Source organism: Streptomyces sp. NPDC008121, assembly GCF_042957155.1.
In the GTDB taxonomy this organism is placed as follows: Bacteria; Actinomycetota; Actinomycetes; order Streptomycetales; family Streptomycetaceae; genus Streptomyces.
The window spans coordinates 904,908-946,734 of sequence record NZ_JBIBHT010000003.1 but is presented as its reverse complement, the minus strand read 5'-3'; the positions used below and the strand labels follow the sequence as shown (position 1 = coordinate 946,734).

General features: G+C 73.4%; 31 protein-coding genes and 1 pseudogene (1 of these 32 running past the window's edge). 21 read left to right on the top strand and 11 right to left on the bottom strand.

Annotated features, from left to right (window positions below):
• Positions 1 to 321, top strand: a pseudogene (locus ACFZBD_RS14315) (zinc-binding dehydrogenase); the annotation flags it as partial.
• Between the two features lie 1,006 nt (positions 322 to 1,327).
• On the opposite strand, the gene ACFZBD_RS14310 reads toward ACFZBD_RS14315, so the two are convergent.
• Positions 1,328 to 1,636 (bottom strand): chorismate mutase, encoded by a 309-nt coding sequence (locus ACFZBD_RS14310; RefSeq protein ID WP_391139701.1) that lies wholly within the window; start codon positions 1,634 to 1,636, stop codon positions 1,328 to 1,330.
• A gap of 317 nt (positions 1,637 to 1,953) precedes the next feature.
• On the opposite strand from ACFZBD_RS14310, the gene guaA reads away from it, so the two are divergent.
• The 4 genes from guaA (at position 1,954) to ACFZBD_RS14290 (ending at position 6,611) form a co-directional block, all read left to right on the top strand.
• Positions 1,954 to 3,555: a glutamine-hydrolyzing GMP synthase gene (guaA, locus tag ACFZBD_RS14305; protein ID WP_391139640.1), complete on the top strand. Its 1,602-nt coding sequence runs from the start codon at positions 1,954 to 1,956 to the stop codon at positions 3,553 to 3,555.
• Positions 3,556 to 3,741: 186 nt separating this feature from the next.
• On the top strand, positions 3,742 to 4,530 hold the full coding sequence (locus tag ACFZBD_RS14300; RefSeq protein WP_391139639.1) for a class II aldolase/adducin family protein: 789 nt from the start codon (positions 3,742 to 3,744) through the stop codon (positions 4,528 to 4,530).
• 166 nt (positions 4,531 to 4,696) lie between these two features.
• Positions 4,697 to 5,944, top strand: coding sequence for a hypothetical protein (locus ACFZBD_RS14295; protein WP_391139700.1), 1,248 nt, complete (start codon positions 4,697 to 4,699; stop codon positions 5,942 to 5,944).
• A gap of 106 nt (positions 5,945 to 6,050) precedes the next feature.
• Positions 6,051 to 6,611, top strand: a complete 561-nt coding sequence (locus tag ACFZBD_RS14290) for a DoxX family membrane protein (RefSeq protein ID WP_391139638.1) — start codon at positions 6,051 to 6,053, stop codon at positions 6,609 to 6,611.
• A gap of 156 nt (positions 6,612 to 6,767) precedes the next feature.
• On the opposite strand, the gene ACFZBD_RS14285 is transcribed toward ACFZBD_RS14290, so the two are convergent.
• The gene (locus ACFZBD_RS14285; RefSeq protein WP_391139637.1) at positions 6,768 to 8,126 is read right to left on the bottom strand and encodes a PspC domain-containing protein; all 1,359 of its coding nucleotides are present in this window, start codon (positions 8,124 to 8,126) and stop codon (positions 6,768 to 6,770) included.
• Positions 8,127 to 8,305: 179 nt separating this feature from the next.
• Between ACFZBD_RS14285 and ACFZBD_RS14280 the strand changes: the two genes are divergently transcribed.
• Both ACFZBD_RS14280 and ACFZBD_RS14275 read left to right on the top strand, forming a co-directional pair.
• Entirely contained in the window at positions 8,306 to 9,574 is a 1,269-nt protein-coding gene (locus ACFZBD_RS14280; RefSeq protein ID WP_391139636.1) for a PspC domain-containing protein, read from the top strand.
• Positions 9,571 to 10,278: a LuxR C-terminal-related transcriptional regulator gene (locus ACFZBD_RS14275; RefSeq protein ID WP_391139635.1), complete on the top strand. Its 708-nt coding sequence runs from the start codon at positions 9,571 to 9,573 to the stop codon at positions 10,276 to 10,278. The genes ACFZBD_RS14280 and ACFZBD_RS14275 overlap by 4 nt, the downstream gene beginning before the upstream one ends.
• A gap of 93 nt (positions 10,279 to 10,371) precedes the next feature.
• Here ACFZBD_RS14275 and ACFZBD_RS14270 read toward each other — a convergent pair whose 3' ends face one another.
• A complete protein-coding gene (locus ACFZBD_RS14270) occupies positions 10,372 to 11,445 on the bottom strand; it encodes an NlpC/P60 family protein (protein WP_391139634.1) in 1,074 nt (357 codons plus the stop codon).
• 345 nt (positions 11,446 to 11,790) lie between these two features.
• Here ACFZBD_RS14270 and ACFZBD_RS14265 point away from each other — a divergent pair, with 345 nt between their 5' ends.
• Entirely contained in the window at positions 11,791 to 12,144 is a 354-nt protein-coding gene (locus tag ACFZBD_RS14265) for a hypothetical protein (RefSeq protein WP_391139633.1), read from the top strand.
• Positions 12,145 to 12,231: 87 nt separating this feature from the next.
• Here ACFZBD_RS14265 and ACFZBD_RS14260 read toward each other — a convergent pair whose 3' ends face one another.
• Entirely contained in the window at positions 12,232 to 13,407 is a 1,176-nt protein-coding gene (locus tag ACFZBD_RS14260) for an NlpC/P60 family protein (RefSeq protein ID WP_391139632.1), read from the bottom strand.
• A 274-nt stretch (positions 13,408 to 13,681) separates the two neighbouring features.
• Between ACFZBD_RS14260 and pcrA the strand changes: the two genes are divergently transcribed.
• Positions 13,682 to 16,129 carry a DNA helicase PcrA gene (pcrA, locus tag ACFZBD_RS14255; RefSeq protein WP_391139631.1) on the top strand — a complete coding sequence of 816 codons (2,448 nt, stop codon included), beginning with the start codon at positions 13,682 to 13,684 and terminating at the stop codon, positions 16,127 to 16,129.
• Between the two features lie 117 nt (positions 16,130 to 16,246).
• Here pcrA and ACFZBD_RS14250 read toward each other — a convergent pair whose 3' ends face one another.
• Both ACFZBD_RS14250 and ACFZBD_RS14245 read right to left on the bottom strand, forming a co-directional pair.
• Positions 16,247 to 17,776: a peptidoglycan DD-metalloendopeptidase family protein gene (locus tag ACFZBD_RS14250; protein WP_391139630.1), complete on the bottom strand. Its 1,530-nt coding sequence runs from the start codon at positions 17,774 to 17,776 to the stop codon at positions 16,247 to 16,249.
• A 507-nt stretch (positions 17,777 to 18,283) separates the two neighbouring features.
• Entirely contained in the window at positions 18,284 to 19,096 is an 813-nt protein-coding gene (locus tag ACFZBD_RS14245; protein ID WP_391139629.1) for an alpha/beta fold hydrolase, read from the bottom strand.
• 194 nt (positions 19,097 to 19,290) lie between these two features.
• Here ACFZBD_RS14245 and ACFZBD_RS14240 point away from each other — a divergent pair, with 194 nt between their 5' ends.
• On the top strand, positions 19,291 to 19,698 hold the full coding sequence (locus ACFZBD_RS14240) for a cobalamin-dependent protein (protein WP_391139628.1): 408 nt from the start codon (positions 19,291 to 19,293) through the stop codon (positions 19,696 to 19,698).
• Between the two features lie 999 nt (positions 19,699 to 20,697).
• On the opposite strand, the gene ACFZBD_RS14235 is transcribed toward ACFZBD_RS14240, so the two are convergent.
• Together ACFZBD_RS14235 and ACFZBD_RS14230 are read right to left on the bottom strand one after the other, a co-directional pair.
• A complete protein-coding gene (locus tag ACFZBD_RS14235) occupies positions 20,698 to 22,341 on the bottom strand; it encodes a DUF5691 domain-containing protein (RefSeq protein WP_391139627.1) in 1,644 nt (547 codons plus the stop codon).
• 419 nt (positions 22,342 to 22,760) lie between these two features.
• Positions 22,761 to 24,116, bottom strand: coding sequence for an SWIM zinc finger family protein (locus ACFZBD_RS14230; RefSeq protein ID WP_391139626.1), 1,356 nt, complete (start codon positions 24,114 to 24,116; stop codon positions 22,761 to 22,763).
• A 175-nt stretch (positions 24,117 to 24,291) separates the two neighbouring features.
• Between ACFZBD_RS14230 and ACFZBD_RS14225 the strand changes: the two genes are divergently transcribed.
• The 6 genes from ACFZBD_RS14225 (at position 24,292) to sucD (ending at position 32,125) form a co-directional block, all read left to right on the top strand.
• Entirely contained in the window at positions 24,292 to 24,693 is a 402-nt protein-coding gene (locus tag ACFZBD_RS14225; protein ID WP_391139625.1) for a hypothetical protein, read from the top strand.
• Positions 24,694 to 24,804: 111 nt separating this feature from the next.
• Positions 24,805 to 25,929 (top strand): AAA family ATPase, encoded by a 1,125-nt coding sequence (locus tag ACFZBD_RS14220; RefSeq protein ID WP_391139624.1) that lies wholly within the window; start codon positions 24,805 to 24,807, stop codon positions 25,927 to 25,929.
• 65 nt (positions 25,930 to 25,994) lie between these two features.
• Positions 25,995 to 28,424: a DUF5682 family protein gene (locus ACFZBD_RS14215; RefSeq protein ID WP_391139699.1), complete on the top strand. Its 2,430-nt coding sequence runs from the start codon at positions 25,995 to 25,997 to the stop codon at positions 28,422 to 28,424.
• Positions 28,425 to 28,426: 2 nt separating this feature from the next.
• Positions 28,427 to 29,602: a VWA domain-containing protein gene (locus ACFZBD_RS14210; RefSeq protein ID WP_391139698.1), complete on the top strand. Its 1,176-nt coding sequence runs from the start codon at positions 28,427 to 28,429 to the stop codon at positions 29,600 to 29,602.
• Positions 29,603 to 30,041: 439 nt separating this feature from the next.
• Positions 30,042 to 31,220, top strand: a complete 1,179-nt coding sequence (sucC, locus tag ACFZBD_RS14205; RefSeq protein ID WP_391139623.1) for an ADP-forming succinate--CoA ligase subunit beta — start codon at positions 30,042 to 30,044, stop codon at positions 31,218 to 31,220.
• Positions 31,221 to 31,240: 20 nt separating this feature from the next.
• Complete coding sequence (gene sucD, locus ACFZBD_RS14200; RefSeq protein WP_391139622.1) at positions 31,241 to 32,125, top strand: succinate--CoA ligase subunit alpha; 885 nt, start codon at positions 31,241 to 31,243, stop codon at positions 32,123 to 32,125.
• A gap of 148 nt (positions 32,126 to 32,273) precedes the next feature.
• On the opposite strand, the gene ACFZBD_RS14195 is transcribed toward sucD, so the two are convergent.
• Positions 32,274 to 33,596 (bottom strand): helix-turn-helix domain-containing protein, encoded by a 1,323-nt coding sequence (locus ACFZBD_RS14195; RefSeq protein ID WP_391139621.1) that lies wholly within the window; start codon positions 33,594 to 33,596, stop codon positions 32,274 to 32,276.
• Positions 33,597 to 33,715: 119 nt separating this feature from the next.
• Between ACFZBD_RS14195 and ACFZBD_RS14190 the strand changes: the two genes are divergently transcribed.
• Positions 33,716 to 35,311 carry a DUF6350 family protein gene (locus ACFZBD_RS14190; protein WP_391139620.1) on the top strand — a complete coding sequence of 532 codons (1,596 nt, stop codon included), beginning with the start codon at positions 33,716 to 33,718 and terminating at the stop codon, positions 35,309 to 35,311.
• A 79-nt stretch (positions 35,312 to 35,390) separates the two neighbouring features.
• Here the strand turns inward: ACFZBD_RS14190 and ACFZBD_RS14185 are convergent, their stop codons facing one another.
• Positions 35,391 to 36,194 (bottom strand): hypothetical protein, encoded by an 804-nt coding sequence (locus ACFZBD_RS14185; protein ID WP_391139619.1) that lies wholly within the window; start codon positions 36,192 to 36,194, stop codon positions 35,391 to 35,393.
• A gap of 229 nt (positions 36,195 to 36,423) precedes the next feature.
• Between ACFZBD_RS14185 and purN the strand changes: the two genes are divergently transcribed.
• The 3 genes from purN (at position 36,424) to ACFZBD_RS14170 (ending at position 40,183) form a co-directional block, all read left to right on the top strand.
• Complete coding sequence (gene purN / locus ACFZBD_RS14180; protein ID WP_391139618.1) at positions 36,424 to 37,038, top strand: phosphoribosylglycinamide formyltransferase; 615 nt, start codon at positions 36,424 to 36,426, stop codon at positions 37,036 to 37,038.
• The gene (purH, locus tag ACFZBD_RS14175) at positions 37,035 to 38,597 is read left to right on the top strand and encodes a bifunctional phosphoribosylaminoimidazolecarboxamide formyltransferase/IMP cyclohydrolase (RefSeq protein WP_391139617.1); all 1,563 of its coding nucleotides are present in this window, start codon (positions 37,035 to 37,037) and stop codon (positions 38,595 to 38,597) included. The genes purN and purH overlap by 4 nt, the downstream gene beginning before the upstream one ends.
• A 134-nt stretch (positions 38,598 to 38,731) precedes the next feature.
• Positions 38,732 to 40,183, top strand: a complete 1,452-nt coding sequence (locus ACFZBD_RS14170) for a DUF2079 domain-containing protein (protein ID WP_391139616.1) — start codon at positions 38,732 to 38,734, stop codon at positions 40,181 to 40,183.
• A gap of 156 nt (positions 40,184 to 40,339) precedes the next feature.
• Here ACFZBD_RS14170 and ACFZBD_RS14165 read toward each other — a convergent pair whose 3' ends face one another.
• Positions 40,340 to 40,981 carry an RDD family protein gene (locus tag ACFZBD_RS14165; protein ID WP_391139615.1) on the bottom strand — a complete coding sequence of 214 codons (642 nt, stop codon included), beginning with the start codon at positions 40,979 to 40,981 and terminating at the stop codon, positions 40,340 to 40,342.
• A 256-nt stretch (positions 40,982 to 41,237) separates the two neighbouring features.
• Between ACFZBD_RS14165 and ACFZBD_RS14160 the strand changes: the two genes are divergently transcribed.
• Positions 41,238 to 41,827: the 5' portion of a bifunctional methylenetetrahydrofolate dehydrogenase/methenyltetrahydrofolate cyclohydrolase gene (locus ACFZBD_RS14160; RefSeq protein WP_391139614.1), read on the top strand. The gene runs 271 nt beyond the window's last position; 590 of the gene's 861 nt are visible here — the first part of the coding sequence; its start codon is at positions 41,238 to 41,240; its stop codon lies off the right edge, out of view.

Sequence of the window (41,827 nt, the reverse complement as noted above, 5' to 3'; positions counted from 1 at the left end):
TTCGCGGGTGTGCCCGCGGTGCGGGAGCAGGCACTCGGTGTCCTCGCCCCCAAGGGCCGGCTGGTCCTGGTCGGGCTCACCGACCAGCCCCTCGCGGTCGCCGACGGCACCCGCTTCAGCTACCTCCAGCAGCGGATCCTGGGCCACTACGGCTCCGACATGCCTGTCGCGCTGCCGCAGTTGCTGCGTCTGGTCCAGTCGGGGCGGCTGGACTTCGCCGGTTCCATCAGCGAGGTCCTGCCACTCGCGCGAGCGGCCGAGGCCGTCGAGATGCTGAACACGAAGGCGGGCAACCCCATCCGGCTCGTCCTGCGCCCCTGACCCACGAGGGAACGGTTTCCGGTGCCGTCGCCGTGAAACCGGCCGATACCCGATGCCACCCGCACATCACAGCCGGGGGACGTCACCGGCCCGGTGCAGTCGACGGGGAACAGGCCTGGTGTCGCGGGGACGCCGACCCGCACCGGCGGACCGGCGTCGCGGGCGCCTCGCCGCACGGCAGGTGGTGGCGTGGGCACGGAACCGTGTACGGCGGCGCGGGCGGTCCGCACGTCTGATGCCCCCGCCCCGCCGCCCGCACGTGGGCGGCCCGGGCGGGGGCGCCGGCCGGGGCGGGGGGGGCCGGCCGGGCGCGGGGCCGCCCCCCGACCGGACATGGAAGAGGCGCTGCACCCCCCTCCGAGTGCAGCGCCTCTCCAGCTTTTGGGTGGTGCCGCATACATGACCTGTCACCGGCGGGTTTGGTTGTAGCGGGTCATGCATTCTTCCGTGTGACGCGCGTCACATGTGCTCGCCGGGTGTGGTGGGCGTACGGATGGGGGCGTACGGCGTCCGGCGGCGGCCTCACGGGCCCCGGCGCAGGGCAAGGGCCCCACCGCGCGATTCCGGTCGCGCCGTGGGGCCCTTGGGGTCGGCACCGGTGTCAGGGCAGCGGCGGTGCCGAGGGGAGCGGCGCCGGGGGGTGCGCCGCGGTGGGAGGGACTCGGAGGGGGACGTGGGGTGTGGGGTGTCGTCTCGCATCGTGCGGGGCGGATGCGGAGGGGGCATCCGCCGGGCCGGTTGCGGTCGGCCCCGGGCGTCCCCGGGGCCGACCGCCCTTTTGGGTGACCGGGCTGCTGTCCCCTGCGGTCCGGTCACGCGCGCTGGAGCGAGGTCCCACGGCGCACCAGCGGTACGCCACACGCTCCAGCGAAGCCACGCGTGGTTTTCTCGGGCCCGCCCCTGGCTGACACGGACACCGGGACCAACGAAGGCCGGCGGGAGCCGGTCACGCGCCGTACGGGTGAGAGCGGGCCCGAACTCAGGTCCGTCACCCCGTCCCCGCGGGTCAGACCCGGCCCCGGCACAGCTCCAGCACGGTCATCGCGAGCGCCGTGCCCGGCTTGCCCAGCGCGTCCCGGTAGTGGCCCAGCACCTCCATCTCGCGCGCCAGGTTCACCCGGCGGCCGCCCGAGCCGATGCGCGCCTCCTGGATCACGGCGGAGACGGCCATCCGTTCCTGGATCAGACCGATGATCCGGTCGTCGAGCGCGTCGATCCGCTCCCGGGCGTCGCCGATGAGCGCCGCCGCCTCGTCGGTGCGGGCGCCGGTCTTCTCGGTGGGGGTCGCGGGGGCGGTCGTGGTCGAGGGGGTCATCGTGGTCATGGTGGGGCTCCTCGGGGTGTCGGGTGCCCCCGGGCGGCAGGGCCCGGAAACGACAGAACGCCCCGGGCCTTGTCGGCCCGGGGCGCCTGGGAAGTCGCTTGTCAGTTGCTCAAGCAGCACGACCATGGCAGCCGGACGGGCCGGTGCCATAGGTAAAGACGAAGATCGTGAGCTTGCGCATGCGGACAGTATGGACCGAGCCGCGGGCGGCGGGCCAACCCGGGTTCGGATGGTGAGACGAAAGGCAAGTCCGGCACGCCGGTAGAATCGACAGAGAACCCCCGCCCTACCGCCGGAAGGCCGCCGTAGTGTCCTCAGCGACTCCCGCTGCCGCGCCCGACGTCTCCAACCCGGACGTAGTCCTCGTTGTCGACTTCGGCGCCCAGTACGCCCAGCTCATCGCCCGCCGCGTCCGAGAGGCCAGGGTCTACAGCGAGATCGTCCCGTCCACCATGCCGGTGGCCGAGATGCTGGCCAAGAACCCCAAGGCGATCATCCTCTCCGGCGGCCCCTCCTCCGTCTACGCGGAGAACGCCCCGCGCCTCGACCGCGCGCTCTTCGAGGCCGGCGTCCCCGTCTTCGGCATGTGCTACGGCTTCCAGCTCATGGCGACCACCCTCGGCGGCACCGTCGACAACACCGGCGCCCGCGAGTACGGCCGTACCCCCCTGCACGTCTCCAGGGCGGGCTCGACGCTCTTCGAGGGCACCCCCACCGAGCAGTCGGTGTGGATGTCGCACGGCGACGCATGCTCCGCCGCCCCCGAGGGCTTCGCCGTCACCGCGTCCACGGACGTCGTGCCGGTCGCCGCCTTCGAGAACGACGAGAAGAAGCTGTACGGCGTCCAGTACCACCCCGAGGTGCTGCACACCACGCACGGCCAGCAGATCCTGGAGCACTTCCTCTACCGGGGCGCCGGCATCGAGCCGACCTGGACCACCGGCAACGTCATCGACGAGCAGGTCGCGGCCATCCGCGAGCAGGTCGGCACCAAGCGCGCCATCTGCGGCCTGTCCGGCGGTGTCGACTCCGCCGTCGCCGCCGCGCTCGTCCAGAAGGCCATCGGCTCGCAGCTGACCTGCGTGTACGTCGACCATGGCCTGATGCGCAAGGACGAGACCGAGCAGGTCGAGAAGGACTTCGTCGCCGCCACCGGTGTGCAGCTGAAGGTCGTCGACGCGCAGGAGCGCTTCCTCGCCGCGCTCGCCGGGGTCTCCGACCCCGAGGAGAAGCGGAAGATCATCGGCCGGGAGTTCATCCGCGTCTTCGAGCAGGCGCAGGCGGAGATCGTCGCCGAGTCGGCCGGCGCCGGCGAGGACGTCGCCTTCCTCGTCCAGGGCACGCTCTACCCCGACATCGTCGAGTCCGGCGGTGGCACCGGCACCGCGAACATCAAGTCGCACCACAACGTGGGCGGCCTCCCCGAGGACCTGGAGTTCGAGCTCGTCGAGCCGCTGCGCCAGCTCTTCAAGGACGAGGTCCGCATGGTCGGCCAGGAGCTCGGCCTGCCCGAGGAGATCGTCCAGCGCCAGCCCTTCCCCGGCCCCGGCCTGGGCATCCGGATCGTCGGCGAGGTCACCAAGGAGCGGCTCGACCTGCTCCGCGAGGCCGACGCCATCGCCCGCGAGGAGCTGACGGCCGCCGGTCTCGACCGCGACATCTGGCAGTGCCCGGTGGTCCTGCTCGCCGATGTGCGCTCCGTGGGCGTGCAGGGCGACGGCCGCACCTACGGCCACCCGATCGTCCTGCGCCCCGTCTCGTCCGAGGACGCGATGACGGCCGACTGGACGCGCATGCCGTACGACGTCCTGGCCAAGATCTCCACCCGCATCACCAACGAGGTCGCCGACGTGAACCGCGTCGTGCTCGACGTCACCAGCAAGCCGCCGGGCACCATCGAGTGGGAGTAGTCCCCGCCGGGACCACTCCCGTCCGCCGGTGACGTCCGTCCGCCGGTGACGTCCGTACAGCCGTGAGGCCTGTACGCCGGTGCAGTTCTTACGACGGTGAAGCCGCCGCCCCCGTTCCCGAGGGGTGGCGGCTTCGTCGTGTACGGACTCTGGTGAGTTGACGGGGCCGGCGTTACCTTCCGGCGCATGAGCGAGATACCCGCCCCCGTGCCTGTCGAGCAGCTCCACTTCGCCATGCCGCCCGTCCACGCCACGCCGGCCGAGGAGCGCGCCCACCGCAGGCAGCGACTCGCGGGCGCGCTCCGGCTCTTCGGCCGGCTGGGGTACGAGGAGGGCGTCTCCGGCCATGTCACCGCGCGGGACCCGGAGTACCCCGACTGCTACTGGGTCAATCCGTTCGGGATGCCCTTCGCCGAGATCACCGCGAGCGAACTGATCCTCGTCAACGGCGACGGGCAGGTCGTCCGGGGCCACCACCACGTCAACCAGGCCGCCTTCGCCGTCCACGCCGAGGTCCACCGCGCCCGGCCCGAGGCCGTCGCCGTCGCCCACACCCACTCCCTCCACGGACGGGCCCTCGCCGCCCTGGGCGAGCTGATCGAACCGATTACCCAAGAGGCCTGCGGCTTCTACCAGGACCACGCCCTCTACGACGCCTATACGGGAGTCGCCGTGGACCCGGAGGAGGGGCGCCGCATCGCCTCCGCCCTCGGCCCGTTCAAGGCGATCGTGCTCCGTAACCACGGCCTGCTGACCGTCGGCGCCACGGTCGACGCCGCCGCCTGGTGGTTCATCGCGATGGAGCGCTGCGCCCAGGTCCAGCTGGCCGCGCGAGCCGCCGGCAAACCCGTCCCCATCGCCCACCGCGAGGCGCTGGCCACCCGCGAGCAGCTCGGAACCGATCTCGCCGCGTGGATCAACTACCAGCCGCTGTGGCGCGGGATCAGCCGATCGGAACCCGAACTCCTGTCATAGCACCTCCTCGGAGCGCTTGGCGGAACGTCGGGAAACGTGCCCGTACGTCAATGTGATGACGGTTCAATCACTCCCGTGCGGGGCGCTCGAAGCACGCGGAGCGCCGCCAAGTGCGACACAATTCCGAGGAATGGACGGCGAGTTGACCGATCGGGAAGTGAGCTCCGTGGCGGTGCAAGAGGCGAGACGGTGCCAGGAGCCATCGCTGTGCGGTGATCCCGACGGGTGCGCGGGCGGCGCGCGAACGGGGCACCGGCGCGCCGTCGCCGCCTTCCTCGCCCTGCGCGACGAACTCGCCGCCGGCCACGGCGTGCCGGCCGCCGTCGCCCACTCGCCGGTGGCCTCACGGCAGTGGGTCTCCGACGAGCTCGGCCAGTCCGCCCGCGCCGTCGCCGCGCGTGCCCGCGCCGCGAGCGAGGCCTGGCTGCGGCGCGTACGGCGGGCCACCCTCGGCGTGGTGTGGGGCGCCGTCCTCGCCCTGCTCCTCGGGCAGGCGCTCACCGCGCTCGGCACCGGATGGACCGGTCCGCGCACGGCGGCCCTGGGCGCCGCGCTCGTCCTCGCCGCCCTGCTTACCGTCGCCGCGCACGCCCACCGCGCCCACGGCGGGGTCCTCGCGCCGCTCATCGGCGAGGACAACCGCCTCTCCACCTCCCGAACCGTCGCGGCCGGCTGGCTCCTCTTCACCCTCTACGCCCTGCTCTTCCTCGCGTTCCGCCTGGTCACCGGCGCCGACCGGGTCGGACTCGGGACCGCCGGCGCCGCCGGCCTGCTGACCGTCCTCGCCCTGACCTCCACAGTCGCCCTCGCCGCCCGCCGGATCGTGTGGGGGCGCGTCCTGGGCCTGCGGCTGCAGAAGGTCCGCGCCGACCGGCCCCGCGCCGTCGACATCGTCGCCGACGACGACGGCCGCGCCTGCCTCACCGACCTCCAGTACGTACTCGTCTCCGGTGCCGTCCTCCTCCTGTGCGCGGTGCGCTTGGCGGACGAGCCCGACCGGCTGCCCGGCCCGCCCTGGTCGCTGACCCTCCTCGTCGCCGTCTCCGCGGCCGTCCACCTCGGCGCGAAGTGCCTCGACGGCGGGCGGCCCGCGATCCTCTCCGTCGTCCGGTCCCGCGAGGCGGGCGACCTGGACGCCCCGATCCGCACCGGCGACGACATCGAGATCCGCGGCGTCGGCTTCGTCCCGCCCGGCGCCCACGGCCCCGACCCCCTCACCCGGCTGGTCGTGCGGATCGGAGCCGTCCACGCCCACGTCCCGCTGGTCCCGGTCCCCGGCGGTTTCGCCAACCCGACCGACGCCGCCCTCACCGTGCCCCTCCCGGTGGACGTCGAGCCCGGACGGGTCGAGGTGTGGGTGGTGACCGCCTCCGGCGCCGAGTCCAACCGGGTCACGATCGACGTCGTCGACTGAGCCGACCGGACCCCTCTGAACCACCGCCGTGTCTCCCGCGTATCCAGATGCGGGACGTCCGAGGACAATCGGTTCCGCGGACACGGCGCGGAGAGGCAGGCCGACGATGACAGGAACGCGGCGGACGAACAGGGCGTACGGCCCCGGTGGCCACGGGGACGCCGACGACGGCCGGGCCGGCCGCCGGGGAACCGGCGGGACGACCGGCTGGAAGGAGACCGCCTCCCGGTACGCGCTGCTGCCCCTGCGCCTCTTCCTCGGCGTCACCTTCATCTACGCCGGCCTCGACAAGCTCACCGACTCCACCTTCATGGCCGACACCGGCACCGGCTCGATCGGCGAGATGATGCGCGGCGTACGGGACAGCTCCGCCATCCCCGCCCTCGTCGACCTGTCGCTCAAGAACCCCGTCGGCTTCGGCTACGCCATCGCCCTGGGCGAGCTGGCGGTCGGCATCGGAACCCTCGTGGGGCTCTTCGCCCGGCTCGCCGCCCTCGGCGGGGCGCTGATCTCGCTGAGCCTGTGGCTGACCGTCAGCTGGCAGACCCAGCCGTACTACTACGGCAACGACCTCGCCTATCTGATGTCTTGGCTGCCGCTCGTGCTCGCCGGAGCCTCCCTGTTCTCGCTCGACGCGCTCCTCGCCGAGCGACGGCGTATGCGGTAGGCGACCCAGGTCACCAGGGCGGCCACGACCAGGCCGCCCCACAACACCGGGATCACGCCGTACCAGGGCGTCACCCAGGCGTCGGCGGCGTCGCCGGCGTAGAGGACCGCGAGGGCGAGCGCCGTCGCCCCGGCGACGAGCCGGCCCGGTCGGAACTCATGAAGCAGCACGGGTGACCTCCACCTGTCCGAGACCGACCTCCAGCGAGAGGTCGAGCGTTCCGCCGGGGGCCGTGCCCGCCGGCGGGGCGAGCGTACGGCTCTCGTCGCGGTCCGGCGCGATGTCGATGTCCCCGGGGTGCTGCTGGGGCAGCCGCACATCACCGAGACCGACCTGGGCCCGCAGCTTCACCGTCACGTTCCTGGGCACGAGCACCTCCGCCTTTCCCGCCCCGACCTCCACCGTGGTCCCGACCGTCGTGCCGGCGGGGACCGCCAGCCGCGACAGGTCGAGCGTGCCGACCCCCGAACCCAGCTCGTAGCGCGGCTCCACCGCCGCGACCGACGCCGGTCTCCACGTGGTCCGCACCCAGTCCGTGGAGATCTCCTTCGGCAGCGCCGCCGCCACCGCGAGCAGGCCCGCCGTCACCACCGTCAGGAAGATCGTGCCGAAGCCGGTCCTGCCGAGGAAGCTGCTGAGCACCAGGCCGAGACCGAGCACTCCCAGGGCGGCCACCAGCCCGATCTGCACGCTCGTGCCCACCGGATGGGTCTCCCACGACAGCCCCGTCCCCAGCCCGCCCGCCAGCAGGGCGAGGAGGAAGACCAGACCGCCGATGGAGCGGGGCCCGCGCCGGACCGCGGACGGCGCGGCGGCCTTCGGCCGGTCGGGCTCCGGCACCCACGCGCCCCACTGACTGCCGATCACCGGGCGCTCGCCGTTCACCAGACCGTCCGCGTCCGCGCCGTGCGGGCCCCAGAGGTACCCGATCGCTATGAGGCCGGTCGAGCCGTCCTTGACGATGGGGTCCTTCCACCACGACGGGAACTCCACCAGCGGCGGCGCCTTCGTCTCCGGCGGCGCCTCGGCGACCGCGGCGGCCGTCGCGGCGACCAGCCGGCTCTCGGCGTCGCCGCGGGCGAACACCTCCCTCCGCCGCCGCGACCAGACCGCCGCACCGCTCACCGCTATGGACAGCAGCATCGCGAACGCGATCGTCCCGCCGTTGCGCAGCATCGACAGAAAGATCCCGCAGCCGACCATGGCCATCAGGACCGCGGAGAGGGAGGCGCCCTCGACCCGGCCGGAGAGCAGCTTGCGGCCCTCGCTCTCCTCCTCGCCCGCGACCGGGATCAGCAGCCACGCGAAGCCGTAGAAGATCAACCCGATGCCGCCGGTCACCGACAGCACACCGACCGTGATCCGGAAGATCACCGGATCCATGTCGAAGTGCCGCCCGAGGCCGGCGCACACACCGCCCACGACCTTGTGCCCCGCCGAGCGGCGCAGCGGCGCGGCGGTGGAGGCCACCGCCGGCGGCGGGGCCTCGTGCGAGGAAGGCGTCGAACTCGTCATGCCTCCATGGTGACGGCCGGTGACCCTCGGCGGCACCGGGCACGACCCTGGCCCGACCCTGATATTCGCCCGCCCCCGCACCCCGAGAAAGGCCGAGGGGAGCCACCCCACCCGACCTAGGGGGATTCTCAGGGCCGCCCCTGATGTACCGGCCCGTGCCCGCGTGTGACGATCGACGCATGCCAGCAGCCGCCCGCGTCGCAGACACCGACGAACCGCCCGTGCGCAAGCTCTATCGGAGCGCCGACGGGCGGTGGCTCGGCGGTGTCGCCCGCGGCCTCGCGGGACACCTCGGACTGCCCGTCGTCTGGGTCCGTGCCGTGTTCGTGGCGCTGCTCCTCGCCGACGGGCTCGGGGCTCTGCTGTACGCCGTCTTCTGGATCATCGTGCCGCTGGGCGTCGGCGGCCGCGCCACGCCCCGGCCGCTGTTCGAGACGACCGAGGACGGCCGGCGGCGGCTGCGCAAGCCGGACCGCGGGCAGGTCTTCGCACTGATCGCGCTGGCGATCGGCGCCGCCGTCTTCGTCGGCAACATCGACTTCGGCAACCGGGCCGACCGGTACGTCTGGCCGACGCTGCTGATCGGCGTCGGAGTCGTCCTCGTCTGGCGGCAGGGGGACAACGCCCGCCGGGCCAGCTGGACCGAGCCCGGCCGCCGCCGGCGGACCCTTCAGCTCGCCCGCGGCTTCGCGGGGGTCGCGCTCGTAGGGCTCGGCCTGACCGCGTTCATGGTGGTGCGGGGCTCGGCGGCCCAGCTCGGCACGGCGTTCACGGCCGCGATAGCGGTGCTCACCGGCATCGCCCTCCTCGCCGGTCCGTGGCTGGTGCGGATGTCCCAGGACCTCAACGAGGAGCGCACCATGCGCATCCGCGCGCAGGAGCGCGCCGAGGTCGCGGCCCATGTCCACGACTCGGTGCTGCACACCCTCACCCTGATCCAGCGCAACGCCGAGGACCCGGGCGAGGTGCGCCGCCTCGCCCGCGCGCAGGAGCGGGAGCTGCGGAACTGGCTGTACAAGCCGGAGGGCACGGGCAAGGACGAGGACGAGGAACCCGACACCCTCGCCGAGGCGGTGAAGAAGGCGGCCGCCGAGGTCGAGGACAAGCACGGCGTCCCGCTGGAGGTGGTGGTCGTCGGCGACTGTCCCCTCGACGAGAAACTGTCCGCACAGATGCAGGCCGCACGCGAGGCGATGGTCAACGCCGCCAAGTACGGTGGCGGGGGAGGGGCGGTGCAGGTCTACGCCGAGGTCGAGGGGCGCACGGTCTTCGTCTCCGTCCGCGACCGGGGGCCGGGCTTCGACCTGGACTCCGTCCCCGGCGACCGGATGGGTGTCAGAGAATCGATCATCGGCCGGATGCAGCGCAACGGCGGGTCGGCCCGGCTGCGGTCCGTTCCGGGCGGGGGCACCGAAGTGGAGCTTGAGATGGAGAGGGCGGACGCATGAGCGACGAGACCGGGACCGGGACGACGGAGCCGGAGACCACGGAGCGCCGGGTGCGGGTCGTCCTCGTGGACGACCACCGGATGTTCCGCACGGGGGTGCAGGCCGAGATCGGCCGGACGGACGTCACCGGCGTTGAGGTGGTCGGCGAGGCCGCCGATGTCGACCAGGCCGTCACGGTGATCACGACCACCCGCCCCGAGGTGGTGCTGCTCGACGTGCATCTGCCCGGCGGCGGCGGGGTCGAGGTGCTGCGCCGCTGCGCCAGCCTGATGGGGGCGACGGAGAACCCGGTCCGCTTCCTGGCGCTGTCGGTGTCCGACGCGGCGGAGGACGTGATCGGCGTGATCCGGGGCGGCGCCCGGGGCTATGTCACCAAGACCATCACCGGCACCGACCTGATCGATTCGATCTTCCGGGTCCAGGAAGGCGACGCGGTGTTCTCGCCTCGCCTGGCCGGCTTCGTCCTGGATGCCTTCGCCTCCACGGACGCCCCGCCGGTGGACGAGGACCTGGACCGCCTCACCCAGCGGGAGCGTGAGGTGCTGCGGCTGATCGCCCGGGGTTACGCGTACAAGGAGATCGCCAAGCAGCTGTACATCTCGGTGAAGACGGTGGAGTCCCATGTCTCGGCGGTGCTGCGCAAGCTGCAGCTCTCCAACCGGCACGAGCTGACCCGCTGGGCGACGGCCCGCCGCCTCGTCTGACCGGCCCTGGAGGCCCGGCTCGTCGCCTGGCCGGACCGGCCCCGGACGGCTCGGCTCGTCGCCGGGCCGTCCGGTGGGGCCTCCGGGTCGGGGTCACCCCACCCGGGTCGCGCCGGCGAACGGCATCTCGTCGATCGGTGCGACGCGGACGGGGGCGCCGGGGCGGGGAGCGTGGATCATCTGGCCGCCGCCGATGTAGAGGCCGACGTGGCTGATGCCGGAGTAGAAGAAGACCAGGTCGCCGGGGGCCAGCTCGCCGCGTGAGACACGCTGCCCGGCGTTGATCTGCGTGTAGGTGGTGCGGGGAAGTGCGACGCCCGCGGCCCGCCAGGAGGCCTGGGTGAGGCCGGAGCAGTCGAAGGCGTTCGGGCCGGTCGCGCCCCAGACGTACGGCTTGCCGAGCTGGTTCCGGGCGAAGGCGACGGCCTGGGCGGCGCGGGTGGTGGGGGCGGTCACCGGGCCGCGCGGCAGGGAGTCCCGGTCGGCGCGGGTCCCGGCGGTGGTGGTGGGGCCGGTGCCGTCCCGGCCGGTCGAGGCGGCTTCGTACCGCGCCCGTTCCTCGGCGGTCAGCCGGGCGAGCAGCGCGCGGGCCTCGTCGAGCTTGCCCCGTACCGCCGCCTTCTGCCGCCGCAGGTCGGCCTCGTGTCCCTGCAGTTCGGTCAGCCGCCGCCCGGACTCGGCGTGCAGCTGTCCGATGCCGGCCTGTTCGCGGCGTACGGAGGAGAGGGCGGCGGCCCGCCGCTCGCCCTCCTTCTCGGCGAGCGCCGCGCGCGCCAGGTACTCGTCGGGGTCGGAGGTGAGGGCCAGCTGCACGGCGGGGTCGAGCCCGCCGGAACGGTACTGGGCGGTGGCGAAGGAACCGAGGCCGCCCCGGAGGGTGTTGAGCCGGTCGGTCCGGCGGGCCGCCTCGTCGCGCAGCCGGTTCAGCGCGTGCCGGGCCTCGGTCGCCTTCTCCTTCGCGCCGTTGTACCTCTCGGTGGCCACCTCGGCCTCTTGGTACAGCCGGTCCACCTTCGCCTTCACCTGGGCGGGCGTGGGCCGAGGTTCGGCGTGCCCGGCCCCCTCGAACACGGTCGCGGTCGCCGCCGAGGCGAGGGCGAGCGTGGCGGCGGTCCGTACCGCCTGACCGCCGAAGGGGAACTGCCTGGGCTTCCGGTGGGCTGCCACGAGGGCGGGTCACATCCTCTCCCTGCGGGGGTCGCTGCCCGCCGGGACCGGCGACGGTCCGCACAGGGGGGACGGGCCGCCGCCGGGTTTCTCGGCGGGGGCGGCCGGCTGCCGCCGGATGTCCAGCGGTGGTGGGAAGCCGGCCACCTGGGGGAGGACGCTAAACCTGGGCGTCACGGGGCGGCGGGGAGTTGACCGCTATTGACGGCAGTTGGCGCTCCAGGACCGTTCGCGCCCGGCTCCGACGGCGGGAGGGAGCCGCTTTCCGGCGCGGGCCCGACCGATGTGCGGAAGAAGGCGGCCCCGGCCGGAGGGGGGTGGTATGGCCCGGTTAGGCTCCGCCCCATGGACGTACTCATCAATGTCTTCGTCGCCCTGCACATCATCGGAATCGCCTCGCTGCTCGGCGGGTTCCTCACCCAGATGAAGGCGATGGGCGCGGGTACGGCCCGCTTCAGCCCCGCGATGCTGCACGGCGCGCTGACCATGCTGGTCACGGGCATCGCGCTGGTCGGCCTCAACCAGGCGGACGACCAGACCGTCAACAACGTGAAGATCGGCATCAAGCTGGCCGTCCTCGTGGTGATCCTCGCCCTGGTCTACGTGAAGCGCGACGACGAGAAGGTCGACAAGGGCCTCTTCGCCGCCGTCGGCGGCCTGACCATCGCGAACATCTTCATCGCCACGCTCTGGACCTGAGCCGGCCGCGGGGGCCGGGGCGACCGGCCGCCACGCCGACCGCCCCGGACCCCAGGCACCGCCCCCGAGGCCGGGCGGACGCCCCCGTCAGGCCGGGCGGACGCTCCCGTAGATCGGCATGTAGTAGATCGACTCCTCGCGGACGTTGGCGCCCGGCTTCGGGGCGTGGATCATCTTGCCGCCGCCGATGTAGAGACCCACGTGGCTGATGTCGTCGTAGAAGAAGACGAGGTCACCGGGGAGCAGATCGTCCGTCGCGATCCGGGAGCCCACCTTCACCTGGTCCCAGGTGGTGCGCGGCAGGTCGACGCCCGCCGCCTTCCACGCGCCCTGGGTGAGCCCGGAGCAGTCGTACGAGCTCGGACCCGTCGCCCCCCAGACGTACGGCTTGCCGATCTGGTCGCGGGCGAACGACAGCGCCTTCGCCGCCTTGGAGGCGTACCCCGAGCCCGAGCCGGAGCCCGTGTCGCCGCCGGGCGGCGGGGTGGCCGGGGACTCGGGCCGCTGCTCGCGGGCCGCCTCCTCCTGCCGGCGCCGCTCGGCCTCGGCCTTCGCCTTCGCCTTCTCCGCCTCGGCCCGTTCCTGCGCCTTGCGCCGGGCCTCGGCCTCCCGCTTGCGCTCCAGCTCCGCGAGCCGGGCCTTCTCCTCGGCGGTCAGCCGCGCCAGGAGCGTCCGCGCCTCGGCCAGCTTCCGCTGCACCGTCTGCTTGCTGATGCGCAGCGCGTCCTGCGAGTCGGTGAGGCTCTCCAGGCTCTTCGTCGCCTCCGTGCGCTGTTTCGCCGCCGCGGCCCGCTTGCCCTCGTAGTCCGCCACCGCGCCGCGCTGCCGCTCGGAGAGCCGGTCCATCAGGTGGGTCTGGTCGAAGTACGACTGGGGGCTGTCCGCGAAGATCAGCGCCGCCGTCGGCCCGACCGCCCCGGCGCGGTACTGCGCCGCCGCGTACGAGCCGAGGGCGCGCCGCGACTCGTTGATCGACTCGGTCCGGCGGGCCATGTCGTCGAGGATCCCGTCGACCTTGTTCCGCTGCCGGTCGGTGGACTCCTTGGCGCGGTTGTACTCCTGCGTCGCCGTGCCGGCCTGGCGGTAGAGGTCGTCGACCTTCTTCTGGATCTCCTCCACCGTGGGCTTCGACGGGGTGGGCGCCGCCCCGGCGCTCTGCGTGGACAGCAGCGTGACCGACGCGATCGCGGCCGTCGTGACCCCGACGGCGGGGGAGTGCGGGCGTGTGCTGCGCGGCTTGCGATGGGACGCCAAGACCGGCATCTCCTTCCGTGGACGCCGACGCGTCAGGGCACGACTGCCTGGTGGCAGGGCCGGGTACGGCGTGGGCCGCCCGCTCGGCGTGATTCGCCGTTCGGAGGGGACGGGCTGCTTGGGCGAGCACGCTAGCCAACGGCCGGGGCGGCTGGGAAGCCCGATGTTCGATATGCCCGATACATTTTCGTGACCTGAAGCGGACTGTCACCCTCCGTAAGAATATGGTCACTTCGGGAGGAGGGCCCGGGTTGTCGGTGGGGCGGCCTAGACTCGTTAGGCGATGAGCAGCCTCTTTGACGACAGCTTCCTGACGGGCCTCCGGAACCACTCCTCCGAGGAGCCCCCGCCCCCGCCCGAGGACCACGAGCACGGCGCCCCGGCCGCGGAGGAGGTCCCGCACGACCTCTTCGAGGGCAGGTTCGACGCGCCCGCGCCCCGGGACGCGTACTACCGCGACGGAGCCCCGCGCCCCGTCGTGGACGCCGCCGCGCTCCTGGACGGGCTGAACGAACAGCAGCGCGCCGCCGTCGTCCACACCGACACCCCGCTGCTCATCGTCGCCGGGGCCGGCTCCGGCAAGACCCGCGTGCTCACGCACCGCATCGCCCACCTCCTGGGCACGCGCCACGTCCACCCCGGCCAGATACTGGCGATCACCTTCACCAACAAGGCCGCCGGCGAGATGAAGGAGCGCGTCGAGCAGCTCGTCGGCCCGCGCGCCAACGCCATGTGGGTGATGACCTTCCACAGCGCGTGCGTCCGCATCCTGCGCCGCGAGTCGAAGAAGCTCGGCTTCACGTCCTCGTTCTCGATCTACGACGCCGCCGACTCCAAGCGCCTGATGGCGCTGGTCTGCCGCGATCTGGACCTCGACCCGAAGAAGTTCCCGCCGAAGTCCTTCAGCGCCAAGGTCTCGAACCTCAAGAACGAGCTGATCGACGAGGAGAGCTTCGCCGACCAGGCAGCCGACGGTTTTGAGAAGACGCTCGCCGAGGCGTACCGGATGTACCAGGCGCGGCTGCGCGAGGCCAACGCCCTGGACTTCGACGACATCATCATGACGACGGTCCATCTGCTCCAGGCGTTCCCGGACGTCGCCGAGCACTACCGCCGCCGCTTCCGCCACGTCCTCGTCGACGAGTACCAGGACACCAACCACGCGCAGTACACCCTCGTACGCGAGCTGGTCGGCACCGGTTACGAAGACCTGGAGCCCGCCGAGCTGTGCGTCGTCGGCGACGCGGACCAGTCGATCTACGCCTTCCGCGGCGCGACCATCCGCAACATCCTCCAGTTCGAGGAGGACTATCCGAACGCGACGACGATCCTGCTCGAGCAGAACTACCGCTCGACGCAGACGATCCTCTCCGCCGCCAACGCGGTCATCGAGCGCAACGAGTCCCGCCGCCCCAAGAACCTCTGGACGAACGCGGGCGCGGGCGCGCAGATCACCGGCTATGTCGCCGACACCGAGCACGACGAGGCCCAGTTCGTCGCCGACGAGATCGACCGGCTCACGGACGCGGGCGACGCGAAGGCCGGCGACGTCGCGGTCTTCTACCGCACGAACGCCCAGTCCCGTGTCTTCGAAGAGATCTTCATCCGCGTCGGCCTGCCGTACAAGGTCGTCGGCGGCGTGCGGTTCTACGAGCGCAAGGAGGTCCGCGACGTCCTCGCCTACCTCCGCGTTCTCGCCAACCCCGAGGACAACGTCCCGCTGCGCCGCATTCTCAACGTCCCCAAGCGGGGCATCGGCGAGCGCGCCGAGGCGATGATCGACGCCCTCTCCCTACGCGAGAAGATCACCTTCCCGCAGGCGCTGAAGCGGGTCGACGAGGCGTACGGCATGGCGGCCCGCTCGGCCAACGCCGTCAAGCGCTTCAACGCCCTCATGGAGGAGCTCCGCACCGTCGTCGACTCGGGGGCGGGCCCCGCCGTCGTGCTCGAGGCCGTCCTGGAGCGGACCGGCTATCTCGCCGAGCTGCAGGCCTCCACGGACCCGCAGGACGAGACCCGGATCGAGAACCTCCAGGAACTCGCCGCCGTGGCCCTGGAGTTCGAGCAGGAGCGCGGCGAAGAGCCCGCCACCCTCGCCGAGTTCCTGGAGAAGGTCGCCCTCGTCGCCGACTCCGACCAGATCCCCGACGAGGACGAGGAGGGGTCCGGAGTCATCACGCTGATGACGCTGCACACCGCCAAGGGCCTCGAATTCCCGGTGGTCTTCCTGACCGGCATGGAGGACGGTGTCTTCCCGCACATGCGCGCCCTCGGCCAGGCCAAGGAGCTGGAGGAGGAGCGGCGCCTGGCGTACGTGGGCATCACGCGCGCCCGCGAGCGGCTCTATCTGACCCGCTCCTCGATGCGCAGCGCCTGGGGCCAGCCCTCGTACAACCCGGCCTCGCGTTTCCTGGAGGAGATCCCGCCGACGTATCTGGAGTGGAAGCGGACGGGCCCGATGGTCAAGCCCGCCGGGCCGACCTCCGGGATCACCTCCCAGCTGTCCTCCTCGCGTTCGCGTTCGGGCCCGTCGGGCTTCGCCACGCGCCGGGCGGGCGAGAAGCCGGTGATCACGCTCCAGGTCGGCGACCGGGTCACGCACGACCAGTTCGGCCTGGGCACGGTCATGCAGGTGACGGGCGCGGGCGGCGACGCACAGGCGACGATCGACTTCGGTGACGAGAAGCCGAAGCGGCTGCTGCTGCGGTACGCCCCGGTCGAGAAGCTCTGACCGCGGACGGTACGGACGAGGAAGGGCCCCGGCTTCGGCCGGGGCCCTTCGTCTGTGGCGTGCGTGACGTGTGTGGCGTCTGTGGGTGGGTGGTGGCGCGCGTGCGGGCCCGGGGCGTCAGCCGGTGGGGTTGAGCCCGTGACTGCGCAGCCACGCCTCGGGGTCGATGGCCGCCCCGCCGTTCGGCCGCACCTCGAAGTGGAGGTGGGGGCCGGTGGAGTTGCCGGAGTTTCCGGAGTACGCGATGACGTCGCCGGCCTTGACCTTGCCGGAACGGATCTTGGTGCTGCTGAGGTGGCAGTACCAGGTCTCGGTGCCGTCGGCGGCGGTCACGATCGCCATGTTGCCGTAGGCGCTGTTCCACTGGGTGCGGACGGTGCCGTCGGTCGCGGCCATCACCTTCGTGCCGTACTGCACGGGGAAGTCGATGCCGGTGTGCACGGACATCCAGTTGACGCCGGCCTGGCCGTACTGCGCGCTGAGCTGGTGCAGTTTGACCGGGAGCATGAACTTCGGACGCAGCGCCTCCTTGCGGGCCGCCTCCTCCTCACGCTTCTTCTTCTCCGCTTCCTGGCGCAGCTTGAGGTCGATGCGCTCCTGGGTGCGGCTGGCGCGGTCGCCGAAGTCGCGGGCGTCGGCGCTGAGCGCCGCGAGCTGCGTGTCCAGCTTGTTGTTGGCGGCGACCGGCTTCACCGACGACGGGTCGGCGGCGGCGACGGCAACGTCGTCCTTGGTCTCGGCGCCCGCCTCGGTGAGGCTGCCGACCGAGGCGGCGGCGATCCCGGCGACACCCATGACGCAGGCGGAGGGAACGGCGACGGTCAGCAGCGCGGAGCGCTTGGCGGGCGTACGGCGGCGGCCGCGGCCGCCGGAGGAGGAGGAACGGCGCACGGGGCGCGCGGAGACGGGGGCCACCGACTCCGTGAGGAGTTCGACGGGCGCCTCGTCCCGCGCCGGCTCGTGCTCGTGCTGCTCCGCCGGGCCGTCGTAGCCGTAGTCGTACGGGTTCCCGTCGGGCAGGACGGCCTCGAACTGCGCGGTGTGCGCGCCTTCGTGGGGGGCGTCGTGCCCCAGGCCGTGGTCCGCGGCCTGCTCGAAGTGCTCGGCGCTCCCGAAGTGCTCCGCGTGCTCGCCGTGTTCGACATGCTGCGCGTGCGGTGCGTGCTGTACGTGCTCGGTGTGGGCGACGCCGTGGTCGGCGACGAAGTCGTAGTCCGGGGTGTACTGCTGCGGGACCACGGGCTCGGTGTGGAGCTGCTCGTGCTCCGGCGCGGCGGCGTAGTTCCAGGCGGTGGCGTCGTACGTACCCGTCTCGAAGGCGGGGGCCGTCCACTGTCCGGTCGTGTCGTACGAGGTGAGGTGCGCCGTGTGGAACTGACCGGTCTGCTGCGCCTCGCTCCAGGCGGTGGCGTCCCACTGGCCGGTGGTGTCGTACTGCTGCTGCGTCATCGGCTGCTGCGTGACGTAGGCGTCGTACGTACCGGCGTCCCACTGGTGGCTGCCGTTCCACTGAGTGGTGTCGTACTGACCGCTGTGGTCCGCGTCGTACTCGCCCGGGAGGGCGCCGAACAGTGGGTCGGTGGCGAAGCTGCCGGTGCTGTGCGCGTCGTCTCCGACGTATCCGGCGTGGGGGTGCTGGTCGTTCACCAACTTCTCTCTCGCCTCGGCGGCAGGACCAGTCCGGGGCGGGCCCGATGAGGGGTGTCCCGGGGGTAAGCAGTGGCGCGACTGTACCCGGCGGTATGCGCAAGCGACAATCTTCGGAGGGTTTTGGCTTCACAGGAAACGGGCAATCGGCCGTGTTTCGGCGGTCTCGGGGGAGAGCTTTGGCTCTGTGTTCGAGAAACGTTCGAAGAAAGCGCGCCTTCTGGCGGGCTGTCATGTGCCGAGGTGCGTCGGGTGTGACCGGTTGTGAATATGTCGCGGGGATACGAATCGTGGTGGGCCCGGGTCCGGCGCGTCCCGGTCCGTCCGGCTCGGTCCGCCCTGCTCCGGGTGTGTCCGGTGAGGTCGGCTCTGCTCCGCGGTGCGTCGGGTGTGGTCTGGCCTGCGTGGTCGGTCCGGTGTGGCCTGACCGGTGTCGTCCGTCCGGTGTGGCTGTCCGGTGTCGTCCGTCCCGTGTGGTCTTCCGTCCCGTGTCGTCCGTCCCGGCTGTCAGGCGACGGACGCGGCTCCGGGGTCGTCGGCGTCCGGCGCGCCGCTCCCCAGCTCTTCGGGGTCCAGCTCCTCGGCGTCGAGCACCTGGAGGATGCCGGAGGCGACCGTCGGGTGGACCGGCAGGGCCAGATGGCCGATCCCGCTGACGCGCACGTTGTGCACCAGGAGGTCGGGGTGGTCGAGACGGGCCGTCTCGACCGGGATCATCACCTGGTCCAGGTCGCTCCAGAAGCTGACGAAACGGGTCCGGCAGGCGGGCGCGGGCCCGGCCAGCTCCCGCAGCACGTCGGAACCGGGCCGCATCTGGCGGACCAGCGGGTGGGCGCCGGCCCAGGGGATGGCGGTCGTCCCGGAGTGCGGTGTACCGAGCGTGACCAGCGTGCGCACCCGCGCGTCGCCGCCCAGGCGCTGCACGTAATAGCGGGCGATGAGCCCGCCGAGGCTGTGCCCGACGAGGTCGACGTGCTCGTGTCCTGTCCGGGCGCACAGCTCCTCGACACGCCGGCCGAGCAGGGCGGCGGCGGTACGGAGGTCGCAGGTGAGCGGGGAGTAGTTGAGCGAGTCCAGGCAGGCACGGCCGTGGCGGGTGAGCGAGCGCCGCAGCATGACGAAGACCGAGCGGTTGTCGACGAAGCCGTGCAGCAGGACGACCGGGCGGCCGCCGGAGCCGGGCCCGGCGGCGGGGGTGGTCACCGCGCGCTCGCGGACGATTCCGGAGGGGTAGAGGAAGAGGTGACCGGTGAGGATCGCCAGCTCCAGGGCGTTGGCCTTCAGTGTGGTCGTGACCTTGGTGAGCTTGGTGAACACCATCGGCGACCTCCACCCGGTATACGGCTGGTGGGCTCCCGGAGCGGGCCCCGGGAGGGTCCGGCGCGGAGCGAACACGTCCCACGTGTGATTTCCCCCTCGGTGCCCTCCGCGAAACGGTCGCGTACGGGATGCTGGCGATAACGTTCGTTCACCTCCCCGGGTAACAGGCGCGGGGGTCGCATGTGGAGGCAGTGATGGGTGTGACCGGTCCGATCCGCGTGGTGGTGGCCAAGCCGGGTCTCGACGGCCACGATCGCGGGGCCAAGGTGATCGCGAGGGCACTGCGGGACGCCGGTATGGAGGTCATCTACACCGGCCTGCACCAGACGCCCGAGCAGATCGTGGACACGGCGATCCAGGAGGACGCCGACGCGATCGGCCTGTCGATCCTCTCGGGCGCGCACAACACGCTCTTCGCGAAGGTCCTGGACCTCCTGCGGGAGCGGGACGCGGAGGACATCAAGGTCTTCGGCGGCGGGATCATCCCCGAGGCGGACATCGCGCCACTGAAGGAGAAGGGCGTGGCGGAGATCTTCACGCCGGGCGCGACGACCGCGTCGATCGTCGACTGGGTGAACACGAACGTGCGCGTGGCGGCGTAAACGCCGCGGGGGTGGGGTGACGGGCGTGCCGGCTGCCTGATGGGGGTGGCGTGCTGTCTGTGGCCCTATGCCTGGGCGTGGGGGCCGCCGCCTCGGGCGCTCCGCCGGCCGGGCCGTGGCTCGGCTGTCGTCGTACGGTCGTCTCAGGCGGGCGTTCCGTCGCCGGGGGCCCGGCTGCCTGCCGGGGGCGGGGTCTGCGCTTTCCGGCCCTGAGGTGCCGGGGGCTGTTCCGCATGGGAGCTGCTCCGGCGAGGCTCCCGGCCGCAGGCCTCCCTGGCTGTCCGCCGAGGGCCCTGCCTTTCCGGCGCTGAGGTGCCGGGGCTCCGTTCCACATAGGCGCTGCGGTCAGCCGGGCTGCGGCCCGCCTCTTGGCCTGGCTGCCCGCCGGAGGCCTGGGGCCCGGCCCTGTCCGGCCGTGAGGTGCCGCCGGCCCGTTCCACACGGGCGCCCCGCTGGTCCGCCGGCCCGGCCCTCTCGTACGGCGCCGGATTCACCCGAATGCCGCTCCGACCGGCACGGCGCTCGGCTCCGCAGGCCTCTCGGTGCTGCTCTGAGTTCACTCGATCCCTGCGGAAGGGCGGCGGGCCCCGGGGGTCCCGGCCCACGCGCCGTGGGTAGCCGGACATCCCGTGTGTGGCCGCCAGGCACCACGGTGGGCTGGGTCCGCTGCGGAGCTCTCGCCGGGCCTTCGTGTGCGGGCGGCCGACCGCCACCGCACCCGACGCGCGACTTAGGCAGGCCGGGCAGGGGCTCCTGGCCCCGCCAGCCACCCTGCCGGCGTACCTCGCCGAGCGGGGTTCCCGCCGGGCTTTCGTGTTCGGGCGGCCGACCGACACCGCACCCCGCCGAGCGGGGGTTCCCGCCAGACCTGGGCCATGAGCCGTGCGCTGCGGCCAGGTGCCGCGGTGGGCCCGAGCCGTCGCGCTGCTCTCGCCCGCTCGCGCACGCGTGGGCGGCCGCCGTACCCCCTGGCCCCCCTGCCTGGCCGGACACGCCATGTCACCCCGTCGGCCGCCCCGGACCGGGCTCCTCCGTGTCCAGTTCTCTGAGCATGTCCGCGCGGAGGCGCAGGGTCGAGACCAGGCGTTGGAAGGCCTCCGACCAGTAGCTGCCCGCGCCGGGGGAGGCGTCCTCCGGTTCGGGAGGGAGGGCTGTCAGAGAGTCCAGGTGGGGGGCTGCCGTGGGGGAGAGGCAGCGTTCGGCCAGGCCCATCACTCCGCTGAAGCTCCAGGGGTAGCTGCCGGCCTCCCGGGCGATGTCCAGAGCGTCGATCACCGCACCGCCCAGGGGCTCCGCCCAGGGGACCGCGCAGACGCCGAGGAGTTGGAAGGCCTCCGACAGGCCGTGGGCCGCGATGAAGGAGGCGACCCAGCGGGCCCGCTCGTCCTCCGGGAGCGTGGAGAGCAGTTGGGCGCGTTCGGCGAGGGAGGAGGTGCCCGGCCCCGTCGCGGGCGGGGCCGACGGGGGGCCGAGCAGGGCCCGGGACCAGGCCGCGTCACGCTGGCGGACGGCGGCCCGGCACCACGCCGCGTGCAGTTCGCCCCGCCAGTCGTCGGTGACGGGCAGGGCGACGATCTCCTCGGGAGAGCGCCCGCCGAACCGGCCCGGCCAGCAACCCAGTGGAGCGGCCTCCACCAGTTGTCCCAGCCACCACGACCGCTCGCCCCGGCCCGTGGGCGGCGTGGGCAGCAGCCCGTCCCGCCGCATGCCGGCGTCGCACTCGTGCGGTGCCTCGACGACGATCGTCTCGGCCCCCTCCGTACGGTCCAGGCTGACGCAGGACGCGGCCCTGCCCGCCATGCGGCCCGCGAGCGCCGATCGGGGCAGGGCCGAGAGCAGTTCGGCGGCGGTGGAGCGGACGTTGCGGCTCCGGTCGGTGAGCGCGGCCTCCAGGAACTCCTCGTCGGCGTCGGAGAGGCCGGCCCGCAGCGAGTCCAGGAACATCAGCCGGTCCTCGGCCCGTTCGGCTGCCCAGGTGGACGCGAGCAGGGACCGCGCGGCCGCGGGGTCCTCGGCCCGGAGCGCGCCGAGGAGGGCGACCCGCTCCGCGAACAGACCCTCCGCCCACAGGGACCGCACGCCCTCGGGGTCCCGGACGTCGGGGAGCGAGGCGCTGCCGGACGTGCCGCGCAGGGCGAACTTCCACTCGGGGTTCAGCCTGGCCAGCCACAGCCCGCGCGGGCCCGCCAGCGTGAGCGCCTGGGGGCGCAGGTCGGTCCTGGCGCGGGCGGCGTCGAGGAGAGCGGGGAGGGTGGAGGCGGGCGCCTGGAAGCCGCGCTCGTTGGCGGCGGCCAGCCACTGGGGGAGCAGTTCGGCGAGGTCCGGCGCCGCCCCGCGCCGCCCGCCGGACGGGGCGGGGGCCGCCCGGTCCGCGAGCAGCAGGGCGAGGCGACGGCGGGCCGCCGCGGGCAGCGGCCGTCGGCCGTCCTCGGGGGCGGGCTCGGGGGCCGGTGCGACGGGCCCGGGGCGCAGCCCCGCCCTGCGCCGTACGGTGTGCACGGCCGCGGCGTCGAGCAGGGCGACCGGGGCCTCGCCCACGGGTGCCGTCGTCCTCGACGCCCCCGGCACGGGCGCCACGAGCGCGGGCGGCCGCCGGTCGGTGCCGAGCAGCGCCGAGGTGACGAGCTGTTCCCAGGCGTCCATCGAAGTCCTCCAGCCTTGTCGTCTCTGTCGTCTCTGTCGTGTCGCTTCGGTCGGTCGGTCCGTCGGAGTGGGCGGGTCGGGCGCGGGGCGGTGCCGCCCCGGGTGTTGCGCGCGGGCGTGCGCGGAGCGAGCGGGACCGTTGCGCGAGGCGCCACGACCCGCCCGGCGGCGCCGCCCGCGCCCCGGTCGCTGCGGCCTGCGTGGGCAGGGCGGCCAGGGCCCTGTCGTCGCGCGCGAAGGCGCGTGGAGCGGGACCTTCCCGCCCGGGTGCCTCGGCCGGCCGGCGGCGACCGGATCGGGCGTGCCGAGCGTTCGCCCCGCCGCCCGCCGCCCGCCGCCCGCCGCCCGCCGCCCGCCGCCCGCGATCACCGTCGCCCCCCGCAGACCCGTCGCCCCCCGGCCCCCGCGTCGCTCGGCCGTCAGTGGAGCGGGACCGTCTCGCCCGGGGCCTCAGACGACCAGGCGGCGAGGGGGGTGAAACCCCGGTGCCCGCACTCGCCGAAGACGCGGACCGGGCGGCCGCCGGACAGTGCCGCCAGTCGCCAGAGCCCGGGCCGGGCCAGGGCGGAGGCGTTCACCGGCACGGCCTCGCCCTCACCGCCCGAGGCGCCCGGGTCCGCGAGCTGCCAGCCGTACTCCGTCGGTATCGGGACGACCTCGGCCAGGGTCGCCGGCCAGGAGTCCAGCCAGGGGTCCTCGCGCAGGGCGAGGCCGTAGGAAGTGAGGGCGTCGGTGACGGTGCCGCCTCGCGGCGGGGCGTCGAGCGGGGCGGGGGCGGCGAACTGCTCGGTCCATTCGGCCCGCAGCGTGCCCGCGCCCGCGTGGAGGGTGAGCGCGGCGTCGAGGACGGAGCCGACCGGGAGGGAGAGCTGCGGGGCCCGCCCCGCCGCTCCGAAGGAGAGCAGAAGCGCGGTCCGCCCGGTCTCCCGGCCGTGCAGCCAGATCCGGCGGGTCGTCAGTCTGCCGTCCGAGGTGTCGCCCTGGGCGAGGACCAGCCAGTGATCGCGCACCACCGGTCCCCGCGCCGGCGTCGTGAGCCCCACGCGGGTGCGTACGGTCGCCGCGAGCGGATCGGGGAGCCGGTCCACGCCGAGCCAGGCCCGGTCGAGGAGGTGGGTGAGCGCGCACTCCTCCAGGAGCCGCACCGGCCAGCCGGGCCCCGAACCCGGGATGGCCCCCAACTCCCGCACGCGCCCCGCGAGTCCCGGTGCCTGCGCGTCGACCATGCGGGCCGCCGTCTCCTCCCACAGGGCGTACCCCGACCGCTCCGCCGTTGCCAGGCCGCCGCGCAGCAGGTCGGTGAGGCGCTGCTCCAACTCCTCGGCGCCGGCGGTGATCCGGGCCGCGCGCCGCTCGGCACGGCGCCGCACCGCCTCGGGGTCGGCGGGCTCGGCGGCCGGGCTCCCGGCCCGCCCGCCCGAGTCCTCGCGCGCGCGTCGGGCGCTGAGCCATGGACCGGCCCAGTCGGGCGCCTCGGCGGCGCCGACGGCCGTACTGCCCGATGCCCAGAGCAGCAGCAGTCCCAGCGCGTGCTTGCACGGGAACTTCCGGCTCGGACAACTGCACGTGTATGCGGGGCCCGTCGTGTCGACCACCGTCCGGTACGGCGTGCTGCCGCTGCCCCGGCACAGGCCCCAGACGGCGCCGTCGCCGTCGCAGCCCGTCCCGGACCACGTCCCGGCCGCGCCCAGTCTGCTCCCCGCTCTGCGCGACGCGTCGTCAGGAGCCAGAGCCAGCACCTGATCCGCCGTCCAGCGCACCCCCTGTGTGTCCATGCCCCTGACGTTAGGGGGCGGCACTGACAACGGCCCCGGCCTGCTGGTTCGCGCCCCCGGACCGGCCGGGAAGCCGCTTGACTTTACCTTTCCTTTACGATTTCCTGCGAGAGATCGGGCCGGAAGACCGGCCTCGACAGCCCGCGTCACCGCGGCAGTTCAGGGGGACCCCGTCATGAAGCGCACCATCCGTACCGCCGCCTCGGCCCTCGCCGTCACCGGCCTCGCCCTCGGCCTCGGCGCCTGCTCCACGGCGGCCGACCAGGTCGACAAGGCCGTGAACGAGTCCTACGAAGTGACGTACGAGGTCACGGGCAAGGGCATCGAGTCGATCGAGTACCACGCCGGCGGCGGCACGGCCATGGACCCGAAGACCGAGTCGGAGAAGAAGCCCGCCACGCCGTGGAAGAAGACGGTGACGCTCAAGGGCATCATGCCGCCGGCCGTCATCCCGCTCGCGCTCGACCCGTCCGGTCTCACCTGCAAGGTCATCCACGACGGCAAGGTCATCAAGGAGGCCAAGGGCCAGGCGGCGATGACCGGCGGCTGCGTCGCGGTCTCCCCGATCGCCGGCTGACTCGCCTTCGCGGCACCGGACTTACGGCCCTGAGCTGCGGCGACGGGTCATTGTCAGTGGCATGGTGCACCGTGGATCCCACATCAGGTCGAACGATCTGGAGGGGGATCCATGACCGTGCCCGAAACCATCACGAGCACCGTGCCGGACACCGGCGCCGAGGCCCTGCGGCCGCACGCCGAGCACGCCTTCGCCGACGAACTCAAGGCGCTCGCCGCCGTCGACGACCGGCCGAGGCCCGTCCGCTGGCAGCTCTCGCCGTGGGCCGTCGCCACCTATCTCCTCGGCGGCACGCTCCCCGACGGGACGGTGATCACACCCAAGTACGTGGGGCCGCGCAGGATCGTCGAGGTCGCCGTCAGCACACTCGCCACCGACCGGGCCCTGCTCCTGCTCGGCGTCCCCGGCACCGCCAAGACGTGGGTCTCCGAACACCTGGCCGCCGCCGTCAGCGGAGACTCCACCCTCCTCGTCCAGGGCACCGCCGGCACGCCCGAGGAGGCGATCCGGTACGGATGGAACTACGCGCGGCTGCTCGCCCACGGACCGAGCCGGGACGCGCTCGTGCCCAGCCCCGTCATGCGCGCGATGTCCGAGGGGCTGACCGCCCGCGTCGAGGAACTCACCCGCATCCCCGCCGACGTGCAGGACACGCTCATCACGATCCTGTCCGAGAAGACCCTTCCCATACCGGAGTTGGGACAGGAGGCGCAGGCCGTCCGCGGCTTCAACCTCATCGCCACCGCCAATGACCGCGACCGGGGCGTCAACGACCTCTCCAGCGCGCTGCGCCGCCGCTTCAACACGGTGGTGCTGCCGCTGCCCGCCACCGCGGAGGCCGAGGTCGACATCGTCTCCCGCCGAGTCGACCAGATCGGACGCTCCCTCGACCTGCCCGCCGTCCCCGAGGGCGTCGAGGAGATCCGCCGGGTCGTCACCGTCTTCCGCGAGCTGCGGGACGGCATCACCACCGACGGCCGCACCAAGCTCAAGTCCCCTTCCGGGACGCTGTCGACGGCCGAGGCGATCTCCGTCGTCACCGGCGGCCTCGCCCTCGCCGCCCACTTCGGCGACGGCCTCCTGCGCCCCGGCGACGTCGCCGCCGGCATCCTCGGCGCCGTCGTCCGCGACCCCGCGGCGGACCGCGTCATCTGGCAGGAGTATCTGGAGACGGTCGTGCGGGAGCGGGACGGCTGGAAGGACTTCTACCGCGCCTGCCGCGAGGTGAGCGCGTGACGGCCCCCACGACGACCGCGGTACGCGTGCGATCCGCGGCGGACGTGAGGAGCGCGACGGAGACGATCGGCGCGGACCGGGCGGGAGACGCCGGTCGCGGGGCGGGCGCGGGCGGCCGCGGGCCGCTCGTGCTCGGGGTGCGGCACCACGGCCCCGGGTCCGCGCGAGCGGTGCGGGCCGTGCTCGACGCGGAGCGGCCCGCCGCCGTCCTCGTCGAAGGACCGCCCGAGGCCGACGGGCTGCTCGCGCTCGCCGCCGACGAGGCCATGCGGCCGCCCGTCGCCCTCCTCGCCCACGCCGTGGACAACCCCGGCCGGGCCGCCTTCTGGCCGCTGGCGGAGTTCTCGCCCGAGTGGGTGGCGATCCGCTGGGCGCTGTCCCACGGCGCCGCCGTCCGGTTCATCGACCTGCCCGCCACCCACACCCTGGCCGCCGACCCCACCTGGGGCGACGGCGAAGGGGACGACGAGGCCGACCGGCAGGTGCGCATCGACCCGGTCGCCGAACTGGCCGACGCCGCCGGGTACGACGACCCCGAGCGCTGGTGGGAGGACGTCGTCGAGCACCGCACCGCGGCCGCCCCCGCCGACCCGACGGCCCCGTTCACCGCCCTCGCCGAGGCCATGGGCGCGCTGCGGGAGGCGTACGGCGACGGGGGCGACGCCCGCGACCTCGTACGCGAGGCGCATATGCGGCTCCAGCTCAGGTCCGCCCGCAGGGAGTTCGGCGACGGCGTCGCGGTCGTCTGCGGTGCCTGGCACGTCCCCGCCCTCACCCGGAAGGCCACCGCCACCGCGGACCGCGCCCTCCTCAGGGGCCTGCCCAAGGTCAAGACCGAGATGACGTGGGTGCCCTGGACCCACCGCCGCCTCGCCCGCCGCTCCGGGTACGGCGCGGGCGTCGACTCGCCCGGCTGGTACGCCCATCTCTTCGCCGCCCCCGACCGGCCGGTCGAACGCTGGATGACCCGGGTCGCCCGCCTCCTGCGGGAGGAGGACCTGCCGGTCTCCTCCGCCCACGTCATCGAGGCCGTGCGGCTCGCGCAGACCCTCGCGGCGATGCGCGGCCGGCCCCTCGCGGGGCTCGGCGAGACCACCGACGCCGTACGGGCCGTGATGTGCGACGGCTCCGACGTCCCCCTCGGCCTCGTGCGCGACCGCCTCGTCGTCGGGGACGTCCTCGGCCAGGTCCCGGCCGACGCCCCCGCCGTACCCCTCCAGCGGGACCTCGCCCGCCTCCAGCGCGGCCTGCGGCTCAGACCCGAGGCGTCGGAGCGCGAGCTGGACCTGGACCTGCGGAAGGAGAACGACGCGGCCCGCAGCCGGCTGCTGCACCGGCTGACACTGCTCGGCGTCCGCTGGGGCGAGCCGGTCGCCGGACGGGGCGGCACCGGCACGTTCCGGGAGAGCTGGCGGCTGCGCTGGCAGCCCGAGCTGTACGTCCAGGTCGCCGAGGCGGGCGTCTGGGGCACCACCGTCGCCGCCGCCGCCACCTCCAAGGCGGAGAGCCGCGCCCTGGAGACCACCGCCCTCGCCGACATCACCGCCCTCGCCGAGCGCTGCCTGCTCGCCGGGCTCGGCGACGCCCTGCCCACGGTCATGACGGCGCTCGCCGACCGGGCCGCACTGGACACCGACGTCGGCCACCTCGCCCAGGCCCTGCCCGCCCTCGCCCGGTCCCTCCGCTACGGAGACGTCCGCGCCACCGACACCACCGCGCTCGGCGAGGTCGCGGCCGGGCTCGCCGAACGGATCTGCGTCGGACTGCCCCCCGCCTGCACCGGCCTCGACGCCGACGCGGCCGCCGAGATGCGCGGCCACCTCGACGGCGTCCACGGCGCCCTGCGGCTCCTGCCGGACCGCGCCGGACTGCTCGACCGCTGGGCCGGGGTGCTGCGCGGGCTCGCCGACCGCGGCAGCGTGCCCGGCGCCCTCCGCGGCCGGTCGGCCCGGCTCCTCCTCGACGACGACCGCCTCGACGAGGACGAGGCCGCCCGGCTCATGGGCCTCGCCCTCTCGCCCGGCACCCCGCCCGCCGACGCGGCCGCCTGGATCGAGGGCTTCGTCGGCGGAGCCTCCGGAGGCGGCATGCTCCTCGTCCACGACCAGCGGCTCCTCGCCCTCGTCGACGACTGGCTGACCGCGGTCCCCGGGGACGCCTTCACCGACGTCCTGCCGCTCCTGCGCCGCACCTTCTCCGCCTACGAACCGGGGGTCCGGCGCACGCTCGGCGAGCTGGTCGCGCGCGGCGCGTCCACCACCACGCCCCGCCCGGACGCCGGCACCCCCGGCTTCGCCACCGGGCTCGACGAGGAGCGCGCCGACGGCGTGCTCCCTGTCCTGCGGCTGCTCCTCGGCGACGCCGCACCACTGCTGGGCGACGCCCGCGGACCGCTGCTCGGCGGGGCCGCACCGTCGTCCGGTGACGCCGGACGGCCCCTGCGCGGCCCAGGCACATCCGAACGCCCGAAAGCCGCCGAGGAGGTCGGCCGATGACCATGAGCGGACACGACGAAAGACTGCGGCGCTGGCGCATGGTCCTCGGTGGGGGAGAGGCGGACGGCACCGGATGTTCCCTCGGCGGGACGGACGCGGCGATGGACGGCGCGCTGAACGCCCTCTACGGACAAGGACCGAAACCGTCCGGCGCACCGGGGCCGTCCGGCGGACGCGAGCGCTCCGCCGGTCTCGGCGGCTCGGCCCCTTCGGTCGCCCGCTGGCTCGGGGACATCCGTACGTACTTCCCCAGCCCCGTCGTCCAGGTCATGCAGCGCGACGCCATCGACCGGCTCGGCCTGTCCACCCTCCTCCTGGAACCCGAGATGCTGGAGGCCGTCGAGGCCGACGTCCATCTCGTCGGCACCCTGCTCTCCCTCCACAAGGCCATGCCGGAGACCACCAAGGAGACGGCTCGAGCGGTCGTCCGCAAGGTCGTCGACGACCTGGAGAAGCGCCTCGCCACCCGCGCCCGCGCCACCCTCACCGGCGCGCTCGACCGGTCGGCCCGCATCAGCAGGCCCCGGCACCGGGACATCGACTGGGACCGCACGATCCGCGCCAACCTCAAGAACTACCTGCCCGACCACCGCACGGTCGTCCCCGAGCGGCTCATCGGCCACGGCCGCTCCGCGCGGTCGGTGCAGAAGGACGTCGTCCTCTGCATCGACCAGTCGGGCTCGATGGCGGCGTCGGTCGTCTACGCCTCGGTGTTCGGCGCGGTCCTCGCCTCGATGCGGTCGATCGCGACCCGGCTCGTCGTCTTCGACACGGCGGTCGTCGACCTGACCGACCGGCTCGACGACCCGGTCGACGTCCTCTTCGGCACCCGGCTCGGCGGCGGCACCGACATCAACCGCGCCCTCGCCTACTGCCAGGCGAGGATCACGCGGCCCGCCGACACCGTCGTCGTCCTCATCAGCGATCTGTACGAAGGAGGGATCCGCGACGAGATGCTCAAGCGGGTCGCGGCGATGAAGACCGCCGGGGTGCAGTTCGTGACGCTGCTCGCGCTCTCCGACGAGGGCGCCCCGGCCTACGACCGCGAGCACGCGGCCGCCCTCGCGGCGCTCGGCGCCCCCGCCTTCGCCTGCACCCCCGACCTCTTCCCGGAGGTGATGGCGGCGGCGATCGAGAAACGCCCCCTCCCGCAGCCCGACCCGGCCGCCCCGCGATGACCGCCCCGGCCCCGCCCCGCGATGACCACCCCCGCCGCGCCCGCCCCGGTGCGGAATCCGTCGCCGCGCCCCCGTCCCACCGGCCCGGCGCACCCCACTGAGGCCCATGTCACAGGGCTCGTCTCAGGCCCCTCACCCCGCGGGCGGGCGCGTCGTGAGGCCGGGGAAGCCCGGGCCCTGCCTGCCACTTGGGCCCCGCGGCCCCCATCCCGTACCCCTACGGACCGCCCCGCGCCCCCTACGTTCTGTGACCCGTATCACCGCTCCGGTGTGATCTGCGATTTAGGGACCCACGTCCCTCGGGGATAACCTGCGAGACGGACATGCCGCGTCCACGGACACCGTGTACGCCTCCCTTGTGACAGCGCAGTCACGTTGCCCTTCGCGGCACGCCCACGCAGACAACGAACCGCGATCATCAGAAAAGGGACGGACGCGCGTGGACCTGTTCGAGTACCAGGCGAGGGACCTCTTCGCCAAGCACGGTGTACCGGTGCTGGCCGGTGAAGTCATCGACACGCCTGAGGCGGCGCGCGAGGCCACCGAGCGTCTTGGCGGCAAGTCGGTCGTCAAGGCGCAGGTGAAGGTCGGCGGCCGCGGCAAGGCCGGCGGCGTGAAGCTGGCCTCCACCCCGGACGAGGCCGTCGCCCGCGCGACGGACATCCTCGGGATGGACATCAAGGGCCACACGGTCCACAAGGTGATGATCGCGGAGACCGCTCCGGAAATCCTCGAGGAGTACTACGTCTCGTACCTCCTCGACCGCACCAACCGCACCTTCCTGGCCATGGCCTCGGTGCAGGGCGGCATGGACATCGAGGAGGTCGCGGAGAAGACCCCCGAGGCCCTCGCGAAGGTCCCGGTCGACTCCAACACCGGTGTGACCATCGAGAAGGCCCGCGAGATCGTCGCCCAGGCGAAGTTCCCGGCCGAGGTCGCCGAGAAGGTCGCCGAGGTCCTCGTGACCCTCTGGGAGACCTTCGTCGCCGAGGACGCGCTCCTCGTCGAGGTCAACCCGCTGGCCAAGGTCGCCTCCGGCGACATCCTGGCCCTGGACGGCAAGGTGTCTCTCGACGAGAACGCCGACTTCCGTCAGCCCGAGCACGAGGCGCTCGAGGACAAGGCCGCAGCCAACCCGCTCGAGGCTGCTGCCAAGGCCAAGAACCTCAACTACGTCAAGCTCGACGGCGAGGTCGGCATCATCGGCAACGGCGCCGGCCTGGTCATGTCGACCCTGGACGTCGTCGCGTACGCCGGTGAGAACCACGGCGGCGTGAAGCCGGCCAACTTCCTCGACATCGGCGGCGGCGCCTCCGCCGAGGTCATGGCGAACGGCCTGGAGATCATCCTGGGCGACCCGGACGTCAAGTCCGTGTTCGTCAACGTCTTCGGTGGCATCACCGCCTGTGACGAGGTCGCCAACGGCATCGTCCAGGCGCTGGAGCTCCTGAAGAGCAAGGGCGAAGAGGTCACCAAGCCGCTGGTCGTGCGCCTCGACGGCAACAACGCGGAGCTGGGTCGCAAGATCCTGTCGGACGCGAACCACCCGCTCGTGCAGCGCGTGGACACCATGGACGGCGCGGCCGACAAGGCCGCCGAGCTCGCGGCTGCGAAGTAAGGGACGAGGTCAAGCACACCATGGCTATCTTCCTCACCAAGGACAGCAAGGTCATCGTCCAGGGCATGACCGGTGCCACGGGCCTGAAGCACACCAAGCTCATGCTGGGTGACGGCACCAACATCGTCGGTGGCGTCAACCCGCGCAAGGCCGGCACCTCCGTCGACTTCGACGGCACCGAGGTCCCGGTCTTCGGCTCCGTCGCCGAGGCGATGGAGAAGACGGGCGCGAACGTCTCCGTCCTCTTCGTCCCGCCGGCCTTCGCCAAGGCCGCCGTGGTCGAGGCGATCGACGCCGAGATCCCGCTCGCGGTCGTCATCACCGAGGGCATCGCCGTCCACGACTCCGCCGCCTTCTGGGCGTACGCGCAGTCGAAGGGCAACAAGACCCGCATCATCGGCCCGAACTGCCCCGGTCTCATCACCCCGGGCCAGTCCAACGCCGGCATCATCCCGGGCGACATCACGAAGCCGGGCCGCATCGGCCTGGTCTCGAAGTCCGGCACGCTGACGTACCAGATGATGTACGAGCTCCGTGACATCGGCTTCTCCTCCGCCGTCGGCATCGGTGGCGACCCGGTCATCGGCACCACGCACATCGACGCCCTCGCGGCGTTCGAGGCGGACCCCGACACCGACCTGATCGTCATGATCGGCGAGATCGGCGGCGACGCCGAGGAGCGGGCGGCCGACTTCATCGCGAAGAACGTGACCAAGCCGGTCGTCGGCTACGTCGCGGGCTTCACCGCGCCCGAGGGCAAGACCATGGGCCACGCCGGCGCCATCGTCTCCGGCTCCTCCGGCACGGCGCAGGCGAAGAAGGAGGCCCTCGAGGCCGCCGGCGTCAAGGTCGGCAAGACGCCGACCGAGACGGCCAAGCTGGCGCGCGCCATCCTCGCGGGCTGAAGCGGAATCGTTTGAACCGCACAGGTGGGCCCCGCCCCCTCCCGGGAAACCGGGCGGGGGCGGGGCCCACTCGCGTACGGACCCACCGGACCCGCATGGCGCTGCCCTGCCGTGCCGCCGCCCCGAGTCGGCGGCAGCGCGAGGGCCGTCAGTGCGTGTCCGGGACCAGGCGTTCCGGACCGGGGTGGGGCAGGTCGCGGAGCTGCTCGCGCAGTTGCCGGTCCTGCGGGGTGAGCCTCGGTGAACCGGCGCTCGCCGGGACGCCGTTGACGGCCTCCCCCGGGGCCGGGACCGGAAGGTACTGCGTCGGCGCGGTGGCGGCCGTGAAGGCCGTCGCCCCGACGAGCACCGTCGTCACGCTCAACGCCGTCCTCGTCCACAGCCGCGTCCACCGCTCGCTCCTGGCCCGTAGGGCCTTCGCGGTCGGGAGCGTCGCCGTCGGCGCCTCCGCGACCAGCGCGCGCAGGCGGCGGTGCAGGACGTCGGGGTCGGCGAGCGCGGGGATCCGCTGCCCGATGACGGTACGGGCGTGCAGCAACCGGTTGGCTGCCGCGGGGGTGCTCGCCTCGGTCTCGGCGGCCGTGTCGGGCAGGTCGAGGCCGAGCCCGTCGTAGAGCAGGACGGTACGGCGGTACGACGGCGGCAGGTCGAGCAGCACCGCCAGCAGCGCCCGCCGGCCGGCCTCGATGGGCGGGCTGTCGGGGTGCTTGTGCCGGCGGCGGAACCGGTGCCAGGGGGAGAGCGCGTACTCGTACGCGACCACCCGCACCCAGCCGACCGGGTCTCGGTCGACGGCGACCTCGGGCCAGCGCTGCCAGGCGTGCTGGAAGGCGCGCTCGACCGACTCCCGCGCGAGCCGGCGGCGGCCGGTCAGCAGATAGGTCTGGTGGGCGAGGCCGGGGGCGGAGTAGGCGTAGAGCGCGTCGAAGGCCTCCGCGGGGGTGCGGAAGGGGTGGTGCTCCGCCCTCGCCACGCCGGCGTACGCGCCCGCGCCCGTTTCCCCGTGCGCACCCGTACCTCCCTCCACACCCGTGCCCGATTCCACGTACGGCTCCGTGCCCGTCTCCACGTACGGCTCCACGTACGGCTCCACGTGTGGCTCCTCGCACGGCTCCGCGGCGGTCACCGGCGTCGCCGCCGGTTCCGGCTCCGGCTCGGGGGCCGGCGGGTCCTCCCGCCGTACGGACGGGGAGGGCTCGGGGGCCGCCTCCGAGGCCGCCTCCGACGCCGACTCCGGGTCCCGGGCCGGCTCGTCGTACGCGCCGAGGAGCTTCATGTACGCCTCCCGCTTCCGGCCACGGGGGGCGGTCCGGCCCGTCTCCCAGGACCGGACGGTGGCCCGAGTGACGCCCATGGCCTCCGCGAGCTGGTCCTCGCTCAGGGCCAGGGCCTCACGAAGTCTGCGCCGCTCCTTCGGGGAGGGCAGCGCGAGGGGCGCGGAAGAGGCGGTCCCCCGACTCGTCGGACTCATCGGTGTCGACCTCCCGCAGAGCTCCTGTGGGCGGAAAAGTACATAAACGTATATTGAGCGACACAACGGTCGTTTGCCCGTTACATCGCAAAAGCGCGTGTCGTTGGCAGCATGGGCGCGTGACCCACGTGACCGAGCACCCTCCGTTGCCGCCGGCCCCCCTGCCGCCGGCCGAGCCGCTGGTCCTCCGGGGCGGCCGTTCCACCGCCCTGGTCACCGCCGTCGTGCGCGGCGGTGTCGCGGCGGTGCTCGGCCTCGGCGGGCTGGCGGTGCTGGTCACGGCGGCATGGATCGGCTCCCCGTACCCGGACAGCGGTCCCGGCGGGGCGCTGCACACGGCCGCGGGGCTCTGGCTGCTGGCCCACGGCGCCGATCTGGTGCGCACCGAGACGCTCTCGGGGGTGCCCGCGCCGCTCGGCCTCTCGCCCCTGCTGCTCATGGTCCTCCCCGGCTGGCTGGCGCACCGCGCGGCCCGGGACACGCTGGAGGCGGACGACGGGCGTCCGATGCCGTCGACGGGCGCCGCCGTGACGGCGGTCTGCTCGGGGTATCTGCTGGTCGCGGCCTGCGTCGCCGCCTACGCCGCGCGGGGCCCGCTGCCCGCCGACCCGATCTCGACCGCGGTGTGGCTGCCCGCGGTCGTGGCGGCGGCGGCCGGCCTCGGCGTCTGGACGGCGAACGGGCGGCCGCTGCCCCGGCGCGAGCAGGCGGCCGTCGGCCTGCGGGCGGGCGGGCTGGCGGCGGTGACCCTGCTCGGCGGGGGCGCGATCCTGGCCGGCGTCGCGCTGAGCCGGAACGCGGCCGAGGTGCAGACGTCCTTCACCGGACTCGCGGGGGAGTGGTCGGGCCGGTCCGGGCTGCTGCTCCTGACCCTCGCGCTACTGCCCAACACCGCCGTGTGGGGTGCGGCGTACGGGCTGGGGCCGGGATTCGCCCTCGGTACGGGGGCCGTGGCGACCCCTCTCGGTCTCACCGGCGACGCGGCCGTCCCGGCCTTCCCGCTCCTCGCCGCGCTGCCCGCCGAAGGCCCGGGCGCGTGGCCCCACCGGGCCGCCGCGGCCGTCCCGCTGGTGGCGGCTCTCGTGCTGGGGTGGTGGGCGGGACGGTCCGCGCGGCTGTGGACGGGCCGGGAGGCGGCGCTGACCGCGCTGGTCGCCGCCGGGGTGTGCGGGGTGGCGCTGGCGGTGCTCGCGGCCGCCGCCGGAGGGCCGCTGGGGTCCGGACGGCTGTCGGCGTTCGGTCCGGTGTGGTGGCGGACGGGGGCCGCGGCGGCGCTGTGGAGCGCGGTGGTGGGGGTGCCGACGGCGTTGACCGTACGGGCCTGGGCGCGGCGCGGCCTGCATCGGCCCGCCCCCGCCTCCCAGGCGGCGGGCTCGGTCGGGGCGGTGACCGGCGCCGAGGGCCTTCCGGCAGCGGACCGCCAGGAGGCGGATCTCCTCGTCGGGGCGCCGGAGGACGAGGACGACTGCGGCTTCGACGCGTACGACTTCCTGACGACGGGATGGGAACCGGCCCCGGCGCTTCCGCCGACCGCGCCCCTGCCGCCGCCGTTGCCGCCGTTCCCCCCGACGGCGCCGCCGCGCCCTGTCACCCCACCCGACGCACCCGCCCCGGCAACCCGCCCGAAGCCCGAGCAGCCCGAAGGCCCCGAGCGCGAGCGCCCCGGCCGCGAGGGCCCCGACGGCGAGGGTCCCGAGCCGAAGCCGGAGCCCTAGCCCGGGCCCCAAGCCGGAGCCCTAGGCCGGAGCCCTAGCCCGGGGCCCCAAGCCGGGTTTCGAACGTCCCGTCCGGCCGCTACTCCCGTACGCCGAAGACGTCCCGCAGGGGCTCCGGCAGCAGGTCGTTGCAGGCGAGCTGGCCCGACTTGGTCAGGGCGTCGTCGGCGCAGGTGTAGAAGTCGCGGTAGACGAGCTGGAGCGCGAAGCCGCCCGCGACGATCAGCAGGGAGAGCACCCCGGCGACCAGGCCGCTGATCGCGGCCGTCCGCTGGGCGCGGGCCGGCCCCGGCCGGGACGCCGTGCCGCTCGCCCCGCCGGCAGCGGAAGCACCCGAGCCCCAGCCCGGACCCTCCGAGGCCGAACCCGCCGCACCCGAAGCGGTCGCCCCGGTCGCCCCGGTCACGTCCGAGCCGGAGGCCCCCCGCACCATGGACGCGGCCGACGGCGCGGACGGGTCGCCGGCCGTCGGCGTCCTCGGCTTGGTGCGCAGGGCGCTGCCGCCCCAGTACAGGGCCAGGGCGCCCAGCAGCAGGGCGAGCTCGCGGATCTCGAAAATCGCGAAGAAGAACGCCCACATGCCCGCGAGGAGCGCGTACCGCGCCCGCCGCTGCGCCGGGTCCTTCGGGTCCCACTTCATGCCGGGGCCCTTGCTCTGGTCGGGGCCGCCCTCGCCGGACGGGCGCTCCGGCCGGCGGCCCCAGCCGTCGGTGGAGCGGCCGGGCTGGCGGCTGCTCCAGCGGCCGGGGGAGGAACCGGACGGCTCGGACGACGAGTCGTCGTCCGAGCCCTCCGGCCGCCGCGGCTGCCACGGCTGGTCCGGCTGCCCCTCGGGCGGCGGCGCGAACGGATTGTTGTCGTCCGTGGACTTGCGGTCCGGCATCTGCTGAACGTCTTCCCTCTGTCGTCGCAACTGCGGTCTCACGTGCTGTCTCAACGGGTGCCTATCTGGCGTCGAACCCAGACGCTACCCCGCGGCCACGCCCCCGTCCCGTGGGGGCCGTCCGGTGTGCCGGTATCGTTGCTGACGGTCGGGCCATTCGTAGGGTTCCCCGTATCGAGGGCCGCGATTCGTTCGTACGACCGTACAAACACCACGGAAAGAGTGCTCAGTGGCCGCCGCCCGTCTCGTCGTCCTGGTCTCCGGGTCCGGCACCAACCTCCAGGCCCTCCTCGACGCCATCGCCGCCGACCCCGAGGGCTACGGCGCCGAGATCGTCGCGGTCGGCGCGGACCGCGACGGCATCGCCGGTCTGGAGCGCGCCGAGCGGGCCGGACTGCCCACCTTCGTGTGCCGGGTCAAGGACCACGCCTCCCGCGACGAGTGGGACCGCGCGCTCACCGAGGCCACCGCCGCCCACGAGCCCGACCTCGTCGTCTCGGCCGGATTCATGAAGATCGTCGGCAAGGTGTTCCTCGCCCGCTTCGGCGGCCGGGTCGTCAACACCCACCCGGCGCTCCTCCCCAGTTTTCCCGGTGCCCACGGGGTGCGGGACGCCCTCGCGTACGGCGCGAAGGTCACCGGATGCACCGTTCACTTCGTCGACGACGGCGTCGACACCGGCCCGATCATCGCCCAGGGCGTGGTCGAGGTCCGGGACGAGGACGATGAAGCCGCTCTCCATGAGCGCATCAAGGAAGTCGAGCGTTCGCTGCTCGTCGAGGTCGTGGGGCGTCTGGCCCGGCACGGCTACCGCATTGAGGGACGAAAGGTAACAATCCCGTGACCGCCGAAGGTACGAAGCGGCCCATCAGCCGAGCACTCGTCAGCGTCTACGACAAGACCGGCCTCGAGGAGCTGGCCCGCGGCCTGCACGAGGCGGGTGTCTCCCTCGTCTCCACCGGCTCGACCGCCTCGAAGATCGCCGCGGCCGGCGTCCCGGTCACCAAGGTCGAGGAGCTCACCGGCTTCCCCGAGTGCCTGGACGGGCGCGTCAAGACCCTCCACCCGCGCGTGCACGCCGGCATCCTCGCCGACCTGCGCCTGGAGGACCACCGTGCCCAGCTCGCCGACCTGGGCGTCGAGCCCTTCGACCTGGTGGTCGTGAACCTGTACCCGTTCAAGGAGACCGTCGCCTCCGGCGCCACCCCGGACGAGTGCGTCGAGCAGATCGACATCGGCGGCCCCTCGATGGTCCGCGCCGCCGCCAAGAACCACCCCTCCGTCGCGGTCGTCACCAGCCCGGCGCGGTACCCCGACGTCCTCGCGGCGGCCAAGAGCGGCGGCTTCGACCTGGCCACGCGCAAGCGTCTGGCGGGCGAGGCCTTCCGGCACACGGCCGCCTACGACGTGGCCGTCGCCTCCTGGTTCGCCGACGACTACGCCGCCGCCGACGACAGCGGCTTCCCGGACTTCCTGGGCGCCACGTACGAGCGGAACAACGTGCTGCGCTACGGCGAGAACCCGCACCAGGGCGCCGCGCTCTACGTCGACGGCACCGGCGGCCTCGCGCAGGCCGAGCAGCTGCACGGCAAGGAGATGTCGTACAACAACTACACGGACACCGACGCCGCGCGCCGGGCCGCGTACGACCACGCCGAGCCGTGCGTCGCGATCATCAAGCACGCCAACCCGTGCGGCATCGCGATCGGCGCCGACGTCGCCGAGGCGCACCGCAGGGCCCACGCCTGCGACCCGCTGTCGGCGTTCGGCGGCGTGATCGCCGTGAACCGTCCGGTGTCCGTGGCGATGGCCGAGCAGGTCGCCGAGATCTTCACCGAGGTCATCGTCGCGCCCGGCTACGAGGACGGCGCCGTCGAGGTCCTGGCCAGGAAGAAGAACATCCGCGTGCTGCGCGCCGAGGGCGCCCCGGCCGCTCCGGTCGAGGTCAAGCCGATCGACGGCGGTGCGCTGCTGCAGGTCACCGACCGGCTCCAGGCCGACGGCGACCGGCCCGAGAACTGGACGCTGGCGACCGGCGAGGCGCTCTCCGCCGAGGAGCTGGCGGAGCTCGCCTTCGCCTGGAGGGCCTGCCGCGCGGTCAAGTCCAACGCGATCCTCCTCGCCAAGGACGGCGCCTCCGTCGGCGTCGGCATGGGCCAGGTCAACCGCGTCGACTCCGCGAAGCTCGCGGTCGAGCGCGCGGGCGAGGAGCGGGCGCGCGGCGCGTACGCCGCCTCGGACGCGTTCTTCCCCTTCCCCGACGGCCTGGAGATCCTCACGGCGGCCGGCGTGAAGGCGGTCGTGCAGCCGGGCGGCTCGGTCCGCGACGAGCAGGTCGTCGAGGCGGCGAAGAAGGCCGGCGTGACGATGTACTTCACGGGCACGCGCCACTTCTTCCACTGAGCGATGAGCGGTTCGGACGGCCCGCCGGTACGTGACGTACCGGCGGGCCGTCCGCGTTTCCGGTCCGGGGGGCGGCCCGCGGCCCTCTGGTCTAATGGATTGCTCTTTTGTCGGCGGCTCTAGGTGGGGGCGCGGTGTTGGATGTACAGAACGGGGTGGCCGAGACGGCCGCCCCGGAGACGGGCCGTGCCGGACCGCCGGAGAGCGCGCCCGCCGTGGTGCCCCTGCGCCCCTACGCGCTCCTCGCGGCAGCGCTGTGCGCCCTCTACTTCCTCTACTCCTGGGTGCAGTACGAGCGGTTCCGCACCCCCTCCTGGGACCTCGGGATCTTCGAGCAGTCCGTCCGGGCCTACGCCGAGTTCCGCGCGCCGATAGTCGACATCAAGGGCCCCGGCTTCCTCATACTCGGGGACCACTTCAGTCCCGTCACCGCCCTGCTGGCGCCCCTGTACTGGATCTGGTCCTCCCCCCTCGCGCTCCTCTTCGCCCAGGCCGCGCTCTTCGCCGCCTCCGCCGTCGTCGTCGGGCGCACCGCCCAGCAGGTGCTCGGCAGCCGTGCCGCCGGCATCGGGCTCACCGTCGCCTACGGCCTGTCCTGGGGCCTCCAGGAAGCGGTCAAGTCCGACTTCCACGAGATCGCCTTCGCCGTCCCGCTGCTCGCCCTGACCTGCCGGGCCCTGCTGCTGGGCCGGTGGACCGCCGCCGCGGCCTGGTCCGCCCCCCTCGTCCTGGTCAAGGAGGACATGGGGCTCACCGTCGCCATGGTCGGCGCGGTCCTCTTCCTCCGCGGCAGCCGCCGCTTGGGCGCCGCCCTCGCCGGCTTCGGCGTCGCCGCCTTCGCCCTGACGGTCCTGGTCCTGATCCCGGCCGCGAGCCGCGTCGGCCAGTACGACTACTGGGCCAAGATCGAGAAGTCGAGCGGGGGAGCGGACGTCTCCTTCGCCCAGGCGCTCCTCACCTCCCTCGGCGCCGGCGAGAAGTGGGAGATGCTCTTCTTCCTCGTCGGCATCACCGGCTTCCTCGCCCTGCGCTCCCCGCTGATGCTGATCGTGCTGCCCACGCTCGGCTGGCGCTTCCTCTCCCAGGACCCGAACCACTGGGGGATGCTCTGGCACTACAGCGCCATCCTGATGCCGGTCGTCTTCCTCGCCCTGGTCGACGCGGTCCGGGCCGTCCGCGGCTCGACGCGCGGCTGGCTCGTCTCGTACGGGAAGGTCGTCGTCCCGGTCGTCACGGCCGTCTCCGTCGTGGTCGCCCTCGACCTGCCGCTGCGGGAGCTGCTGCGCCCGGAGACGTACCGCACGGACACCCGGACGCTGGAGGCCCGCAAGGCGGTGGACGCGGTGCCCGAGGGGGCGAGCGTGGAGACGAACGTGCCGCTCATGGCACACCTCACCGCCGACCGCACGGTCTACTGGGTGGGCGGAGCACAGGGGGTCAGCCCGGACTACCTGGCGTTCGACCTCGACTCCGGTTGGTCGCAGCCGGTGACGGACCCGGTCGGTCTCGCTTCCTCGCTCCACCCGGCGGCGCGGTACGAGGTGTCGTTCCAGGCGGGGCAGTTCGTGGTGCTGCGCCGCACGTGAGCCCCCCGGCCGCCGGACCGGCCGCCGCACCGCCCGGCCGTACGCGTGTCGTTTGCGAGCAGGAACGGCGAACGGCGGGCGAAGGGCCCGGTGGACGCGGAAGGGCCCCCGGTCCGTGAACCGGGGGCCCTCCCACGTGCGGGGCAGCGGCGGCGGTCAGCCGTTCTGCTTGATGACGACCGTGCTGCACACCTTGTCGGAGAAGGTCTGCTTCTTCGCGTCCCAGATCGGCCACAGGTAGCCGATGTAGCAGGCGATGCCGTCGAGGAAGTGCGCCAGCTGCCGGACGAACGCCATGCCGAAGCCCAGCGGAGCACCGTCGGCCTCGCGCAGCGTCCGGGTGCCGACCGCGCGCTTGCCGATGGTCTGGCCCGTGGAGCCTTCCTTGTAGATCTGGAAGAAGAACATGAAGATCAGGTAGACGAACCCGATCAGGCCGAGGACCGTGGCCAGACCGCTGGACTCGCTGCCGCCGACCGCCGCGCCGATGCCGGACAGCAGATAGAACGGGCCGACCACGATGACGGTGTCGATCAGCCGGGACAGGACGCGCCAGCCCCAGTGCGCCAGCGGCGGCATGCCGCCGTAACCCATCGGCGCCTGCCCCATCTGCGGGGCCTGCGGGTACGCGCCGTACGGCGAGGGCTGGGCGGGCTGCTGGGGGTAGCCGTACTGCGGCGGCACACCCTGCGGCGGAACGCCCTGGGGGGCCTGCTGGGGGTAGCCGTAGCCCGGCTGGCCCTGGGGCGGCTGCTGGGGCTGCTGGCCGTACGGGTTGTTCGGGTCGCCGAAGCTCATGACGGGGTTTCCTCCGTGGGGGTGATGCGGGGACGGTGCGGTCCGAGCGGAGGAACATCACAAAGCTGAGCGGTCCGCCCCCCTGCGCTGCCGCGGCACTGCGCGGATCATCGTCGTCGCAACGTCGACTTTTTGTCCAGTCGGAATACACGGGAGTTGTGCGAATGCAACCTCATGATCGGTACCGGAGGTTCGGCGGCCGGGTCCGTCACCGGCGAATTGGAACAAGGGAGGGGTCATCCGGGAGGATGGCCGCATGAGCGCCCAGATTCTCGATGGCAAGGCCACCGCAGCCGCGATCAAGTCCGATCTGACCGCCCGGGTGGCGGTGCTGAAGGAGCGGGGGGTCACCCCCGGCCTCGGCACGATCCTGGTCGGCGACGACCCGGGCAGCCAGAAGTACGTCGCGGGCAAGCACCGCGACTGCGCGCAGGTCGGCATCGCCTCCATCCAGCGCGAACTGCCCGCCACCGCCACCCAGGACGAGATCGAGGCCGTCGTACGGGAGCTCAACGACGACCCGGCGTGCACGGGCTACATCGTCCAGCTCCCGCTGCCCAAGGGCATCGACGAGAACCGCATCCTGGAGCTGATGGACCCGGCGAAGGACGCGGACGGGCTGCACCCGATGAACCTCGGGCGCCTCGTGCTGAACGAGCCCGCGCCGCTGCCCTGCACGCCGAACGGCATCATCACGCTGCTGCGCCGGCACGGCGTGGAGATCAAGGGCGCCGAGGTCGTGGTCGTCGGGCGCGGTGTCACGATCGGCCGTCCGATGCCGCTGATCCTGACCCGCCGCTCGGAGAACGCGACCGTGACGCAGTGCCACACGGGGACGAAGGACCT

What these genes read in the sequence shown, in the direction of transcription:
- sucD (WP_391139622.1), top strand. Translation starts at nt 31,241, where the DNA reads ATGGCTATCTTCCTCACCAAGGACAGCAAGGTCATCGTCCAGGGCATG.
- ACFZBD_RS14220 (WP_391139624.1), top strand. Translation starts at nt 24,805, where the DNA reads ATGACCGTGCCCGAAACCATCACGAGCACCGTGCCGGACACCGGCGCC.
- ACFZBD_RS14260 (WP_391139632.1), bottom strand. Translation starts at nt 13,407, where the DNA reads ATGCCGGTCTTGGCGTCCCATCGCAAGCCGCGCAGCACACGCCCGCAC.
- pcrA (WP_391139631.1), top strand. Translation starts at nt 13,682, where the DNA reads ATGAGCAGCCTCTTTGACGACAGCTTCCTGACGGGCCTCCGGAACCAC.
- ACFZBD_RS14300 (WP_391139639.1), top strand. Translation starts at nt 3,742, where the DNA reads ATGAGCGAGATACCCGCCCCCGTGCCTGTCGAGCAGCTCCACTTCGCC.
- ACFZBD_RS14240 (WP_391139628.1), top strand. Translation starts at nt 19,291, where the DNA reads ATGGGTGTGACCGGTCCGATCCGCGTGGTGGTGGCCAAGCCGGGTCTC.
- ACFZBD_RS14290 (WP_391139638.1), top strand. Translation starts at nt 6,051, where the DNA reads ATGACAGGAACGCGGCGGACGAACAGGGCGTACGGCCCCGGTGGCCAC.
- ACFZBD_RS14285 (WP_391139637.1), bottom strand. Translation starts at nt 8,126, where the DNA reads ATGACGAGTTCGACGCCTTCCTCGCACGAGGCCCCGCCGCCGGCGGTG.
- ACFZBD_RS14310 (WP_391139701.1), bottom strand. Translation starts at nt 1,636, where the DNA reads ATGACCCCCTCGACCACGACCGCCCCCGCGACCCCCACCGAGAAGACC.
- ACFZBD_RS14165 (WP_391139615.1), bottom strand. Translation starts at nt 40,981, where the DNA reads ATGAGCTTCGGCGACCCGAACAACCCGTACGGCCAGCAGCCCCAGCAG.
- ACFZBD_RS14275 (WP_391139635.1), top strand. Translation starts at nt 9,571, where the DNA reads ATGAGCGACGAGACCGGGACCGGGACGACGGAGCCGGAGACCACGGAG.
- ACFZBD_RS14185 (WP_391139619.1), bottom strand. Translation starts at nt 36,194, where the DNA reads ATGCCGGACCGCAAGTCCACGGACGACAACAATCCGTTCGCGCCGCCG.
- ACFZBD_RS14245 (WP_391139629.1), bottom strand. Translation starts at nt 19,096, where the DNA reads ATGGTGTTCACCAAGCTCACCAAGGTCACGACCACACTGAAGGCCAAC.
- ACFZBD_RS14265 (WP_391139633.1), top strand. Translation starts at nt 11,791, where the DNA reads ATGGACGTACTCATCAATGTCTTCGTCGCCCTGCACATCATCGGAATC.
- ACFZBD_RS14230 (WP_391139626.1), bottom strand. Translation starts at nt 24,116, where the DNA reads ATGGACACACAGGGGGTGCGCTGGACGGCGGATCAGGTGCTGGCTCTG.
- ACFZBD_RS14195 (WP_391139621.1), bottom strand. Translation starts at nt 33,596, where the DNA reads ATGAGTCCGACGAGTCGGGGGACCGCCTCTTCCGCGCCCCTCGCGCTG.
- ACFZBD_RS14210 (WP_391139698.1), top strand. Translation starts at nt 28,427, where the DNA reads ATGAGCGGACACGACGAAAGACTGCGGCGCTGGCGCATGGTCCTCGGT.
- ACFZBD_RS14235 (WP_391139627.1), bottom strand. Translation starts at nt 22,341, where the DNA reads ATGGACGCCTGGGAACAGCTCGTCACCTCGGCGCTGCTCGGCACCGAC.
- ACFZBD_RS14280 (WP_391139636.1), top strand. Translation starts at nt 8,306, where the DNA reads ATGCCAGCAGCCGCCCGCGTCGCAGACACCGACGAACCGCCCGTGCGC.
- ACFZBD_RS14225 (WP_391139625.1), top strand. Translation starts at nt 24,292, where the DNA reads ATGAAGCGCACCATCCGTACCGCCGCCTCGGCCCTCGCCGTCACCGGC.